Origin of the sequence: Rodentibacter mrazii, assembly GCF_001998825.1 — a bacterium.
GTDB lineage: Bacteria > Pseudomonadota > Gammaproteobacteria > Enterobacterales > Pasteurellaceae > Rodentibacter > Rodentibacter mrazii.
Genome location: NZ_MLHG01000026.1, coordinates 1 through 57,671 on the forward strand (window position 1 = coordinate 1; position 57,671 = coordinate 57,671).

Below are 57,671 nucleotides of genomic sequence, written 5' to 3' on the forward strand. Positions count from 1 at the left end.
TAATCAATGATAGGTTTATTTTACTGTATTTTTATTCATGAATGAAATTTGTTACACTAATATCTAATTTAAGTGGTGATATAGTGATAATGAATAAAGTTACAGAGTTTTTTGCTGAAGGTGGAGCATTAAGCCAACAAATTAAGGGGTTTCACCCACGTGCTGAACAGTTGGAAATGGCGCAAGCTATCGAAAAGGTTATTTCTGAGAAAAGTGTATTGGTAGTAGAAGCCGGTACAGGGACAGGAAAAACTTTTGCGTATTTAGCCCCGGCATTACTTTCCGGTAAGAAAACTATTATCTCTACAGGCTCTAAAAATCTCCAAGATCAATTATTTAATCGTGATTTACCTGCAATAAAAAAAGCGCTGAGTTATACGGGAAAAACAGCTTTACTCAAAGGTCGATCTAATTATTTATGCCTAGAGCGTTTAGAACGTTTAATTGCACAAGGGGTATTAGGGGACAAATCAGTATTAAAAGACTTAGTTAAAGTTCGACAGTGGAGCATTTCAAGTAAAACGGGAGATTTGACCGAGTGTACTGATCTTGCGGAAGATAGCCCTATTTTACCCCAATTAACCAGTACGGCAGAAAATTGTCTAGGATCGGATTGCCCGAATTATGCGGATTGTTATGTCGCATTGGCAAGAAAAAAAGCCCTCAATGCGGATATTGTGGTCGTCAATCATCACCTGTTTTTTGCGGATATGGCGGTGAAAGAAAGCGGTTTTGGTGAATTGATCCCTCAAGCAGAAAATATTATTTTTGATGAAGCTCATCAGTTACCTGATATTGCCAGTCAATATTTTGGGCAATCGGTGAGTTCTCGACAGTTTTTTGATCTTTGTAAAGATATTAATATTGTTTATCACACGGAATTAAAAGATCTGAAACAACTAAGCAGCGCAGCAGATACTCTACAAAAAACGGTACAGGATTTTCGTTTATTATTAGGGGAAGGAAATCTGCGTGGTAATTGGCGTGAAATTTTAAGACAAAGTGCGGTTGAAAAATCATTTAAAATTCTTATCGAAAAATTAGATTTTTTGTCTGAAGTCATTAAATTGGCTTTAGGACGTTCACAAACGCTGGATAATATTTTTGAACGGGTTGAAAATTTAAAAGGATATCTACAACGTTTACTTGAAACAGAGCGTGTAGGTTATTGCTATTGGTATGAAACCTTTGCACGTCAATTTGCTTTACATATTACACCTTTAACCGTTGCCGATAAATTTGGTGAACAGCTAAAAACAAAACAAGCGACATGGATTTTTACTTCCGCTACTTTAGAAGTCGATGGAAAATTTGATCATTTTTATCATCGCTTAGGCATTGAAAATGCACGCCAACTTATTTTACAAAGCCCGTTTAATTATACTGAGCAAGCATTATTGTGTGTGCCTCGCTATTTACCAAATACAAACCGAACCAATACACAAACAGAGCTGGGCAAAATGTTGTTACCTGTTATTGAAGCTAATCAAGGACGGTGTTTTGTGCTTTGTACTTCCTATGAAATGATGCGTAATTTAGCGGAATATTTTCGTTCAAATAGTCAATTATCAGTACTATTACAAGGTGAAATGCCAAAAACAACGTTATTGGCACAATTTACCGTAAGTAAAAATACAATATTAGTTGCAACATCAAGTTTTTGGGAAGGAATTGATGTGCGTGGTAATGCACTTTCTTTGGTTATTATTGATAAACTTCCTTTTATGTCACCTGACGAGCCTTTGCTTAAAGCACGTATTGAGGATTGCCGTTTGCAAGGAGGAAACCCATTCAATGATATTCAAATTCCTGAAGCCGTGATTACGCTAAAACAAGGTGTAGGGCGTTTAATCCGCGATGTTACGGATCGCGGTGTCGTAATAATTTGTGATAATCGCCTTGTGATGCGTAGTTATGCTGAAACATTTTTAAAAAGTTTGCCGAATTTAAGCCGTACCCGTGATCTCAACAAAGTGATACAATTCTTACAAAACAAATAATTGAGAAAAATAATGACAAATTTAACTTTATTAGCATTAGATACCTCTACTGAAGCTTGTTCTGTCGCACTGCTAAACAAGGGCGAAAAAACATATTTGAGTGAATTAGCTCAACGCAGTCACACAAAACGTATCTTGCCAATGATAGATGAAATTCTGGCAAATGCAGGAATTCGATTGACTCAAGTCGATGCTCTTGCCTTTGGTCGTGGACCCGGTAGTTTTACAGGGGTTAGAGTAGGTGTGGGAATTGCGCAAGGATTGGCTTTCGGTGTGGATCTGCCGGTTATTCCTATTTCGAATTTAACGGCAATGGCACAGGCCGTATTTGAATTACATCAAAGAGAAAATGTTGCTGCGGCCATTGATGCAAGAATGAATGAAGTTTATTTTTCTCAGCTGAAACGAGAAAAAGTGCGGTCAGATTTTGGTGAATTTTTTCAATGGCGTGAAGTGATTGCAGAGCAAGTTTGTTCTCCTGAGCGGGTTATTGCTCAATTTAACGATGAGACGGCTTTCCGAGTAGGAACCGGCTGGAATGCCTATTCGCAATTTTACGAAAAAAATTTCACCGGTACGGATATTGAATTGCCTAATGCCCTCTACATGTTGGAATTAGCTCTTACGGATTGGTTGCAGAAAAAAGCTATTTCAGCACTAGAGATTGAGCCTATTTATTTACGTAATGAGGTCACTTGGAAAAAATTGCCCGGACGTGAGTAATTTTCTTATAGATCAGTAGGAGAAGCTTATGAGAGTAAAAACAATACTATTTTTAACCGCACTTTCTTTTCTATTAACAGGCTGTATTACATCGCCACAAGGCTTAGAGAAAAATCAATTCTCAATTACCGACTATCGTGATATTTCACCGCGGGATCTGAATTGTCGTTGTAAAACCGTACGTTTAGGTGGAAAAATTATTCAATCGGAAATTTTGCCGAATAAAACGAAAATTGAGGTATTGAGTTTGCCAATTTCTAATTATTCGGGTAAGCCTATTGTGGAATCACAGTCCCAAGGGCGTTTTATTGCATATTTTAACGGTTTTGTTGATCCTGAAAATCTGAAAGATCGTTATATTACGTTAGGTGGAATTTTATCCGGAAAAGAAGAAGGAAAAATCGAACAAGCTAATTACTCTTATCCGTTGATTCAAATTGAAAATTATCGCCTTTGGACGTTGAGTAAGCACTACTATTACCCACCAAATGATTGGGAAGATTGGGAATTTTGGGGTTGGCACCATCGACCGTGGTATAACGAGCCGGAAATTCGCTATTATTTAAATTAAATGATAGAATCTGCCGTTGATTTTCCAACTATAAGGTTAATAATAAATGGAAAAAATTTGGTTTCAAAATTATCCGGAAGGTGCTGAAAAATATCTGGATACCTCAAAATATGAATCAATTTTAGATATATTTAATAAAGCCATTCGCGAACATCCTGATCGACCTGCATATATTAATATGGGACAGGTTCTTACTTTTCGTAAATTAGAAGAACGTAGTCGGGCTTTTGCAGCTTATTTACAAAATGAGTTTAAATTAAAACGAGGTGATCGTGTTGCTTTGATGATGCCGAATTTATTGCAATATCCTATCGCGCTTTTTGGTATTTTACGGGCAGGTTTGATTGTAGTGAATGTCAATCCGCTTTATACCCCGCGAGAACTTGAGCATCAATTGCAAGATAGTGGGGCGGTGGCAATAGTGGTTGTTTCAAATTTTGCCTCAACACTTGAGAAAGTTGTTTTTAATACGGATATAAAACACGTTATTTTAACCCGAATGGGTGATCAGCTTTCTTTTGGTAAGCGTACATTGGTTAATTTTGTGGTGAAATACGTCAAAAAATTAGTGCCAAAATATAAATTACCGGATGCTGTAACTTTTCGTGAAGTATTAAGTATTGGTAAATATCGTCAATATATTCAACCGGAAGTGTCACGCAATGATCTCGCTTTCCTGCAATATACGGGAGGCACAACAGGCGTGGCAAAAGGGGCAATGCTTTCCCATGGAAATATTATTACCAATATTTTCCAAGCGAAATGGATCGCAGAACCTTTTATCGGTGATTATGCCCGTGCCCGTTCAGCTATTCTTGCCCTACCGCTTTATCATGTTTTTGCTTTAACGGTGAACTGCTTGCTTTTCCTTGAACTCGGTGTTACCGCTATTTTAATTACAAACCCACGTGATATTGAGGGTTTTGTCAAAGAATTAAAAAAATACCGTTTTCAGGCAATTACAGGAGTCAATACGCTATTTAATGCATTGTTAAATAATGAAAATTTCAAAGAAGTTGATTTTTCGGCATTAAAACTCTCTGTTGGTGGCGGTATGGCTATTCAGCAATCTGTCGCAACACGTTGGCACGATTTAACCGGCTGTAACATTATTGAAGGTTATGGTATGACGGAATGTTCGCCGCTTATTGCCGCTTGTCCGGTAAATGTTGTGAAGCACAATGGAACGATTGGCGTGCCTGTACCAAATACGGATATTAAAATTATTAAAGATGATGGTTCAGAGGCGAAAATTGGCGAAGCTGGAGAATTGTGGGTAAAAGGCGAGCAAGTTATGCAAGGTTACTGGCAACGTCCTGAGGCAACGAATGAAGTATTGAAAGATGGTTGGATGGCAACCGGCGATATTGTGATTATGGATGAGAGTTATAGTTTGCGTATTGTAGATCGTAAAAAAGATATGATTTTGGTCTCAGGTTTTAATGTTTATCCGAATGAAATTGAAGACGTTGTAATGCTCAATTATAAGGTTGCGGAAGCCGTGGCAATTGGCGTACCGAACGAAGTTTCAGGAGAAACCATTAAAATTTTTGTTGTGAAAAAAGATGAAAGTCTTACCCGTGATGAACTTCGTCAGCACTGCCGTCAGCATTTGACCGGATATAAAGTACCGAAAGAAATTGAGTTTCGAGACGAATTACCTAAAACAAATGTTGGAAAAATATTACGCCGTATATTGCGGGATGAAGAAATTGCCAATCGACCAACACATTAAGTTTCATCATTTAATAATGGGATAGAAATATCCCATTTTTGTTTTTTTAATCTAAGAGATAATGTCATGATAAAAGAATGCCAAGAACCATTGCATTTTTCATTGATCACAACAAATCAAAGGCTGAGTGAAGTTTGCCAATTGGCACGTCAAAAAAGTGCGGTTGCTTTAGACACTGAATTTGTGCGTGTATCGACTTATTTCCCAAAACTAGGTCTCATTCAACTTTATGATGGAGAGAGGGTATCCCTGATTGATCCTTTAAGCATTAGCGATTTTTCGCCTTTTATTGAGTTATTGACTGATCCCAATGTGCTTAAAGTCCTTCATTCTTGCAGTGAAGATTTACTTGTTTTTTTGCAGGAATTTGATCAATTACCCCAACCTATGATTGATACACAAATAATGGCTCGTTTCCTTGGATTGGGAAATTCAGTAGGATTAGCGAAATTAGCATTAAATTATTTGAACACTAAGGTGGATAAAGGTGCGACGAGAACAAATTGGATTAAGCGCCCTTTATCGGAAACACAATTACATTATGCTGCAGGTGACGTGTGGTATTTATTACCGATTTACTATTGTTTACAGCAAGAATTAATGGCAACGCCTTGGAAAAATGCTGTAAAAGCTGATTGTGAACTTGCCTTATCAAAAACAAAGAAATTACAAGCGCGTGATGCGGAAACTGCCTATTTGGATATTCCAAATTCATGGAAACTTAACCCATTAGAGCTTGCCCGATTAAAAATTTTGGCGCAATGGCGACAAGAAGTGGCAATAGAGCGTGATCTGGCACTTTCTTATGTAGTTAAGTCAGAAAACTTATGGAAAGTGGCGAAATACAATCCGCGTAATACCTCGGAAATGCTTGAAATGGGGCTTTCCAATAATGAAGTCAGAGTACGTGGTAAGAAAATTTTGCAACTCTTAGCGAAAGCACGCCGAGTATCGCCCTATGATTATCCGAAACGTATCCTTCGCATCGTTGATGATCCCCGTTATAAAAAGGCAATTCGCCTCTTACAAGAAAAAGCTTATGAGCTGACACCACAAGGCCTAACACTAGAAATTTTAGCAAGTAAGCGAAGCTTAGAAGATTTAATCAAATGGGTTTGGCAATACAATGAATCACCGGAGAAATTACCGGATTTATTGGTTGGCTGGCGGAGAGAAATAGGGTTACAGCTTTTAGCCTTGTTGAAATCTATTGAGGCTTAAAAAATTATAAAAAATGGCCGCACTTGTGGAGGTGCGGTCATTTTTTTAAGCTATTTTATCAAGTTTTTACCCGAAACGTTGTTCTATCTCTGAAAGAATCTCCACTGGCTCAAGATCTAATCCTCGACAATATTCAATAAATTCAAATATATCCAAACGGCGATCGCCGGTTTCCACTTTGCCGATAAAAGAATACAAAACGCCCATTTTTTCGCCTAATGCTCGTTGCGAAAGTCCTAGATTCAATCGTTGTTTGAGTAATCTTTCTCGTAACCAAATATGTTCGGCGGAATGTATTGATAATCTTAAATTCTTCATAGCACCTATTTTAGGTGCAAATTTGTTTGAACCTATTTTAGGTTCATAATATAATTTATTTGAACCTGTTTTGGGTTCTTTTTGAATTTATTTCGCGAGGTGAAAAATGTATCAAATTAAAAAATGGGCTATTGCAATGGTATTTTGTGGTCTTTCGACAGCGGCGTTGGCAGATTGGGAGAGAGGAACAAGTGTTGATGAGCAAGAAACAGGGGATTGGCGCTATACGAAATGTATATATGAAACACTAGGAGGATTTAGATTTTCAATGATTAACAAAGGACTATGTCCTCTTTCCGTTGAAGTTAATCCAGAAACCGGGCAGGTTAGAAAGTGACAGGGAAATTGTATGAATATTTCAGAAATTGATTTTCCCAGTTCAGAAGTAAAAGAGATATTCGTTAAAAATGCCTCTTGTTGCCATTGCCAATCAAAGAATATTGGTTGGAAATCGGGAGAATATCCAAATATTTCTTTATATTGTTCTGGTTGTGAACAAGAAATGGATTTTTATGACGCAATTGCTTGTCTTTTACCGGACAAGGAGGATTTGTATTTCGAATGTCCAGAATGTGAAGGTGATAATGTAATTGAGGGCATTTGTTTTTCCTGTGGTTTTGAATTGGAAGAAGGACGAGATTATGATCGTGAAAAATATGTATGTTGGTTAATGGAAAAAAACGACTAGTATAAGATTTTAAGTCGTGTTTTTGAGGCTATTAAGGAAGGGATGCAGTTGCATCCCTTATTATTTTTTAACATTTATTGTGTCGCTTGAATTGCAGTTAATGCAATGGTGTAAACAATATCATCCACCAACGCACCACGCGATAAGTCATTCACTGGTTTACGCATACCTTGCAGCATTGGACCGATAGACACCAAATCAGCAGAACGTTGTACTGCTTTATAGGTGGTATTACCCGTATTCAAGTCTGGGAAGATGAACACGGTCGCTTTACCTGCAACAGGAGAGTTTGGTGCTTTAGAGCGTGCAACATCTTCCATCACTGCCGCATCATATTGTAACGGACCGTCAATGATTAAATCCGGGCGTTTCTCTTTTGCGATACGGGTGGCTTCTTTCACTTTTTCTACATCAGCACCACTGCCTGATGTACCGGTAGAATAAGAAATCATCGCCACTTTCGGATCGATACCAAAGGCTTTCGCAGAGTCAGCCGATTGAATTGCAATTTCCGCTAATTGTTCTGCATTTGGATCCGGATTTACGGCACAGTCACCATAGACTAATACTTGATCCGGTAATAGCATAAAGAAGATAGAAGAAACAATTGAACTACTCGGTGCGGTTTTAATGATTTGCATTGGTGGGCGAATGGTATTTGCAGTGGTGTGAACTGCACCGGAGACCAAACCATCCACTTCATTTGCTTCTAGCATCATTGTACCAAGTACCACGGTATCTTCTAATTGCTCACGTGCAGCAGCTTCGGTCATGCCTTTGGCTTTACGAAGTTCAACTAAGCGATCGACATAATTTTCACGGACATCAGCCGGATTAATAATAGTGATACCTTTCCCTAATTCAACGCCTTGTGCTTCAGCGACACGTTGAACGGATGCTGGATCTGCTAATAACACACATTCTGCAATCCCACGTTCTGCACAAAGGGCAGCTGCTTTAATGGTACGAGGTTCGTCACCTTCCGGGAGGACAATACGTTTTTTGGCTGCTCGCGCCAATTCGGTGAGTTGAAAACGGAATGCAGGTGGCGATAAACGACGTAAACGTGTTGAACCCGCTACTAGGTTATTGATGAAATCAGGAGAGAATTTCTCGCTAATGTAGCGTTTAATGTTTTCAATGCGTTCTTTATCATCAACTGGCACTTCAAGGTTAAAACTTTGTAGATTTAATGCCGTTTGCCATGTATTACCTTCAATGCGGAAGATTGGCAATTGAGTTGATTCAAACACATGTTGACAAAGTTTGTTAATTTGAGCATCAATTTTGTATCCACCGGTGAGTAGCATTCCACCAATCTCTATGCCATTTGAGGCAGCAAGTGCCGCGGCAACAATAACATCAGGACGATCTGCAGAGACCACCAGTAGGCTACCCGCACGGAAATGTTCAAGCATATTTGGTAGGCTTCGTGCACAGAATGTGATACTACGAATACGACGGTTAATATTGCCCTCATTAATAATTGTGGCACCTAAGTGTTTTACTAAATCAATTGCTCGGGTTGCAATTAAATCCGCAGACCATGGCATGCAAGCCAAAAGTTTAATTGCACTATTTGAGAATAATTTAGTTAATTCGGCTTCACTATTACGGCTATGTTGGAAAGAATCGAAAATTTCTGTTAAATCCGGACGGGTGCGACCGGATTCATCAATTGGCGCATTAAATTTATTAACGACAACGCCTAATAAATTAGGATTATTTTTTCCACCGAATAATGAGGCAGCTGCTTCCACACGTTCTTTTAATTCCGCAGGTGTTTCTGTTGCCGGAGCAGCAACTAAAATAATTTCTGCGTCTAATGTTTGCGCAATTTCGTAGTTAATACTATTTGCATAAGTGTGCTTGCGAGTTGGGATTAAACCTTCAACTACGATAATTTCATTATTTTTAGAAAGTTGTTGGTGGTTTTCAACGATTTTTTCTAGTAGCACATCGGACTGATTTTGACCAATTAATGATTCTGCTACGCTTAACATAAAAGGTTCAACGGTTTCTAAAGCCGTACTGGTACGAACGATAGAGGTTGTGCGATCTAATTGATCTTCACCGGAGTTTGGTTGAGAAATAGGTTTCATAAAACCTACTTTTGCACCTTTTTGTTCAAGAGATTGGATTAAACCAAGACTTACACTGGTTAGACCTACACCGGTGCTAATAGGAATAAGGATAATTGTACGGGACATAATACACCTTAACTAATTGAGTTATAAAGAAAAACTGCCGAATTCTCTCGGCAGTTTGTCGTTGAGTTAGAAACTAAGTTTTGCTGTGTCTTGCGCAATCACTAATTCTTCGTTAGTTGGAAGAACGATAGCTTTAAATTTAGAGTCATCAGCAGTGATCACCCCTTCGTTACCAAAACGGGCTGCGAGGTTGCGTTCCTCATCAATTTTGATACCGAATAATTTTAAGTGATTTAATGTTAATCTGCGTACTTGGGCAGAGTTTTCACCAATACCACCGGTAAACGCAATGGCATCTAAGTAATCATCACCTAGTGCAGCCATGTAAGCACCGATATATTTTGCTAAGCGATAGCTATAAACATCTAATGCCCGTTTGGCTTCAGGATGAGATGGATTTTCGTAGTTATCTTCTGAATAACGGCAGTCACTAGTTACCCCGGTTAAACCTAAAAGACCTGATTTCTTCACTAAAGTCTCTTCGATTTGATCCATAGACATACCTAAATTTTTATAAAGATAGAAAATAATTGCCGGATCAATATCACCACAACGGGTTCCCATTACTAAACCTTCTAACGGTGTCAAACCCATAGACGTATCAATACACTCTCCATGACGGACAACAGACACTGAACCACCGTTGCCTAAGTGGCAGATAATGGTATTAACCTGATCAACCGGTTTGCCAACACGTTTTGCCACTTCGCGAGAAATAAAGAAATGACTCGTACCGTGCGCACCATAGCGACGAATACCATTATCTTCATATAAAGAATACGGCAATGCGTATAAATATGCTTCTTCCGGCATTGTTTGATGGAAAGCCGTATCAAATACCGCAACGTTTTTATCTTTTAAGTGTGGGAATGCTTTAAATGCTTCACGAATACCGATTAAATGTGCCGGATTATGAAGTGGTGCAAATTGTGCTGCATCTTCAATGTTTTTAATGACATCATCGTTGATTAAAACAGATTTTGTATATTTTTCACCACCGTGTACGATACGATGACCAATCGCTGCGATAGAGTTTTTAAGCTCATCTGTCATAATGTTTGATGCGAGAAAATCAAGCGCCTCGATATGTGCTGCACCAGCACCTAAATCAGCGTTACCCTTTTCACCGTTAAGTTTCCATTTAATGCGGGATTCAGGAAGGAAAAAAGCTTCAGCTAAACCAGATAATTTTTCTTCTCCTGTAGCAGGATCAAGAATTGCAAATTTTAACGAAGAACTACCACAGTTAAGGATAAGAACAAGTTTTGACATAGGAACCCTATATTTGGTTAAAGTTAATAAAAATCCAATCGGAAAGATCGGACTGTAAAGTCGCGCATAGCATACACCTTTTACGCAATAAAATAAATTCATCAAGAAAGAAAAATCTGACTTCATTCACAGAAAAATGGAATTTACGTCAATTTGATAAGATAGAAATTCGGGACGAACTGGAGTATCATAAGTGCGGTTATTTTTAAGGGTGTTTTTATGTCGTTTTTTTCTATTTTTAAGCAAGGACAAATTTATCTTAATACTTGGCCACAAGAGGCTAAATTAGGGATAATTTTTTCTGAACAGCGAGTTATAAAAAGCACGCGTTTTGCACAAAATGCGATGCCGTTAATCGCAGTATTTGCTGTTGTGTGGCAACAGCTTTATGCCAAGCACGATATTATGGCATTTTCTGCAGCGGTTTTAACCGCACTTTTTGCCTTACTTATTCCGTTACAAGGGCTATACTGGCTGGGGAAACGTGCGGTGTCACCTTTGGAAGCGCAAAGCGCAACGTGGTTTTACGATATTTGTGAACGTTTGAGAAATATACAAGAACCCTTGCCACTTTTACAGGGTAAACCCACATATCAGCATTTAGCCGAAGTTTTAAGGAAAGCGGAGCAACGATTGGATCGTGCTTTTTGGAAAGAAATTTAGTGAAATTTATATGACGCAAACGTTTTCCTTTTTGCTTTATTTTTTGTAGAATACGCAGGCTGCTTTATGCAGCTCTTTTTATTGAGAGATTTTTTAATGATCGATTACATTATTATTGGCATTATCGCTTTTTCCATTCTTGTCAGTTTACTCCGTGGTTTTGTGCGCGAAGTATTATCACTTGCCAGCTGGGTTGTCGCGTTTATAGTGGCAAGTCAGTTTTATCCTTACCTCGTAACCTATTTGACGCAAATTGAGTCCATGTATGTGCGAAATGGCACGGCAATCGGTATTTTATTTGTACTGACATTAATTGTAGGCGGTATTGTGAATTTTGTAATTGCACAGTTAGTTGATAAAACCGGATTAAGCGGTACTGATCGTGTATTAGGAGCAGCATTTGGTTTATTACGTGGTGCATTAATTGTCGCGGCGATCTTATTTTTCTTGGGTACCTTCACGAATTTTGAACAAACCGATTGGTGGAAAGAATCAACATTGATTCCACACTTTGGGTTTATTATTGAATGGTTTTTCCAACAGCTTCAAGCAAGCTCCAGTTTCTTAAATTCAACATTTAATCAGTAAGGGTTATGAAATGTGTGGTATCGTCGGTATTGTGAGTCAAAGTCCGGTTAATGAATCTATTTATGCAGCATTAACGTTGTTGCAACATCGCGGACAAGATGCTGCCGGGATCGTCACAATAGACGATGAAAATCGATTCCGTTTGCGTAAAGCAAATGGGTTAGTCAGCGATATTTTTAGACATGAACATATGTTGCGGTTACAAGGCAATGCCGGTATGGGACACGTGCGTTATCCTACCGCCGGGAGTTCAAGTGTCTCGGAAGCACAACCTTTCTATGTGAATTCACCCTATGGGGTAACATTGGTTCATAATGGTAATTTAACCAATTCGGAAGAATTGAAAGAAAAAGTGTTTAAAACCGCTCGTCGCCATGTAAATACCAATTCTGATTCTGAATTACTTTTAAATATCTTTGCGAATCACCTTGATAATATTCCGCAAGATCATCTAGATCCACAGGATATTTTTTATGCGGTGAGCAAAACCCACAAAGATGTGCGTGGCGCTTATGCTTGTCTTGCAATGATTATCGGACATGGCATGGTGGCATTTCGTGATCCCTTTGGCATTCGCCCTCTTGTATTGGGGCAGCGTGAAGAAGATGGCAAAACAGAATATATGTTTGCTTCTGAAACCGTCGCTTTGGATGTAGCAGGTTATGATTTCGTTCGTGATGTCGCACCGGGTGAAGCAATTTATATTACTTTTGACGGTGAACTTTACGCTCAACAATGTGCTGAAAGTGCGGTCTTAAACCCGTGTGTTTTTGAATATGTCTATTTTGCACGTCCTGATTCCATTATGGATGGCGTTTCTGTCTATGCTGCACGCGTTCATATGGGGGAGCGTTTAGGACAAAAAATTGCGAAAGAATGGAAAGATGAATTAGATAATATTGATGTGGTCATTCCTGTGCCGGAAACTTCAACGGATATTGCTTTGCAAATTTCTAACGTGTTAAACAAGCCATATCGTCAAGGGTTTGTGAAAAACCGCTATGTGGGGCGCACCTTTATTATGCCAGGTCAAGCGCAACGTATTAACTCTGTTCGCCGTAAACTCAACACGATTAAAGCAGAATTTAAAGATAAAAATGTGCTGTTAGTAGATGATTCTATCGTCCGTGGTACGACATCTGAACAGATTGTCGAAATGGCACGAGCAGCCGGTGCGAAGAAAATTTATTTTGCTTCAGCCGCACCGGAAATTCGTTATCCGAACGTGTATGGTATTGATATGCCAACGAAAGATGAACTTATTGCGAATGGCCGTAGCGTAGATGAAATTGCGAAACTGATTGGCGTTGATAAGTTGATTTTCCAAGATCTTAATGCTTTAACTGAATCCGTTCAGCAAGAAAATCCTACGATTAAAGGATTTGATTGCTCTGTCTTCACCGGCGAATATATCACAGGGGATATTACACCTGAATATTTGGATAGCATCGCCTCACAACGTAATGATTCGGCAAAGAAAAAGCGTGAAAAAGATGCGACAAATTTAGAAATTCATAATGAGAGATAAAAAAGTGCGGTGAAAATTCACCGCATTTTTTATCATTCAACTTTTACAATCCAGCCTTCCGGTGCTTCAATATCACCGAATTGAATACCGGTGAGCTCATTGTAAAGTTTACGGGTAATAGACCCCACTTCTGTTTCGGAATAGAATACGTGGAATTTGTCTTTATGTTGAATACCGCCTACCGGTGAAATGACCGCTGCTGTACCACAAGCACCGGCTTCGGCAAATTGATCAAGTTGATCGATATATACATCCCCTTCAATTGCTTCCATACCCAAACGTTCTTTCGCAATATAGAGCAAAGAGTATTTTGTGATGCTCGGTAGGATGGATTCCGATATTGGGGTGATAAATTTATTGTCTTTAGTAATCCCGAAGAAATTTGCTGCCCCCACTTCTTCAATTTTAGTGTGGGTTTTCGGATCTAGGTAAATCGCATCGGCAAATTTGCGTTCCGCAGTTCCTTGTTCTGCCGCTAATTCATGGGGGAGCAAGCTGGCGGCATAGTTGCCACCGACTTTCACACCGCCGGTTCCCATTGGCGCTGCACGATCATATTCGGTTGTGATGAAATTAGATGGCGTTAATCCACCTTTAAAGTAAGCACCCACCGGGCAGCAGAATACAGAGAAAATAAATTCCGGTGCCGATTTTACACCAATATTTTCTCCTACACCAATGAGGAAAGGACGCAAATATAAGGTTGCACCGGAACCATAAGGACCAACCCATTCTTCATTCGCTTTGACGACTTCTTTACAGGCACGAACAAATAATTCCGTAGGAACTTGTGGCATTAAGAGGCGATCTGCGGTGTGTTGCATACGTTTTGCATTTTCGTCAGGGCGGAATAAGTTGATTGAGCCGTCTTTACAACGATAAGCTTTTAAGCCTTCAAAACATTGTTGACCATAGTGAAGTGCGGTTGAGCCTTCGTGAATATGTAAGGTATTGTCTGTGGTGAGCTTGCCTTCATCCCATTGACCATTTTTCCAATGGGCAATAAAACGATAGTCGGTTTTAATGTAATTAAAACCAAGATTATTCCAGTCTAAGTCTTTCATTTTGCTTCCCTTAATATGATGTTGTTAGTGAACTGCTATTTAATCTACATCATTATTTTGAGTATTTGAACCTTAAAACCTAAATTTTTTGTGATTTTTCAAAATTTAGTTAGTTATGTTAAACATAATCAAGTAAAACAAGAAAAGAAAATAGAGTTATGATAGAATTTCGGCATGAAAAAAACGCCACTCAAAAAGGGTGGCGTTTAACCAAAAAGGTTCAAATTATAGGAAGTAAACGAGTAACTTACTGTTACTCAAGTTCAGTTACCTGAACTATATGCAAACACAACATCATACTTAAGTCCGAAACTCATTAACTCGTAAAGAATTACCAGCCACTAAGTATGCGTACATTGTAAGAATTGACGATAAGAAGAACAAATGACGTTTTTTTATTTGAAAGATTAGAAAAATTAATCTGAATTGAAACTGTCTAAGTATAGACGAAAAAATTATATTTTGGAAGAACTATGTATAAACGTTTGCCTCCCTTGAATTCATTGAAGTCTTTTGAATCTGCAGCACGACATTTAAGTTTTACAAAAGCGGCTGATGAGCTTTTTGTTACGCAGGCTGCGGTCAGTCATCAAATAAAACTGTTAGAAGATTTTTTAGGCATTGAGTTATTTAAACGTAAAAATCGAGCCTTAGAGTTAACTGAATTTGGCAAGGCCTATTTTGTCGATATTAATAAAATTTTACGTAAACTTAATGAAGCGACAGAGCGGCTATTAGCGCTAAAAGATGATCTTCACTTAAGCATTAGTGTACCTCAAACCTTTGGTCTTCAATGGCTTGTACCGCATTTAAGTGAATTTAATCAGCTTCATCCTGAAATTGAAGTTCGTTTAAAAGGGGTAGATCAAGATGAGGGCTTATTAAATAAAGAAATTGATCTTGCAATTTATTATGGAAAGGGAGATTGGCAGAATTTACAAGTTGATTGTCTGGGCAAAGAAAATTTATTGATTTTAGCCTCACCAGAGTTGCTTGCCCAAAAACCGGTTCATGGTAAACAAGATTTAAAGCAACATACGCTACTCCATACGCATACGCGCGATAACTGGCGAATCATGTCAGATTATTTAAAACTTGAAGATTTGAATATCCAACAAGGACCTTTATTTAGCCATACATTTATGGCATTGCAGGCAGCAAGCCATGGTCAAGGCATTGCTTTGGCTAATCGTTTGATTGCATTGCAGGAAATTGAACAGGGAACACTTCAGGTAGTATTGCCAACAAATTTACCCGATCCTAAATCTTTTTATGTGGTGAATCATCTTGATCGCCTTGATGATGAGCAAATTCAAGCCTTTCGCCATTGGATTATTAATGCAATAAAGAAAGAAGAGTATGAATAAATTAGCATTATATTGCCGTCCGGGTTTTGAAAAAGAAGTAGCAGCAGAAATTATGGATCATGCTGCAAGCCTAGGCATATTTGGTTTTGCCCGTGTTCAAGAACATTCGGGCTATGTGATTTTTGAATGTTATCAACCCAATGAAGCGAATCGTTTAGCGCGTGAAGTACCCTTTAATCAGCTCATTTTTGCCCGACAGATGTTGGTGGTATCAAACTTATTGGAGAATCTTGATCCTACGGATGGCATTAGTCCAATTGTGACGATGTTTGAGGAAATATCGGCGCAAGTAAATATCCGACTGTCCGTAGAACTTTTTGTGGAAACTGCCGACACTAATGAGTCAAAGGAACTTTCCACATTCTGCCGTAAATTTACTGTACCGCTGCGTCAAGTATTAAAAAAACAGGGCTGGTTAGCGCATAAAGCAAACCGAAAGAGCGGTCTGTTTTTACATTGTTTTTTCGTGAAACCGAATTGTTGTTATGTGGGTTATTCCTATATCAATAATCATTCCGAACACTTTATGGGGATTCCTCGCTTGAAGTTTCCCTCTGAGGCGCCAAGTCGCTCTACCTTGAAATTAGAAGAAGCGATTTTAACATTTATTCCTAAAAAGGAAGAAGAAAAGCGGCTCAATGAAAGTATGACAGGTGTCGATCTTGGTGCTTGTCCGGGTGGTTGGACATATCAATTAGTCAAACGTGGCTTGTTTGTTTATGCCGTCGATCATGGAAAAATGGCTGACAGTCTGCATGAAACCGGTCGAATTGAGCACTGTGCTGAAGACGGTTTTAAGTTTCAGCCGCCAAAACGCAAAAAGGTTGATTGGCTGGTATGTGATATGGTGGAACAGCCGAGCCGTATTACCAATCTGATTGGCAAATGGCTGGTGAACGGTTGGTGTCGTGAAACAATTTTTAATTTAAAGTTACCAATGAAAAAACGTTATCAAGAGGTGAGGCAATGCTTAGAAAATCTCACAGATATGTTGAATAAACAAAATTTGACTTTTGAGATTCAGGCAAAACATCTTTACCACGATAGAGAAGAAATTACCGTCCATATTGTTATTAAATGAGAAAAAGCATTTTTCCTCAATGGGGAAAATGCTTTTTACTTTACCGATGATATACATGAAAAAAGCACCGACAAAATCGATGCTTTAAAATCTGGTTGCGGGGGCCGGATTTGAACCGACGGCCTTCGGGTTATGAGCCCGACGAGCTACCAAGCTGCTCCACCCCGCGTCTGATGGGTGCACTATACGCCATTCAAGAAATTTTGCAAGTATTAAACAAAAGTTTATGTCGCGTTTGTTAATAAAATAATCAAAATGAATATAAATTAAACGCTATTGAGGAAATAGTACTAGTGGTTTTAAGCAATTTTTGATAGCGTATGCAGCCTCATAAAAATTCATTTTTTGTTTAGGAATAAGGTATGAAATTTTGTAAAAATCTCGGCATAAAAGTTTTCTCTATTTTCGCAGTAATATCGATTTTGGTAGCCTGTGGTGGTTCGCCACATAAATCATCAAATAACGGTTCGCCTATTCTCACACCAACAGGTGATGATCCTCAAAAATTTGGTGCAAAATACAGTGGTCGCAGCTATCAACAAAGTATTTTATCGCCGGTTTCTCGTGTGGAAAATAAAAGTGCGGTCATTAATCAAGGTGATTTTTTAACTCAACTTTCTAATGTAAAAGCCTATTCCGGCAGATTATCCGATCGTTTTTATAATAACTATCAAAAAATTACCAACTGGGTGCTTGCCGGCGCAGATGTACGTGAATTGTCGCAATACGGTATTTCTTCACAGATCATGAAAGGCTTTGATGGTTATCAAAATGTCTTGATGACAGGTTATTACTCTCCGGTGATTCATGCCCGCCGAACACCACAAGGGAAATTTCAACATCCAATTTATGCCATGCCGACCTATAAACGTTTGTCTCGTGCACAAATCTATGCAGGGGCATTGGAAGGACAAGGTTTAGAATTGGCTTACAGTGATTCTATGATTGATAACTTCTTGTTAGGTGTACAGGGAAGTGGTTATGTGGATTTTGGCAATGGCAATTTGAATTATTTTGCCTATGCCGGACAAAATGGTTTTAAATATCAAGCAGTAGGGCGTTTGTTGGTGGAAGATGGTGAAATTCCAAAAGAGAAAATGTCAATTCAAGCCATTCGTGATTGGGGAAAAGCGAATCCATCACGTGTACAAGGCTTATTAGAGCGTAACCCATCCTACGTATTCTTCAAAAATGATCCAAGTGGGAAAGTGAAAGGTTCCGCAGGTGTACCTCTTGTACCAATGGCAGCGGTGGCTTCCGATCGTAATGTGATCCCATCGGGTTCCGTTTTATTGGTAGAAGTGCCGGATATTGATCATGACGGTAATTGGGAAGGCTCGCATAAATTACATTTAATGGTAGCATTAGACATAGGCGGTGCGGTGAACGGGCATCATTTTGATTTATATCGTGGCATTGGCGATCAAGCAGGCCATATTGCCGGACTTTCAAAACATTATGGTCGTGTTTGGATCTTACAATAATGGCGCGTGTAGATAATTACGAACAGCGATTTGGTGGCATCGGGCGACTTTATACGCCTGAAGGCTTAACCCGTCTTCGACAAGCGCATATTTGTGTTATTGGCATTGGTGGAGTCGGCTCATGGGTGGTGGAGGCGTTAGCCCGTTCCGGTATTGGACAGCTCACCCTGATTGATATGGACGATATTTGTGTGACCAATATCAACCGCCAGCTTCCTGCATTGAGCGGCAATATTGGCAAACTCAAAACAGATGTGATGGCGGAACGGGTAAAATTGATTAACCCCGACTGTATCGTCAATATTATTGATGATTTTATTTCACCGGATAATGAGGCGGACTATCTCAATCGTGGTTATGATTATGTGATTGATGCCATTGATAGTGTTAAAACCAAAGCGGCGATGATTGCCTATTGTAAACGTAATAAAATAAAAATTATCACTGTGGGGGGAGCAGGGGGGCAAACGGATCCTACACAAATCAAAATTACCGATTTAAGCAAAACCATTCAGGATCCCTTGTTAGCAAAAGTGCGGTCGGTTTTACGCAAGGATTTTAATTTTACTCAAAATCCACAACGCAAGTTTGGCATAGAGGCAGTATTTTCTACTCAGCCGCTGATTTTTCCTAAAATGGGCGAAGGGTGCACTGTCTCCGCTACAATGAACTGCGCTAACGGGTTTGGGGCAGCCACAATGATTACCGCAACCTTTGGTTTTTTTGCTGTTTCACGGGTGATTGATAAGATTTTGAATAAGATGTAAAAATGGGCAGATTGCCCATTTTATATTTTTATCAATTAGAATCGGTAAGATAGATTTAGACCGAATCGCTTACCTTTAAATTTAACAGAATCATCCCCACCAGCTAAATTGTGGCGGGTAAAATCGACGCCGAGAGCTAAATTTTTATCAATCTCATATTTAACACCAAAACCGTAATCAATGCCTCGAACACCGACACCTTCATATTTGTCGCTAGAGTAATCAATTTGAGAGACTGAGCCGCCAACTTTAATATAAGGCATAATATTTTCAGTAATAAGATATCCTTGTAAATAAGCAATTGAAGCCTGATATTTTTCTTTAAATATTTCATTATCTTCATCAGTAATTTTGGCATTGCTTATTTTAAATTTACCTTCAATAATACCGACAAAATTCTGACCAAAATCAAATCCATAGCCACCTATGATTGCCAATCCTGCACCCTGAGAACCTGACCCCTTTACTTCACCGACCATACTGTATTTGGTAGTGCTTAACTCACCTCCAATATGCCAGCCGGTGAAATTATCTACAGCTGAAGCTGCGACAGGCAGTACAAATAGTGTTGTGATGATAAGTTTTTTCATTAGATTTTCCTCCTATTTTTTGTTGTTTTTCAATAAATCACTTTTCCAAATTTCATTTGCTACATCCGCTGCAGCGTTTTCAATAATTTGCTCAGCATTTCCACCAAAAAATCCAATTTTTAAATCAGCATTTGTTTTAATGTTGCCAATATTTTTTCCCGACTTATTTTTTATTGTTGTCAGAATAGTAGTCTCTGCTTTGCCGGCTCCAAAGCCGACAAAATAACGTAATGCACGGTTACCTTGATTATAAACTTGGATGTTGTAGTCAATGCGTAGTGCATTACCTTGTTGATAACCTAGGTCAGTCAGACGCTTTTTTAATGTGTCCATGAATATTTGTCTGATTCTTTTATCTACATTTTGATTGGATACATCATTAATTTTGTATGTTTGATATAACTGAGGTGATTTAGGGAGATTTGAGATACTTGTGGTGGTTGAACAAGCTGCGAGTAAGAAACTCGCGAAATAGTAAGAAGTAGTTTTTTCATGAGTAATTCCTTAAGTTTGAACAGTAATACAAAACAAAGTATTGCATAACAATACTTTTTATTCAATAAGATTGTAAAAAAATATTTATTAGTGCTTTATTTTTTTACTATGTGGTTATGAAAATACATCACGCAATTCGTTTTTTACGTAAGAAGAAAGGTTGGACCCAGCAACAGTTAGCTGATTTTTCCAATACCTCAAAAGGTAATATTTCTAATTTGGAAAATGGAAATCAAGGGTATAGTCCTGCAATACTTGACTATTTAGCTAAGGCATTTGATTGCCGGGTATCGGATATTTTTTTATTAGCAGAAAATCTCGATGATGACGGTACTTTGCGCAAAGACGATGTCATATCAATAGAAGTGTTATTCTCCCAACTCCCCCGAGATATGCAGCAACATTTTAAACAATTGATGCTGCAGATCGTGAACATGAAAAATTATTAGATTTATTGTTTTTCTCTATGTAAGGAATTCATATTCTTGACGAAGGTATAATTAAGCCTACTCCTATTTTTTATGAAAAATTTCATTAAGCTTTCTTATAAAACCATTGCAATTTATTTTAAAAAGTGTAGGCTTTTGTCCCTTCTTTGAGAATCATTATTAACAATAGAGGAGACAAAATGAAAACTATATTAAAAATGAGTGCAATTTCAACCGCACTTTTCAGCCTTCCAATGATGGCGAATGCGGATGTATTGGCATCGGTAAAACCCCTTGGTTTTATTGCTTCAGCCGTTGCGAATGGCGTAGCAGATACCCAGATACTTGTACCGACAGGTGCTTCTCCCCATGATTACAGCTTAAAGTTATCTGATATTCAAAAAGTGAAATCGGCGGATTTGGTATTGTGGGTGGGCGAAGACGTTGATTCATTTCTAGAAAAACCGATAAGTCAAATTGATCGCCAAAAAGTGATTACCATTGCTGACCTCACTGAGGTTAAACCCCTATTAACCCAAGCCCATCACGAACATTTCCATGAAGAGGGTGAGCATGATCACAAACATGACCATAAACACGAACACAAAAGTGGGCATGAACACGATCATGAACATCACGAAGGATTAAGCACCAACTGGCACATTTGGTATTCGCCGGCAATTAGCCAAATTGTGGCACAAAAAGTGGCGGATAAACTAACCTTGCAATTTCCCGATAAGAAAGCGCTGATTGCAAAAAATCTTGCCGATTTTAACCGCACTTTGGCGGAACAAAGCGATAAAATCAAGGCTCAGCTTGCCCCTTTTAAAGAAAAAGGTTTCTTTGTTTTCCATGATGCTTACGGTTATTTCAATGATGCTTATGGCTTAAAACAAAGCGGGTATTTCACTATTAACCCATTGGTTGCACCCGGAGCGAAAACCCTTGCGCATATTAAACAGGAGATCGCAGAACATCGTGTTAATTGTTTGTTTGCCGAACCTCAATTTACCCCGAAAGTGATTGAATCTTTAGCAAAAGGTACGGCGGTGAAGGTAGGTCGTTTAGATCCGATTGGTGATGGCGTACAGTTAGGGGGGAATTCCTATGCCAATTTCCTGCAAGCCACGGCGGATAGTTATACACAATGTTTGAGTAAATAAATGGCATTAATTGAAAGAAAATGGTGGGAAATCCCACCATTTTTTATGAAAGGAAAGCGGTGATTTGAATTCAATACTTCAACTTATGCTATAATCCGCTACAATTTTTTCTATTGAGAATTCCGAATGAAACACCTATTCGCCACCACATCCCGTGGCTTTGAAGAACTGCTAAAAGTTGAATTAACCGAGCTTGGCGCGCTTGATACAAAAGTCGTACAAGGCGGCGTGCATTTCTATGCCGATGATGAAACGCTTTATCGAACGCTGCTTTGGTCGCGTTTGGCATCACGCATTTTATTGCCCTTGATCGAAAGCAAAATTTATAGCGATTTAGATTTATATGCGGCGATTTCCAGCTTTAATTGGTTGGATTATTTTGATGAACGCATCACTTTTTTTGTGGATTTCAACGGAACCAATCAAGAAATTCGCCATACTCAGTTTGGTGCAATGCGGGTGAAAGATGGTATTGTGGATCACTTTGAACGTAAGGGTAAAATGCGCCCGAGCGTGGATAAAAGCCAACCAGATGTGCGTATTCATGCCTATTTAAATCGAGAAGAATTAGTCATTTCTTTGGATTTGAGCGGAGAAGCCCTGCATTTGCGCGGTTACCGTGAAGATACGGGACAAGCCCCCTTACGTGAAACTTTGGCGGCAGCCATTGTACTGCGTTCCGGTTGGAAACAAGGCTCACCGCTGGTGGATCCTATGTGTGGTTCCGGCACACTTTTGATTGAAGCAGCACAAATGGAAGCCCATATTGCCCCTCAATTATATCGCTTACATTGGGGCTTTGACTTTTGGAAAGGGCATAATCAAATGGTGTGGGAGAAAGTAAAAGGCGAAGCCATCGCTTCAGCAGAGGAAAAACAAGGTAAAATTCAACCGCACTTTTATGGTTTTGATCTTGATCACCGAGTGTTAAAAAAAGCCCAACGCAATGCGCAAAATGCCGGTGTCGCTCACTTGATAACATGGCAGCAAGGTGATGTGGCGGCGCTCACTAACCCAAGCCCAAATGAAGTGGGCATGGTGATTTGTAATCCGCCTTATGGCGAACGTTTAGGTACGACACCGGCGTTGATTGCCCTTTATTCCGTATTTGGACAACGTTTGAAAAAAGAATTCGGTGGTTGGAATGCCTCAATTTTTAGTAGCGAATCCACCTTGTTGGATTGCTTGAGAATGCGGGCAAACCGTCAATTCAAGGCGAAAAATGGACCGCTTGATTGTGTTCAAAAAAATTATCAGATTTCCGCTCGAATTAGCGAAGAAAGTGCGGTGGAAAATCCCCTTGAATTTGACTGCACTTCAGAGGTGGCAGTAGATTTTGCCAATCGTTTACAAAAGAATATCAAGAAAATTGAAAAATGGGCGAAACAGCAGGGCTTGGATGCGTACCGCCTCTATGATGCGGATCTGCCGGAATATAATTTAGCGGTGGATCGTTATGGCGATCATATTGTGGTGCAAGAATATGCCGCACCGAAGAATATTGATGAAAATAAAGCACGCCAACGTTTATTGGATGCGGTGACAGCAACCTTAAAGGTGACCGGCGTAGAAACCAACAAGCTGATTTTAAAAGTCCGCCAAAAGCAAAAAGGCACAAATCAATATGAAAAATTAGCCAATAAAGGCGAGTATTTTTATGTGAACGAATACGGCGCACAACTTTGGGTAAATTTAACGGATTATTTGGATACCGGTTTATTTTTAGATCATCGCCTCACCCGAAAAATGGTGGGGGAGTTGGCGAAAGGTAAAGATTTCTTGAATTTGTTTGCCTATACGGGGTCTGCCACTGTCCATGCAGCATTAGGCGGGGCAAAATCCACTACTACGGTGGATATGTCGAATACCTACCTCAACTGGGCGGAGCAAAATCTGATTCTCAACGATCTTGATGGTAAGCCACATCAACTCATTCAAGCGGATTGTTTACAATGGCTGGAAAAATGTGATCGCCAATTTGATTTAATTTTTGTGGATCCGCCCACTTTTTCCAATTCAAAACGAATGGAAGCAAGCTGGGATGTTCAGCGTGATCACATCAAATTAATGGGAAATTTAAAACGTATTTTACGCCAAAGTGGCTCCATCGTTTTTTCCAACAATAAACGGGGATTCAAAATGGATTTTGCAGGATTGGAAATATTGGGGCTAAGTGCAGTGGAAATTTCTCACAAAACCTTACCATTGGATTTTGAACGTAATAAACAAATTCATAATTGTTGGTTGGTGACGGAAAAATAGCCGAACGTAACAACGTAAATTTTAGAAAAATGTAGGGGCACACTGCGTGTGTCCCTACAACCAAGCCCCCAAGATCACAACCCATTCATCGCATTAATCAACCGAATTTCATCAAATTTTTCAATGTCTTTTGCATAAATTGTGGCTTCTTTAATTTTGCCTTCCTGCAATAATTTTTCCCGTTGTGTGCCGGCTAATAATGGGGTATCAGGTGTGAGCCATTGGTTACCTTGGCGAAAAATTAAATTTCCAATAGAACAATCTGTCACTTTCCCGTTTTTAATAATCATAATCTCATCGCAATTTCCCCGTTGAGCGAAAAGGGAATTGAGTAAATCCCGATTGGCATATTTCAAGCTGTAATCCATTTCATCACAAACAATTGGCTGAAAAGTGCGGTAGATTTTTCGTGTGTATTCAAAATATTGAACTTGTGTGGTTTCGGCATTGTAATCAATACGGCAACGCACCAGTTGATTTTGCAAGTGAGACGGCACTTGGATTAGCTCAAAAAGATTGAAAATTTTGACCGCACTTTTGCCGTAAAATTGTCGTAAGCTCTGTTCATAACGGGCTTGATGATATTCAATATTTTGAATTTTACCCTGTTCAATGGCAAGGGTTTCAAATAAGGGAAACATCATTTTGTTTCCTCAATTGGAAAATAGACTTTTTCGAGTAATTCTTGATATTCATCTTCCAAACGGCTTTGAATGGTAATACCGCCACCGCTGTGAAAATAATATTTCTCACCCGTTTGAGAAATAAACCGAATAGCTACCGCACTTTGTAGGTTTTCGCTATCAAAAAGACCAAAAATACCCGTGTAATAACCTCGGGGTTGGCGTTCCGCTTGTTGAATAATTTGCACGGTTTTTTCTTTGGGGGCACCACTAATCGAGCCTGCGGGCAATAACGTGGCAAGTATATTGCCAATATTTTGTTGCCAATGTTCATCTAGTTCGCCGCAAATCTCCGAACTTGTCTGCAAAATTTCGCCTTTTTGTGTGGCAATACGATCCACATAGCGAAATTTTGTGACCTGAATATTGCTCGCCACCATGGCTAAATCGTTTCGCATTAAATCCACAATGGTGTAATGCTCACGCAGTTCTTTTTCATCATTTAGCAGTTGCTGTTCTGCATTGGGGAGGGCGGCATTAATTGTTCCTTTCATCGGATAAGTGAAAATTTTGTTATCTTGAATATTGATAAAACATTCCGGTGAGAAGCAAACAAATTGATTTTTTAACCATAATTTATAAGGTGCAGAGGATTGATAAAAAATCTGTTCAAGGGAAAAATTACCCGAAATTTCAGTGGGCGAAGTGAGATTTAACAAATAAGAATTGCCCTTTTGAATCTCTTTTTGTACCACTTCAAAACCTTGTTGATAATCGGAAAGGGGAATTGGGTATTTTTCAAAATGAATGTCTGTGGAGAAGTCTTTTTGCTCGGTAATATTGGTTTTCCCCAAGATATTAAAAAGAATACCTTGTTGAATCGCCTCTTCTAAAGGAGAAATTAATGGTTTTTGTTGTTCAAAATCAATCAAAAAAAAGAAAGGTTGGGATTGTTTGCCATAATGATTGGCTTGGTGGATAAAATGTTGCATTGTGCTATTTCTAATTTAGCGTAAAATTGCCCGATTATAACGAAAGCCGAGCAGTTATGAAATTACTCATCATTAATAATCACGATTCTTTTACTTTCAATTTAGTGGAACTGATTCGTCGCCTTGGTGTGTCTTTTGACGTGCTAAATGTGGAAAATTTACAAAAAAATACACCTGAATCCTATAGCCATATCTTAATTTCTCCAGGCCCTGATGTGCCAAGGGCTTATCCGCAACTTTTTGCGATGTTGGAGCGGTATCATCGGCAAAAATCAATTCTTGGGGTCTGTTTGGGGCATCAAACATTATGTGAGTTTTTTGGTGGAACACTTTATAACCTAAAACAAGTTCGCCACGGGCAAAAAAGGCGGTTAAAAGTGCGGTCAAATTCTCCGTTGTTTTTCGGGTTGCCGATGGAATTTGATATTGGCTTATATCATTCTTGGGCGGTGAAAGTTGAAAATTTTCCTCACGAATTAGAAATTACGGCCATATGTGATGAAAATGTGGTGATGGCGATGGCTCATCAATCTTTACCCATTTATGGCGTGCAGTTCCATCCGGAATCTTATATGTCCGAATACGGTGAGCAAATTTTACGGAATTGGTTAAATATTACCCCATAATAGTGCTTGATTCTTTATCTAAAATTCGTATTATAGCCGTCTATACGTCAATACATCCAAATTAAAAAGAGAGAAACTATGTCTAGTTATTTATTTACCTCGGAATCCGTGTCTGAAGGACATCCGGATAAAATCGCCGATCAGATCTCTGATGCGGTACTTGATGAAATTCTAAAACAAGATCCCAAAGCCCGTGTTGCCTGCGAAACTTATGTGAAAACTGGTATGGCGTTAGTGGGGGGAGAAATCACGACGTCAGCCTGGGTGGATATTGAAAATCTCACTCGAAAAGTGATTTGTGATATTGGTTATGAACATTCCGATATGGGATTTGACGGTCATTCTTGTGCCGTATTAAATGCTATTGGTAAACAGTCTGCGGATATTAATCAGGGTGTGGATCGTGAAAATCCCTTGGAGCAAGGAGCAGGCGACCAAGGCATTATGTTTGGTTATGCCACGAATGAAACCGATGTATTAATGCCTGCTGCGATTACCTATGCACATCGTTTAATGCAAAAACAGGCGGAAGTACGTAAAAGCGGTAAATTAGCCTGGTTACGCCCTGATGCCAAAAGCCAAGTCACCTTAAAATATGAAGATAACAAAATTGTTGGCGTGGACGCCGTTGTGCTTTCAACGCAACATGCAGAAGATATTGAGCAAAAAGATCTTCATGAAGCGGTCATGGAAGAGATCATCAAACCAATATTACCAAGCGAGTGGCTTTCAAAAGAGACCAAATTTTTCATTAACCCGACAGGTCGTTTTGTTATCGGCGGCCCGATGGGGGATTGCGGTTTAACCGGTCGTAAAATTATTGTGGACACTTACGGCGGGGCAGCTCGTCATGGTGGTGGTGCATTCTCTGGCAAAGATCCGTCCAAAGTGGATCGCTCAGCGGCTTATGCGGCACGTTATGTGGCGAAAAATATTGTGGCTGCCGGTTTGGCGGATCGTTGTGAAATCCAACTTTCTTACGCTATCGGTGTGGCAGAACCGACCTCAATTATGGTGGAAACCTTCGGCACAGGCAAAGTAGCAAATGAATTATTGGTGGCGTTAGTACGTGAATTCTTTGATTTGCGCCCTTACGGACTAATCAAAATGCTTGATTTAATTCAACCGATTTATCGTGAAACCGCTGCTTATGGTCACTTTGGTCGTGAGCAATTTCCATGGGAAAAAGTGGATCGTGCGGAAGAATTACGTGCGGCGGCAGGTTTAAAATAACGCCGTCATAAATGATTAAAACCGCTATTTTGGCGGTTTTTATTTTTCTCAGTTCTATGCTTTCATCACAAACACAATTTCGTCATTTAAAAATGCAGGTTCAGCGTAAACTTGTCGAATCTTTGGGTCTTGCAGAAGATTATTTTAAACGTGCATTTCCAATGCCAACGGTACATTATGATTTGCGAGGGGTGAAAGCCGGGGTGGCGTATTTACAAAAAAACGAAATCCAATTTAACCGCACTTTATTGCTTGAAAATACACAGGAATTTATTCACCAAGTTGTGCCTCATGAATTGGCGCATTTAATTGTGTATCAGGTATTTGGACAGGTTAAGCCCCATGGCAAAGAATGGCAGGGAGTGATGAATGAGATTTTTCATTTACCTGCGGATACTTGCCATCAATTTGATGTGCAAAATGTTCAAGGGAAAACCTTTGAATATTGTTGTACTTGCCAAACACATTCATTGAGTGTTCGCCGCCATAATCGAATTTTAAAAGAAAGAGTTGAATATTTATGCCGAAAATGTAAGGGGAAATTACTTTTTGTCGGTGAAAATGAAATGTAGCTGTGTTATATTTTGGGCGTTAACTTTCAAAATAAAGGAGCTTTTTCATGAAAAAATCATTATTAGCGGTTGTTTTAGGTGCTTTTGCCATTGCTTCGACTGCAAATGCCGGAGTATATGCAGAGGGAGATATCGGCTTATCAAAAACAAAGGCAAATGGTAGCAGTAAAACAAAAGTAGAGCCTCGAGTAGCGGTCGGCTATAAATTGGGTAACGTTCGTGTTGCAGGCGATTATACCCATCATGGAAAAATTGAGGGGGCTAAAATTCAAGGCATTGGTGCTTCCGTACTGTATGATTTTGACGTTAATTCTAATATACAGCCTTATGTGGGTGCACGTGTCGCAGCGAATAAATTTAAATATGATAACCGTGTAGATCAATCTTATAAAAGTTCTTCCGATACTAAGGTCGGTTATGGGGTTGTTGCCGGTGCCAAATATAAATTAGATGAAAAGTGGTATGCAAATGGCGGTGTTGAATATAACCGTTTGGGTAGCTTTGATGATACTAACGTAAATAATTATGGCGCCAAAGTAGGCTTAGGTTACGAATTCTAATTTCTTTTCCTTAAAAGAGCGGTAAAATCAACCGCTCTTTTTCTTTTCTCCCCTTGAAAATTCTGTTTTCATTCTTATATCTGTGGCGTTCAATTTTACTTATTTCATTTTATAAGGAAAAACTATGTCTCAAAATCAAGAAACCCGTGGTTTCCAATCGGAAGTCAAACAACTATTACAATTAATGATTCATTCTTTATATTCCAATAAAGAAATTTTCCTGCGAGAACTCATTTCCAATGCCTCTGATGCGGCGGATAAACTTCGCTTTAAAGCCCTCTCCAATCCGGCACTTTATGAAAATGACGGCGAATTACGTGTGCGTATTAGCTTTGATAGTGAAAAAGGCACATTAACTATCAGCGATAACGGTATTGGGATGACCCGTGAGCAGATCATCGATCATTTGGGCACAATTGCCAAATCCGGCACTAAAGAGTTTTTGAATGCCCTTGGTAGCGATCAAGCCAAAGATAGCCAACTTATCGGTCAATTTGGTGTGGGCTTCTATTCTGCTTTTATTGTGGCAGATAAAGTGACGGTGAAAACCCGAGCGGCAGGCGAGGATGCCGATAAAGGTGTGATTTGGGAATCTGCCGGAGAAGGGGAATACTCGGTTGCCGACATTGAGAAAAAATCCCGTGGTACAGATGTGATTTTGCATTTGCGTGAGGATGAAAAAGAATTCTTAAATGAATGGCGTTTGCGTGAAGTGATTGGTAAATATTCCGATCATATCGGTCTTCCGGTGGAAATGTTGGCCAAAGAATATGATGACGAAGGAAAAGAAACCGGTGAAAAATGGGAAAAAATCAATAAATCCGATGCCCTTTGGACACGCAGTAAAAATGACATTTCCGATGAAGAATACAAAGAATTTTACAAACACTTAAGCCACGATTTTGCCGATCCACTTTTGTGGGCTCACAACAAAGTAGAAGGTAATCAGGAATACACCAGCCTACTTTATGTACCGTCCAAAGCCCCTTGGGATTTATTTAATCGTGAGCATAAACATGGCTTGAAACTCTATGTTCAACGCGTATTCATTATGGATGATGCGGAACAATTTATGCCGAATTATCTCCGTTTTATGCGTGGTTTAATTGATAGTAACGATTTACCGTTAAACGTTTCCCGTGAAATTTTACAAGACAATAAAGTCACGGCAGCATTACGAAAAGCCTTAACCAAACGTTCCCTACAAATGTTGGAAAAATTGGCGAAAGACGATGCGGAAAAATATCAACAATTCTGGAAAGAATTTGGCCTAGTATTGAAAGAAGGCCCTGCGGAAGATTTCGGCAATAAAGAAACCATTGCGAAGTTATTACGTTTTGCTTCTACCCATAATGACAGCAGTGAGCAAACCGTTTCTTTGGAAGACTATGTTTCCCGAATGAAAGAAGGGCAAAAAGCTATTTACTACATCACGGCAGATAGCTATGTGGTAGCGAAAAACAGCCCGCATTTAGAATTATTTAATAAAAAAGGCATTGAAGTCTTATTGTTATCCGATCGCATTGATGAATGGATGTTGAGCTACTTAACAGAGTTTGATGGAAAACCGTTACAAACCATCACCAAAGCAGATTTGGATTTAGGCGATTTAGCAGATAAAGACGAAGCGGAACAAAAAGAGCAGGATAAAGCCTTTGAAAGTTTTGTTGAACGTGTGAAAACATTATTAGGAGATCGTGTCAAAGCGGTTCGTTTAACCCATCGATTAACGGATACCCCGGCTGTGGTTTCTACCGATAACGATCAAATGACCACCCAAATGGCGAAACTCTTTGCCGCAGCAGGTCAGCCTGTACCGGAAGTGAAATATACTTTTGAGATTAATCCAGAACACCATTTAGTAAAAAAAGTGGCGGATATTGCAGACGAAGCCCAATTCGCCGACTGGATTGAATTATTGCTTGAACAGGCAATGCTTGCCGAACGTGGCTCGTTAGAAAATCCGGTGGCGTTTATTAAACGGGTGAATAAGTTATTAGGTTAATTGGTTTCATTTAGGTTAAAATCCTCAATCTAGCTAGGTTGAGGATTTTTTATTTAAGGAGAAATTATGATTACCGTTTACGGCATTAAAAACTGCGATACTGTGAAGAAAGCCTTGAAATGGCTTGTTGATAACAATATTGAGCATAAATTGCATGATTATCGTGTGGATGGTTTGGATAACGATTTTTTACAACAGGCGGAAGCCCAATTTGGTTGGGAAAATTTGGTGAATAAACGGAGTACGACGTGGCGAAACCTCGATGAGGAAATTAAAAAAAATTTGTCAAAAACGACCGCACTTTCCGTGCTTACGGAGAACCCAACTTTAATTAAACGCCCGATTATTATGCAGGATAATAAGGCATTAATTGGGTTTGATGTGAAAGAATACGAAAAAGCGTTTGCCTAAAGTGCGGTTAACTTTTGAGGTGTTTTTATGCAAGAAAAGATCGTGCAATTAGCGCAAGAATTAATCCGCCGTCCCTCCATCAGTCCGAATGATGAAGGTTGCCAGACATTAATTGCGGAACGTTTGGAAAAACTCGGATTTGAAATTGAATGGCTTCCTTTTAATGAGACCTTAAATCTTTGGGCAAAACACGGTGCGGGCGAGCCGGTGGTTGCCTTTGCCGGTCATACGGATGTGGTGCCGGTTGGTGACGAACATCAATGGAATTATCCGCCTTTTTCGGCGGAAATTGTCGGTGATATGCTTTATGGGCGCGGCGCGGCGGATATGAAAGGCTCGTTGGCTGCAATGATTGTGGCAGCGGAAGAATATGTGAAAGCCAATCCCCATCACGCGGGCACGATTGCTTTATTAATCACTTCCGATGAAGAAGCCGTCTCCAAAGACGGCACGGTTCGTGTGGTAGAAACCTTGATGGAACGTCGTGAAAAAATTACTTATTGTATGGTCGGCGAGCCGTCCAGTTCGCAAATTTTAGGTGATGTGGTAAAAAACGGTCGTCGTGGTTCTATCACCGCTAATCTGTATATTCAGGGGATTCAGGGACATGTGGCTTACCCTCATTTTGCGGATAATCCCATTCATAAAGCGTTGCCATTCTTACAAGAACTCTCCTCCTACCAGTGGGATAACGGTAGTGCGTTTTTTCCGCCTACCAGCCTACAAATCGCCAATATTCACGCCGGCACGGGCAGTAATAACGTGATCCCGGGGGAACTTTATGTGCAGTTTAATTTACGTTACTGTACAGAAGTGACGGATGAGGTGATCAAACAAAAGGTCGTAGAAATGTTGGAAAAGCACGGTTTAAAACATCGCATTGAATGGAATCTTTCAGGTAAACCGTTTTTAACCAAACTGGGGAAATTAGTGAATGCCGTGGTGGACAGCATTAAAGAAATAACCGGTATTACACCGAAACTTGAAACCGGTGGCGGTACATCTGACGGGCGTTTTATTGCTTTAATGGGAGCGGAAGTAGTGGAATTTGGCCCGCTTAATGCCACTATTCATAAAGTAAATGAATGTGTGAGCGTAGAAGAGCTCGGCAAGTGCGGTCAAATTTATCATCAAATGTTAGTGAATTTATTGGATAAGTAAACATGAAATTAACTTCGGCAATGCTTACGGGAAAATCGCGCGAACATTTAGTGAATTTACCCACTCCGCATTCAACAAACCATTTTTTACAGGTGCAAGCCGTAAAAGCCTTTCAAAGTTTGCAGCAAAGTGCGGTCAAAAATGGCTTTAATTTACAACCGGCAAGTAGTTTTCGAGATTTTCAACGTCAGCAGTTGATTTGGAACAGCAAATTTAGCGGTGAACGTAAAGTACATGATGATTCGGGCATCGCTTTGGATTTAACGAAATTGGACGATTGGCAAAAATGCCAAGCCATTTTACGTTGGTCGGCGTTGCCGGGGGCGAGCCGTCATCATTGGGGAACGGAAATTGATATTTTCGATCCGGATCTGTTACCACAAGGGCAATCCTTACAGCTTGAACCTTGGGAATATGAAAAAGGGGGCTATTTTTGTGAGTTAAGTGAATTTCTTGTTGAAAATTTACCGCACTTCGATTTTGCGCTTCCATTTATGCAGCAACCCATAGGTAAAAAAATAGGGCGTGAACCTTGGCATATTAGCTATTTACCCTTAGCGGAGCAGGCGAGGGCACAATTTTCATCTGAGGTTTTATTACAGTCTTGGCAAAATGAAGAAATTGGTGGAAAGGATATTTTGTGCAAGTATATGGATCAAATTTTTGAACAATTTATGGTATAGCAAAAGTGCGGTGGAATTTGACCGCACTTTTTGTCTATTTATTTTTATTCTTTTCTAAGGATTTATGCTGAATTTTTACGTTTTTCCCTTTAGCTTGGAAATATTCACCAAGTTGCTGCGCAATATAAACCGAGCGATGTTTTCCTCCGGTACAACCGATCGCAATAGTTAAGTAGCTGCGGTTGTTTTGTTCTAACATTGGTAACCATGTTTCAATGTAATTACGGGTGAGGTAGATGAAATTATTGACATCATCATGGCTGTTTAAAAAACGGGCAACAGGTTCGTCTAATCCCGTCATTGGGCGAAGTTCGGGATCCCAGTGCGGATTCGGCAAAAAACGCACGTCAAATACATAGTCCGCATCAAGAGGAATACCATATTTAAAACCGAAGGACTCTACAATAATTTTTAGCTCTTTTTCCGTATCCCCCCGTAAAAATTCACGCAATTTTTCTGCCAAAGTATGCGTAGAAATATGTGTTGTATCAATAACGAAATTTGCGTGCTGCAGCAATGGTTCTAATTGTTGGTGTTCGGCATCAATAGCAGCCTCAAGGGAGAGATCGTTAGCAGAAAGAGGATGAAGCCGGCGAGAGTCGCTGTATCGGCGAATCAGTGTGCTACGATCAGAATCTAAAAAAATAATTTGGGTTGCATAATGACGTTGAATGTCCGTTAGAATTTGCTCAAGGGATTGTGCTGATTCGGGTAAATTACGAATATCAAGACTGATTGCGACAGCGGTTTGAGTTTTGGCTAAAATCTCCGTGAGCTGGGGTAATAAATCCAGTGGAAGGTTATCAACACAATAGTAGCCCATATCTTCCAGCGAACGTAATGCCACTGATTTTCCCGCTCCGGAGCGACCGCTGATAATGATAATTTCCATACAGTTCCCCTTGTAATATTATGTTTCACTCTCAGTCAAAGAATGCGTTTCTTCTGTTGTTTGATCCGCCATCTCAAAAACTTGCCAGATTTCATCCGCACTTTTTGCAGAACGTAATTGTTTAAGAAAATTTTTGTCTGTGATTTTTTCCGTTAAATGAGAAAGTACAGGAATATAGGTTTGGCACTGATTTTCCGGTACAAGCACGGCGAAAACGAGATCTATTGGTTTACCATCCTGCGCACCGTAATCAATAGGCGTTTCTAATTGAAGAAATACAGCAAGGGCTTTATCGGTTGCTTTCGGCGGTAATTTTGCTTTTGGCATTGCCACACCGTTACCTAATCCCGAGTTCCCTAATTTTTCACGTTCAAATAAGCATTCAAAGCAAGCTTGCTCGCCTTTTTCACAGTGTAATTGTTCTACGACAAAATGAGCAATAGATTCAAATAATCGCTTTTTACTTGAAAAGCAAACACCCTGACGAATATTTTCAGGGTGAAAGAGTTCTGTTAATTTCATCTTTATAACTTAAATTCTTCGCCAAGATACACGCGTTTAACATGTTCATCATTCATCACTTCTTCCGGTGTACCGGTGGCGATAATTTGACCTTTCCCTACAATATAAGCTCGTTCACAGACATCTAGAGTTTCGCGCACGTTATGATCGGTGATTAACACACCTAAACCGCGGTTACGCAAATCGGTAATAATCTTTTTAATATCCGTAACGGAAATAGGATCAACCCCTGCAAAAGGTTCATCTAATAAAATAAATTTGGGATTGGCGGCAAGTGCCCGTGCAATTTCTACACGACGACGTTCACCACCGGAAAGGGATTGACCAAGGCTATTGCGAATATGTCCGATATTAAATTCTTCAATTAATTCATCCGCTCTTTCCCTGCGTTGTTCCGGAGTGAGATCTTTGCGAATTTCTAACACCGCCATTAAGTTATCGTAAACGCTTAAACGGCGAAAAATTGACGCTTCCTGAGGAAGATAGCCTATACCGCGTTGTGCACGGTTATGCATTGGTAATAGACTAATATCTTCACCATCAATAGTAATTTTACCCTGATCTTGGCGCACAAGCCCTACAACCATATAGAATGTGGTGGTTTTGCCGGCACCATTCGGACCTAATAGCCCGACGATTTCATTAGAATTAACCGTAAGGCTGACATCAGAAACAACTTTACGATTTTTATAACTTTTAGCCAAAAATTCAGCATGTAATACGGACATCAGTTATTTTTTACCTTTTTGTTGTAATTGGGTCGGAATTAATACGGTTTTAACACGCGATTTACCGCCATTTGCTTTTAGCTGCTGTTTTTTCACATCATAAGTAATGCGTTCGCCATTTATTTTACTATCAAGTTGTCTTAGCTCCGCATTGCCTGTCAGCGTTAAAAATTCCGCACCGAGATCATAATGTACTTGGTTTGCTTTGCCGTCCACCGGTTTGCCATCATCTAATAATTGGTGGAAAGTCACGGGTGAGCCGAAAGCTTCAACAGTTTCTTTTTTACCGGAATTTTCAGGCGGGCGGGTGATGACCACTTTATTCGCTTTAATCAGAATGGAACCTTGTGTAATTACCACATTATCAGTGAAAGTAACCACACTGTTTTCCATATCCAAAGATTGGTTATCGGAAACAATATTAATCGGTTGATTAGTGTCATCTTTTAAGGCAAAAGCTGAAAAAGAGACCATCGCCAATGTCGTGGTGAGAAGAATCTTACGGGTTACTAATTTCATAATATGTTTTTACCTGTTCCTTTAAAGTTGCCACTTGTTGGCGTAAATTACCCACCATTTTTAAGCCGGTGGAGTTAAAATTTTGTCCGTTAATTTTTACCATTGTGTCGGATGTAATATCTTGTGTTTTTAAATTAACGACAGCCGATTGAGTTTCTACACGCTGAAGTCTAGAGGTCGGTTCTAGGCTTTCCGCTACGACATTTCCTTCTAAATATAGAATTTCATCTTTTGTTAAAACAGCCTTTTGCGCACTTAATTTCCAGCTTTGTGATTCAAGTAATTTTGCCGTTTCGTTTTTCTGTTTTTGATTATCGCCTACTGTATCAAAAAGATAAACGAGCGGTGCAGTAAAATTTGTTTTGCCGTCTTGATTAAAATGTTCAACTTTGTCTGAAACCGCTAAATATTGTTTTTTACCATCCGGTGAAAATACGGTGGTTTCCATTTTTTGTCCGATATAATCAGGGCTATCCGGTGCTTTTACCAGACTTTGTAAATCATTGTTATCCTGGTTCAGTGAATAATACCAACCAAGCAGGCAGAGTGCCGCAACACCGAGAATAATATTCCAACGAATATTCATAAAAATGTTTTATCCTGTTAAAAGTAGGGGCGAATCATACCACAAATTTAAAAGGGCACTAAAGTCAAGTGCGGTCAAAAAATAAGTTGTTTTAATCAGATAAAATAAGATCTTTCAACACTTGGTAAATTTCACGATAAGCTTTTAAGGGCTTATCTTGTGCTTTTTCTTTCTGCGCCACTCGAATTAAATTGCGTAATTGCTGACGATCAGCTGTTGGATATTCATTTAATAAATCGGTGAGCGCTGTATCTCCCTGTTCAACCAACTTGTCACGTAACATTTCTAATTTATGCAGTATCGCTTGTTGTTGATTATGCTTATTTTCAATTTTATCTAAAGCATCGCGAATCGGTTCGACATCAATTCCACGTAATAATTTGCCGATATATTGTAACTGGCGACGACGTGCTTCTTTTTGCAAACGTTGTGCTAGCTCAACGGCTTCTAATAATGAATCGTCAAGTGGCACTTTAGTCAGATTGGTTTTGGTTAAGTTCACCAACTTTTCACCGAGTTGTTTTAATTCCTCAGCATCACGCTTGATTTCACTTTTACTTACCCAAATAATTTCTTCCTGTTCTTCATCTTCCCAATCAAAGACTTCTTTTTTCTTACGTTTTGCCATGTTATTCCTTCTTAGAAATTTAGGGCGCATTTTAGCATAAACTTTGAAAATAAGATAAAATGCGAAAAATTTTTAACGGAAAAACAGAATGAAAACAGCAGAAAATCAGACCGCACTTTTAAAAGCACAAGAACAAGAATTACGTCAAGCAGTAAGCCTCGCCCTTGATATTGCCCAAAAAGTAGGAGCAACAGCAGAGGTTGGCGTAACAAAAGTGATCGGTTTATCCGTTTCCACCCGTTTACAGGAAATTGAAAACGTGGAATTTACCAATGATGGGGCTCTTGGGATTTCGGTTTACTTAGGACAACAAAAAGGGAATGCCTCGACTTCAGATTTAAGCGAGCAGGCGATTAAAAATACTGTTGAAGCGGCGTTGGCAATTGCCAAATATACCTCACCGGATGATTGTACCGGTTTGGCAGAAAAAGAATTAATGGCATTTGATACGATAGATTTAGCACTTTATCATGCTGCTGATATTGATGTGGAAAAAGCAAGAGGACTTGCATTGCGGGCAGAAAAAGCCGCATTGGAAGCGGATAATCGAATTATTAATAGTAATGGGGCGAGTTTTAATTCCCATACGGGTGTACGTGTGTATGGGAATACGCATGGTATGTTGCAAAGTTATTTATCAAGTCGTTATTCTTTGTCTTGCTCGGTCATTGGTGGCGTAGAAGATGCGCTGGAAAATGATTATGAATATACGATTTCACGTGATTTTAATAAATTGGAATCGGCTGAATGGGTAGGGGAAAATTGTGCCAAAAAAGTGGTTGCCCGTTTGAATCCGCAAAAACTCACTACCCGTGAAGTACCGGTGATTTTCTTGAATGATGTGGCGACAGGCATTATTTCACATTTTACCGCAGCTATTAGTGGTGGGAGTTTGTATCGTCAATCAAGTTTCTTGTTAGATCATTTAGGCAAACAAGTGTTGCCTGAGTGGTTTAATATCAGTGAACGCCCGCATTTGTTGGGGCGGTTAGCATCAACACCTTTCGATAGTGAAGGTGTACGTACGAAAAATTTAGAAATTGTACAAAATGGTATTTTACAGACTTATTTATTGACTCATTACAGTGGTAAGAAAATGGGTATGCAAACTACCGGTCATGCCGGAGGTATTCATAATTGGCTGGTTCAACCCAATTTAACCGGTGGATTAACCGCACTTTTACGTGAAATGGGAACGGGATTACTGGTCACGGATGTAATGGGACAAGGTGTGAATATTGTCACCGGTGGTTATTCTCGTGGAGCGTCTGGTTTCTGGGTTGAAAACGGCGAAATTCAAGATCCTGTATCAGAAATCACGATTGCAGGACAATTGCCGGATATGCTGAAAAATATAGTAGCAGTGAGTGACGATGTAGAACATCGTTCTAATATTCAAACCGGCTCAATTTTGTTAGATAAAATGAAAATCTCAGGTAACTGATTATTTGAGAATAATTCTTATTGACAAGATTATTGATTCTGTTACTATGCGCCTATCTGTTCAGATGCGATTGCAGATTGCTCCAACAGGTAGAGTAGAAAGTAAATTCGTTAGAATTAAAAAAAGCTGAAGGTTTAAACTTCAGCTTTTTTTTGTATAATGAGCCGAATTAATTGATCTCATTACTTAATTTAAGGAAAAAAAATGAAAAAACATCATGTTGATGTGTTAATTTCTGAAGCTGATGTGAAAGCACGTATTGCATCACTGGGAGAAGAAATTACGGCTTTTTATCAGCAAAAACAGGTCAATAAACTTATTGTTGTCGGGTTATTACGCGGTTCATTTATGTTTATGGCTGACTTAGTACGTGAATTAAGATTGCCGATAGAAATCGAATTTATGACAACGTCAAGTTACGGCAGTGGAATGACAACCAATCATGATGTGAAAATCAGCAAAGATTTAGAAGGGGATATTCGGGGCGAGCATGTACTTATCGTCGAAGATATTATTGATACCGGTTATACGCTTGAGAAAGTGCGTGAAATTTTGAATTTACGTAACCCGGCAAGTTTGGCAATTTGTACCTTGTTAGACAAACCTTCGCGAAGAGAAGTCAGTGTTCCTGTTGAATGGATCGGTTTTGAAATTCCGGATGAGTTTGTCGTTGGTTTCGGTATTGATTATGCCCAACAGTATCGCAACTTGGGTTACATTGGTAAAGTTGTGGTGGAAGAATAAATTTTTAATATAAAAAGTGCGGTCAATTTTAATAAAGTTACGATACTTTGTTTTGACCGCACATTGTTTTTAACGGCTGAGTGAATTTTCAGCATTTTTATCCCAATTAATCCACATCCGCTGGATTCTATGTTCCCCATCTTGCATTTTGGTACGAAAGTACATTTTTATTTTCATTGCCTCAATCTTTTCACCCAAAAAAGACGCTTTTAAATCATAGGTGGCGGTTAATCGGTTTTTACCAATGGGTAACACTTTAATTGCTTTTAGCATATCGTAATACAGTGTGCCGTCTTTTAAATTATTGAGCCAGTCAGTTTTAGTAAAACGTTTCCGTTTTGAATCACGAATAACAGTTAATACAAAATCATCAGAGAGTAATTTATCCAGTTCAATGTAATTTGCGTTTTCAAGAGCAGTAACAAGCTGTGAATATAAATCAGCCAATTCAGCCTGTTCAACTTCTCTATCTTGCAGATCATAAAGGGCGGGGGCAATTGCTATTACACTGACAGTCAGTGAGAGCAATAGCGAAAAGAAAATATGACGTAACTTCATTTTGCCTACCAAATTAAAAAAACGACAGGAATAATATTCATCACAAGGGCTGTTGTGCCAGCCAAAAGGAGTTTTGATGTGCCAAACATCAATCCTTGATTCATCCCTTTATCCAATTTCACTAACATATTTGCCATAGCGGTATTGGCGAATAGCCCTACAAAAGCGAAGATAATCAAATAGATATATGCTGTCATAAATGAAAGAAAATCAATGACATAGAACCATGGCACAATGACTGTTATTACTAAGAGCGGTGCAATATAAGTCAGTTTTACAACGCCAAAATTTAATTTTCGAGAAAAATGAGCTTGAAATAGCACGGCAATCAGATTATTGATAAAAAAGGCAATAGGGATCGATTCAGGACTATCTAATAAGTTACTGAAAATATAGGGGAAGATAATATAAAAAGATGTCCCCATTGCCAATGGAATAAACAATAATAAATGAGCAAAAACAAAGCGTTTGCTTAATACTTGTCGGATATGACTCAGCTGAAATCGGGTTGCCTGTACAGTGCATGGTGTTTCTTTTACCGTTATCAACATAAAAATCAGCATTGTTACTTCAATACCGCAACTGACCCAAATTAGCATTTCAGGCAGTTGAAACTGTAAAAAAGGCAAAGCAAGTAACGGTGCAAACATTGAGGCTAGGCTTTGGATACGTAAAAATTTACCCTGAGCTTTCGCTTTATCATGGTAATTATTTGCTGCGGTAGAAAGTAATAGGGCACGAGCGTTTGTACCAAACAGCGTACTACCAAAACCAAAAAAGAAGGTGGTTAAGAGCAAAAGCGGATAGTAATCCGTTGTGATCAGTAAAATATAGGCAATCGCATCCATTAAACAGCCGAGTAACATCATTTTTGAGCGACCGAAACGATCACCCCAATATCCGGCGAATAAAGAGAAGGCTTGACTGGCAAATACCAATAAGGAAAATGCACTGGCAATTTGAACGGTATCAAAGCCTTTGTTGCCTTGCAAGTAGATGAAAAAAACACTTTGCATGGCGGTGTAAGCGACACCGGAGAAAAAACGCCGCCATAAAATTATATTTTGTATATTCATTTTGAGATACTTTCCGAAATTAACTGAAGAATCATATCAAATTATGTCGAATTTTCACTTAAAAGTTCAATTATTCTAGGTAGGATAGTTTGACGATGGGGCAGTATATAAATGCCCCATTGTTTATTTGATATGATAAAGATTAACCATGTAACCTGTGATTTTGAGTGTTTTCGTTGAAATAAAAATATTTACGTTTTTAGCGGTAGTTTGATTTCCCTGATTTTCATTGTCATGCCATCGATCATTAGTAAACGACCGGATAAATTCTCGCCAATATTTAGCCGAACTTTAATCGCCTCTAACGCTTGAATTGAACCCACAATTCCAACAATCGGGGCGATCACTCCGGCTTCTACACAGCTCAGTACATTTTGTCCAAAAAGTTGGCTGAGATCTTGGTAAGTAGGAGTATTGGGTTCATAAGTGAAGACTGATATTTGCCCTTCCATTCGAATTGCCGCTCCGGAAATCAGCGGGATTTGACTTTTCTTACATTGACGATCGAGTTGGTTACGGATTTCGACATTATCGGTACAGTCAAGAATGACTTGAAAGTGCGGTATAATTTTGCCGAGTTTTTCTTCATCCAATTTATCGTTGATTGTCTCAATTTCAATATGCGGATTGATTTGCTGCAATGCAATTTTTGCAGAATCTACTTTTGGCATATTCAGTCTTGCATCACAATGTAATATTTGACGCTGCAGGTTAGAAAGCGAAACTTGATCAAAATCCAAAAGTGTTAAATGTCCCACACCGGCAGCCGCAAGATATTGTGCGGCCGCACAGCCCAAACCGCCTAAGCCTACAATCAACATTTTGCTGTCTTTTAGCTTTTCTTGACCATCAAAATCGACAGATTTCATAATAATTTGGCGGTTGTAACGCAACTCTTCTTCATAGCTTAGTGCAGACATTATTGCCCCAATAGATGATTAAAAGGCTCAATAGTCACGGTTTCTCCGGCTGCAACATTACTGCGATCTTTTTCTAATACGATAAAGCAATTACTTTCCACAAAAGAGCTGAACAAATTAGAACCTTGGAATCCTACCGGTTGTACTTCAATTTGCCCCTTCTCATTCATTTGATAGTAACCCCGTTGGAAATCTAAACGACCCGGTGTTTTTTTCAAATTGGTTGTGGCAATGGCAGTAAAGTGCGGTTGTTTTTTGAGATGTTTTTGCCCGCTTAATTGTAAAATTGCTGGTTGTACGAGCTGATAAAATGTGACTAAAGCGGAGACAGGATTACCCGGTAATCCGCAGAACCAAGCATTTTCTAATTTCCCGAAAGCAAAAGGTTTACCCGGCTTTATGGCAATTTTCCAAAAATTAATTGTGCCGACTTTTTCTAACACGGTTTTGGTAAAATCTGCTTCACCTACGGAAACGCCGCCACTAGTAATAAGTAGATCCGCTTGATGTTGGGCTTCAACAAAAGTTTTTTCAAATTCTGCTTCGTTATCGGGTAATAAACCAAAATCCAACACTTCACAATTTAATTGTTGCAGCATAAGTTTGATAGTGAAACGGTTTGTATCGTAAATTTGCCCCTCTTTTAACGGTTGTCCAACTTGTACCAATTCATCGCCGGTAGAAAGTATTGCGACTTTTAAACGAGGGTAAACTTTTACTTCGGCAATGCCGAGTGATGCAAGTAATGGTAAGGATACCGCATTCAATACTTCGCCTTGTTGTAAGACAATATCACCTTTTTTTACATCCTCACCAATACGGCGAATATTTTGGTTGGGTTTAGGGAATTCGCTTAATGTGATCGTACCATCTTCATTGACGATAACTTGTTCTTGCATGACTACTGCATCCGCACCTTGAGGGAGCATTGCACCGGTCATAATACGCACTGCACTTTGCGGAATCCATTCGCCTTTGAACGGATTTCCGGCAAAAGATTTCCCCGCAACGGAGAGCGTTAAGGATCGTGCTAAATCAGCTAAACGCACGGCATAACCGTCCATTGCTGAATTATCAAAGGAAGGAATATTGATTGGTGACACCACATCCTCAGCGCATACACGGTTTGCCGCATCGGTTAAAGAAAGGGTTTCACTTTGTGTTGGAAAAGGGAGCCGGCTAAGCATTTGGTGCAAAGCTTGATCTAATGGAAGCATAAAAATCCTGTGAAAACGGTTGAGAAAATTTGCAGGGCATTTTATCGCGAAATGATCTCTAATTTAAGGGTTAAGTTCTGAAATGATGAATAATATCAATCAATATCGGTGATTTTTCTCATTTTACGATGTACTTATATTTTGCTAGAATGCCGCATCATTTTTTAGGAACGGAAAGTAAATGAGCGATATTTCTCAAGATGCACTAAATGTGCGTAATGCCCTGATTGCTAAGGGTATTGAAACCCCAATGATTAGCCCCAACCAAAATAAAGACGAACGCCGTTCCGGTATTTCCAAGCATATGCGGGAGGTAATGAAACTGATCGGGCTGGATTTAAGGGACGACAGTTTAGAAGAAACGCCGAATCGTTTGGCAAAAATGTTCATTGACGAAATTTTTAGTGGAATGGATTATGCCAATTTCCCTAAAATGACAAAAATTAAAAATCAAATGAAAGTCAGTGAAATGGTGCAAGTCAATGATATTACGCTTACCAGCACATGCGAACATCATTTTGTGACCATTGATGGTAACGTTGCTGTTGCTTACTATCCAAAAGATTGGGTGATCGGGCTTTCTAAAATTAATCGGATCGTTGCTTTTTTTGCGCAACGCCCGCAAGTACAAGAACGTTTAACAGAACAACTTTTAACGGCTTTTCAAACTATTTTGGAAACTGACGATGTTGCCGTTTATGTGAAGGCGACCCATTTTTGTGTTAAAGCCCGTGGAGTGAAAGATACCAACAGTTATACTGTGACTTCCGCTTATGGGGGCGTATTTTTGGAAGATCGCGAAACCCGCAAAGAGTTTTTAGCATCAATCCAAAAATAAAAATGTTAAAAGAAATGACCGCACTTTGAGTTATTAAAGTGCGGTCATTTTTTTGTGATTTTATCTTTAGATCCACATAAAGTAGGCTGATCCGCCGATCACAGCGATACAGAATAAATTCAGGATAAAGCCGACTTTTGCCATATCAACTTGTTTAACATGTCCTGTTGAGAACACAATGGCATTAGGCGGTGTGGCGATAGGAAGCATAAAAGCACAGCTGGCGCCACAAGCAATAATTGCTGCAAGTGCAATCGGTGGTAATCCCATAGATTGTGCGACAGAAATAATAATCGGTGTAATTAACGCAGCACTTGCCGTATTAGAGGTAAATTCCGTTAAGAAGATAATAAAGCTTGCGATCGCAAAGCAGAGTACCCAAAGTGGTTTTTCTTGTACAAATTGTACGATGGTATCTGCCATAATTTTACTTGCACCCGAATCTTTCATAACAATGCTGAGCGTTAAGCCGCCGCCAAATAGTAAAAGCACACCCCATTCCACCCGTTCTTGAATTTCTTTCCAGCTGGCAACCCCTGAAACACAAATTAAAATAACAACGAGAAGTGCAATAACCGTATCGAAATTTTCAATGTTTTTCGGTAGTGCTAAAAATTGACTGATCCATGGGTTAATAATAGAGCCAAACAATAATAAAAGGGTCATAAAAATAAAAATACCAAGGGTAAGTATGTTTTTTTGATTGAGTTCTACTTTTTCGATTGACGGTGAGAACTCGACAGAAAAGTCAGGACGTAAAATCACCCATAATGCGAAAATCATAGATGGGATTAAGAGCAACATTACAGGAAATCCATAAGCTAACCATTCTGTAAAAGTTACCTGAATTTGAGAAGCTAAAATGGCGTTAGGAGCACTACCGACAAGTGTTCCGATTCCGCCAATATTTGCACTAAATGCCATTCCAAGTAATACAAAACAATAGAGGCGATAATTTTTTTGGGCATTAATGCCCTTTAGCATGCCCACAGTAAGAGGTAACATCATGGCTGCGACGGCGGTATTATTTATCCACATAGAAAGAAAAATTGTCACGCCAAACAGATAAGCGACAGATAATTTTAAATTGCCTTTCGCTAGGCGGATAATATAGTTAGCGATAATTTTGTCGAGATTCTGAATTTGTAGAACTGCGGCGACAACAAATCCACCAAAAAACATATAAATAATAGGGGTTGAAAAAGGTGCTAGTGCTTTTTGTGTATTAATCAATCCCAAACCAATAGCAACTATCGGCACCATAAGTGATGTTACGGTAATATTAAATGCTTCGGTCAGCCATAAAATCCCGACAAAGATAAGTAAAGCAAGACCACGATTTTCTTGTGGGGAGAAAGGGAGATGCTTAATTAAAACAAGCATTAGAATAAAATCTAAGGCAAGGATAATTAAACTTTTATATTTGGAAAAATATGTTGTGTTTTTTTGCATTGTCAAACCTCCATAATGAAGCCTTTTGTTATAAGATTGTATATTTTTCAGCTAAGCTTTTAACAGAATTTATAATTTAGATCAAATGGTTTTAACAAATTATGGATGGTTAAAAAGAGCGGTCAAATTTTCATATGAATTCGGCATTTTGTAGCAGTTGCACAAATCTGTTTTTTGGTTAGCTTGTAGGGACACACTGCGTGTGTCCGAATTTTAACCTATTGAAATGATTTGATTTTATAACGGACGCACGCAGTGTGTCCCTACACGTCGTTGAAATTTCTATTTTTGTGCATTTGCTACATAATACCGCATGAATTTGTGAAATTGCCCTGCATTTTATAGCAAACACATAAAATAAAAAATTTATACAAAATGTAGACGTTGAGTGCGTATTCTAAGCACAGTGCTTGATAACCGACAGTCTTGTCATTAAATGTAACGGTACGGTTTACAAAGCAAAACTTTATTTTACGCCAACCTCCGGATAAATTAGCTCATATCAAAGCGTATTTAGGTGACTCATTTTTATCAAGTAAAAAAGGCTTGGGAAATCCCGAGCCTTTTTGTTTTTGATGTTAAGCCTTGATTTAGTGATGAACGCCAATATTAACCAAAGACGCGATTTAAATGTGCTTTGTAATCAGCGATGTATTTTGGTACATCAGGTGATTTAATCACATCATTACATATAAATGTCGGTAAGCGCTCGGTAATGCCAATAAACTCATTGGCTTTATGGAAATGTAAATAAACACCATCTACACCTTGTGCTTCAAAGAAATCCCCTTCACGGGTAAAAGCTTCTATCGGTGCATTCCAAGTAAGCGAAAGCATATGTTTTTTACCTCCCAATAAACCGCCTGTGCCGTATCCCTCTGTTGGATTAACACGGTGACGACCATCGCTTTGATATAATTTGCCGTGTCCTGCGGTAAATACCTCGTCAATGTATTTTTTTACCGTCCAAGGTTCGCCCATCCACCAGCCGGGCATTTGCCAAATTACCGCATCCATCCATAAAAATTTTTCGATTTCAGCCGTAATATCATAGCCCTGCTCAATGACAGTTTCTTGTACTTGATGTCCCAAGTTTGCCAACACTTCACGTGCTGTGGCGTGCAGGGTATGGTTTAATTGCCCGTTAGAATGTTTCCACCGTCTAATAATAAAATGTTCATTATGCTCTCCTGATAGATTTAATAATAGATTAAGCGGTTAGATTTTTTGATTATTTGGTGTTAGCACAATACCCTAGATATCCAATTTTGTATATCTCCGATATTGTGCCAAAACTTCTTCAAAATTAACCGCTCTTTTAGTCATTAGAATGCATATTTTACATTCATTCCAATGTTAAAGTTGCGTTTTAGTGCCGGTTCGTAGTAGCGACTGCTGATATCGTTGATGACCACATTGGCATAATCTTTATCGAATAGATTATTGACACGCAAGTGGTGATCAATCTGCCAGTTACCTTTTTCCCACAAGTAGCCCGCATAAGCTCCCACTACGGTGTAGCTTGGGGCGTATTCGCTGTTCGCATTATTGACCGCTACTTTGCCGTGATAACGGGCATCTGCACCTATACGCCAGCCTTTTTGGTCGTGCCAACCAAGGCTTGCGTAGGCACTATGTTTCGCTACGCCGGCAATACGATTGCCTTGGGTAATATTCGTTCTGACAGTTTGGCGGAAGCGAGCATCCACAAAGGTATAGCTTAATTGCATTTTTAAATCTTGCCAAAGCGTACCGTTCCAAGCTAATTCCGCACCTTGTCGGCGGGTTTTACCGGCATTGTGGAAGGTTGCCCGACCGCCCATTGTGCCTGCTGAAAAAATATCATCTTTGCTGTCGGTACGATAAAGTGCCATAGTTAGCATACCGTCACCTAAGCCTCGCTTCAGACCGATTTCATAATTATCCGTGGTAAGCGGTTTGAGGTCGAAATTCAAGCCGGATTGCCCGTCCGGTCGATAACTTAACTCTAAAAATGTGCCTGTTTCAAAGCCACGGCTGTAAGAGGCGTAGAGATTGGTATCTGCCAGCCCTTGCCAACTTAGCCCAATATTTGGAAGCCATTTTTCATCTTTTTTGTGTCCGCTGTCATCACCGTTGCGAAGATAGTGATCCTTTGATTTAAACGTGGTTGTGCTGTATCGCAAACCACTGTGAAACAACCAATTCGGCAAGAATGTCCATTGTGCTTGCACATACGGATCGAGGTTGTAAATTTTATTGGTTTCATCACGGCGTAAAGTGCCTTTTATCCCATTGATCCTGCCGTTAAAATTTTCATAGCCTTTACGTTTGTCTTGCATATAGTCGAATGCCACACCTGTGATCACATTAAAGTTGTTGGCAAAATCGTGTTGTAAATGCACATCTGTACCTGCATAATAGCGAGTGAAGTCAATCACACCGCCAGCGTGCCCAGCGTTACGGATTTGGGTAACGCGAGGAATGGGCAAATACTGCTCAAGACGGCGTTCACCAAGGTAGGCGGTCAAATTCAAGCGGTTTTTTTCATCTAATTTTTGGTGATAACTCAAGCCAAGTTGAGTTTGACGTACATTTTTGCGTGCATTAAACATTTCAAGATTCGTCGCAACCTGATTACGGTTTTCTTTCCATTGTTCATAGCTTAATGCGCCCGGATCTTGCGCTTTAATATCACTATGGTTGAAAGTAATGCTTACTTCCGCTTGATTTTCTGTTGTCCAATCCACTTTAAAATTGACTTGATTTTTACGTGCGGCGCTGTGATCACGTTCGCCTTTGGTAGTGAACCGATTAACGCTCAATACATACGCAGGCATATATTTATTGTCGCCTCCGCCTTGCGCTTTTAAGGCGTAATGCCATGTACCATTGCTACCACCGTCCACGCTGGTTTCAATACTCGGTGGGTTTTGTCCTTTTTGGCTATGCACTAAAATCGTGCCGGCGGATGAATTACCATAAAGGGAGGAAAACGGTCCTTTGAGCATTTCAATACGTCCTAGGGAATTAAGATCAATGTGGGACGTTACCCCTTGACCGTCCGGCATTGTGGCGGGAATGCCATCCACATATAACCGTACGCCGCGCACACCCATACGAGAACCGCGCGTAGAAAGATTAATATCTTGTGCATAATTATGCCGATCCACGGCTACCAAACCGGCAATCCCTTGCAAGGCTTCGCTTAAGCTGATATTCATTCCGCTTTTTTGGCGCACACCCTCTCCTTCAATCACATCAATGGAAGCAGGAGTACTAAAAGGGTTCATTTCTGTGCGAATAGCGGTTACGGTAATTTCATCTAATGCTGTTTCATCGTTGGCAAAACTATTGACTGCACTAAAGGCAATCAACGTTGCGATAACCGTTTTCTTCATTTGCTTATCCTTTAAAAGAAAGGCATCTTTGAAGATGCCTTGAAATATTTACAAATTTTGGTCAATATCCGACCGTTTGTGAGAGTTAGGATTATTTATCGGTGTATTCAAACACGATAATTGCACCTTTATTTTGCATTTCAGTGTTCGGCTTGCTGTTTTTACCTAAACCGTAACCGACCGCATCGGTCGCCACATAGATTTTGCGTGTGTCCGGACTGATTACTGCATTACGGTAACGGTTATCGGTTTTGAAGTGTTTACTGAAATCGCCTTGTACTTGTTCTGATTTGCCATCCAATTTCACACGATAAATCGCACCGCTTTTTAAGGTTGTGATTAACAAGGAATTTTGCCATTCCTTGATCGCACCGTCTTTCGGATAGTAAATTATGCTTGACGGAGCAATCGTCGGCCAGCATAAAAATGCCAACTTACCGCAGTTTTCATCGGAGTAGTTATAATCTGTCGGCACAGTAAAGAAGGTTTTTTGCGGTGCTTTAAAGTTTGGGGCATTAAATTCACTTTCTTGGTGAACCGGTACGCCTTCCGGAATGACATTAGAATCAAATTTCGCTTGTAATTCTTTCGGTGCTTTAAACCATTCGGCGTAAACATAAGCTTCGTTATCTTTATAACCTGCAACATTCGGCCAGCCATAGTTACCGCCTTTTTCAATACGGTTTAATTCATCATCGCTGGACGGGCCGTGCTCCACTGCAAATAATTTATCACCAACAAAGGCTAAACCTTGTGTGTTACGGAAACCGTAAGCGTAAACGTGACTTTTTACGCCGTTTAATTCCGGGTTATCCGCAGGAATTGAGCCATCTACATTTAAGCGTAGAATTTTACCCGGATAAAGTGAATAATCTTTGTTTGCAACCTGCTCAGCTGTTGGTAAGTGCTGTGATTGAATTTCTTTATCAACATGTTTACCTTGCCCGAAACCCTGATCGCCAATGGTGTAGAATAATGTACCGTCCGGCGCAAAACGTAAACGTCCTGAATTGTGGTCGCCACTTGCCGGCAATTTATCAATAACAATGGTTTCATTTGCCAATTTATTGGCTTTTTCATCGTAAGTTAAACGAACAATGCGCGCGAATTTTTTGTCGCCTTCATTATACGTGTAGGCGGTATAAAGATAGTTTTCACCTTTACCGGATAAAAATTCCGGTGCAAGGGCTAACCCTAACACGCCTTGATGTGGAGGAGCGGAGAAGGCGTTTTCAAAATGATATAAAACAGTACGTTTTCCGCTTTTTGGATCGATTTTAACAATATTCTTGCCTTGACGCTCGGTAATCCAAAGTTGGGTATCCTTACCCCAAAGCATTTCCCAAGGGCTTTCCAAGCCATCGACTAATACGGTTGCGTTAAATTGTTCGGCAATATCCACTTTATCGCCGGCTTTCGCATAAAGATTGTTGCTTGTTAAAGTTAATGCGCCCAATGCAAGCGCAAGTGCTGTTTTTTTCATTTAATCTCCTAAATAAGATTATGGTTGATAAAATTACCGAGTAAAAGTGCGGTCGGAAAATACAATGGATTTTAGACATTGAATTTACCAACCGACCAAAATCAAGGCGCACATTCTAATGATTTATAAAATACTGGAAAAGAGGTTTTGCAAATGAGCGGTCATCACCGCTCACTATTTACTATCTTATTACGCTATGGCGACTTCCATTGGGATTTCCATCAACAAAATTTCGGCATCATCTGTTGCTTCTACATTGAAGTTTTCTATATCCCAAACCCCTAAACCATCACGTTCGGTAAGATCGAAACCAGCTATTTTTGCTGAGCCTTTGATCACAAACGCATAGACACCGTTTTTTGTATCATTTAGGCGATATTCTTTCACTGTGCCTTTGTCAAATTTTGCCAAGTTAAACCACGCATTTTGGTGAATCCACACACCTTCATCGTTTGCATTTGGCGAAAGAATTTGTTGGAAATCATTTGGTTTTGCGTCTTCCGCAAGGCTAATTTGTTGATAACGAGGCTCAACATTGCGTTTGTTTGGGAAGACCCAAATTTGTAAAAATTTCACCGGCGTATCCGCGTTCGGATTCATTTCACTATGGGTAATTCCTGTACCTGCTGACATCACCTGAATATCGCCATGGCGAATCACACTGCCGTTTCCCATACTGTCACGATGTGCTAAATCACCACTTAACGGAATGGAAATGATCTCCATATTATCGTGTGGATGTGTAACAAAGCCACGACCACCTTCAACGAAGTCATCGTTAATCACCCGTAATGCCCCAAAATGAATGCGGTCAGGATCATAGTAGTTTGCAAAACTAAAAGTATGACGACTTTTTAACCAACCGTGATCCGCATTGCCACGAGAATTTGCAGAATGAAATACAGTTTTCATAAATATTCCTTAACTTTTTAAAAATGAGTTGCACACGCTGTGCGTTGATGTGGCATATATTACACTTTCCTGAAAAAAGAAAAATATGGTTTTTATTAAAAGATTATTTATTAATAGTAAATAATTGAAGAGGGATTATTTGAGTATTTTTGGATTCTTATCAGGTAGAACATAAGATTAATTGGGAATATAAAAAAGAGCCGGCAAAGCCAGCTCTTTTATCGACTAAATAAACCTAAAATTGTGTTCAGTGCAATTAAAGATCAAAATCGCCGAAATCGTTGGTATCGACTTTTGAGTCAATTTGTCCCACAAGATAAGAACTCACTTCCACTTCTTGTGGTGCCACTTGCACGTTATCGGAAACCAACCAAGCGTTAATCCAAGGGATAGGGTTAGAACGCGCTTGGAACGGCAACGGTAAACCAACGGCTTGCATACGAATGTTGGTGATATATTCCACATATTGCACCAAAATATCTTTGTTTAAACCAATCATTGAACCGTCTTTAAACAAATAATCCGCCCATTCTTTTTCCTGTTCTGCCGCAGCGAGGAATAAATCATAGGCTTCTTGTTTACATTCTTCGGCAATTTCTGCCATTTCAGGGTCGTCCTGACCCGCTGCCATAATGTTTAAAATATGCTGTGTACCAGTTAAATGTAAGGCTTCATCACGGGCGATAAATTTAATGATTTTTGCGTTACCTTCCATTAATTGGCGCTCCGCAAAAGCGAAAGAGCAAGCAAAAGACACATAGAAACGAATCGCCTCAAGGGCGTTCACACTCATTAGGCAAAGATAAAGTTGTCTTTTGAGGTTGCGCAAGGTGACGACACATTCTTTGCCGTCCACTGTGTAACTGCCTTCGCCGTACAAGCCATAAAGTTGGCTATCACGGATTAAATCATCGTAGTAAGAAGAAATATCGCGCGCACGTTTGATAATTTCTTCGTTGGTAACGATGTCATCAAAAACGATAGACGGATCGTTCACAATATTACGAATAATATGGGTGTAGGAACGGCTGTGAATGGTTTCAGAGAACGTCCAAGTTTCAATCCAAGTTTCCAATTCAGGAATGGATACCAACGGTAACAGTGCCACGTTCGGGCTGCGACCTTGAATAGAATCCAATAAGGTCTGATATTTTAAGTTACTGATGAAAATATGTTTTTCATGTTCCGGTAAAGCCGCATAATCAATACGATCCTGTGACACATCCACTTCTTCCGGACGCCAGAAGAAAGAAAGTTGTTTTTCAATGAGCTTTTCAAAAGTCTCATATTTTTGTTGATCGTAACGAGCAACGTTGACATTCTGACCAAAGAACATCGGCTCTTTTAATTGGTCGTTTTTAGTTTGTGAGAAAGTGGTGTATGCCATTTGGGTTTCCTCTGTTTTTTAAAAAAGTGCGGTCGATTTTAACCGCACTTTTAAAGGTTTGATTAATTAGATTTTACAAGCCCCACCAGCGCAGCCGTCATCAAGATCTTCTTGGGCATCTTCGGCGCCGTCGCGGGTGTTTTGGTAGTAAAGGGTTTTTAAGCCATATTTGTAAGCGGTTAATAAGTCTTTTAATAGCACTTTCATTGGGACTTTACCGTCTTCAAAACGTTTTGGATCGTAGTTAGTGTTAGCGGAAATCGCTTGATCCACGAATTTTTGCATAATGCCGACTAAGTGGAGATAGCCGTCATTGTTTGGGATATCCCACAGCAATTCGTAATTGTCGCTTAAGTTTTCGTAATCCGGCACCACTTGTTTTAAGATACCGTCTTTTGAGGCTTTCACACTGATATGGCCGCGTGGCGGTTCAATACCATTGGTTGCGTTAGAAATCTGTGATGACGTTTCTGACGGCATTAGTGCGGTGAGGGTCGAGTTACGTAAACCGAATTCTTGAATATCTTTGCGCAAACTTTCCCAATCGTAGTGCAATGGTTCTTGTGTGAGCGAATCCAAATCTTTTTTATAGGTATCAATCGGTAAAATACCTTGTGAATAGGTGGTTTGATTGAAATATTCGCAGGCACCTTGTTCTTTGGCTAAATTCATTGAGGCTTTCAATAAATAATATTGAATCGCTTCAAAAGTGCGGTGAGTTAAATCATTCGCACTGCCATCAGAATAACGTACCCCGTTTTTCGCCAAGTAATAAGCATAGTTAATCACGCCAATCCCTAAAGAACGGCGGGCAAGAGAACTGCGTTTTGCCGCGGCAACAGGGTAGTCCTGATAACCCAATAGGGCATCTAATGCACGAACGGCAAGATTCGCTAATTCTTCCAATTCATCAAGATTTTCAATTTTGCCTAAGTTAAATGCGGAAAGGGTACAAAGCGCAATTTCCCCATTTTCATCATGAATATGATTTAACGGTTTGGTTGGCAACGCAATTTCTAAGCATAAGTTAGATTGGCGTACCGGAGCCAGTTGCGGATCAAACGGCGAGTGGGTATTACAGTGATCCACATTTTGAATATAGATACGACCGGTTGATGCGCGTTCTTGCATTAATAGAGAGAAAATTTCTACTGCTTTGACTGTGCGTTTACGGATATTCGGAGCTTGCTCATATTTGACATAAAGCTCTTCAAATCTATCTTGATCGGCAAAAAAAGCTTCGTAAAGTCCCGGTACATCGGAAGGACTGAACAAGGTAATATCACCGCCTTTAATTAAGCGTTGATACATTAATTTATTTAATTGCACGCCGTAGTCCATGTGACGAACACGGTTGTCTTCCACACCACGGTTATTTTTTAACACTAGCAGGCTTTCGGCTTCTAAATGCCATAACGGATAGTAAACCGTTGCCGCCCCGCCACGCACGCCACCTTGTGAACAGGATTTCACCGCTGTTTGGAAGTATTTATAGAACGGAATACAACCTGTATGGAAAGCTTCACCGCCACGAATTTCACTGCCTAAGGCACGAATTGCACCGGCGTTTACGCCAATTCCCGCACGTTGGGAAACATATTTCACAATGGCGGAAGCCGTGGCATTGATCGAATCCAAACTGTCGCCACATTCAATTAAAACACAAGAACTGAATTGACGGGTTGGGGTGCGCACACCAGCCATAATAGGTGTTGGCAAGGAAATTTTGAAGGTGGAGGTAGCATCGTAAAAACGCTTGATATAATCCAAGCGGGTTTCCTGCGGATATTTTGAAAATAAACTCGCTGCAACCAACAAATAAAGAAACTGTGCAGATTCGTAAATCTCACCGGTTACACGGTTTTGCACTAAATATTTGCCTTCCAGTTGTTTGACGGCAGCATAAGAAAAGGTCATATCACGCCAGTGGTCGATAAAACCGTCCATTTCATCCCATTCTTCACGGGTGTAATCGTCTAAAAGGGCATGATCATATTTACCCATACGTACGAGTTTTTTGACGTGATCATATAAACGAGGTGGGTCGAAATGACCATAAGCCTTTTTACGCAAATGGAAAATCGCTAAACGAGCAGCAAGATATTGATAATCAGGAGTATCTTTACTGATTAAATCTGCTGCGGCTTTGATAATGGTTTCGTGAATATCGGAAGTACGAATCCCTTCGTAAAATTGGATATGCGAACGCAATTCTACTTGAGAAACGGAAACATTTTCTAATCCTTCTGCCGCCCAAGTAATGACACGGTGGATTTTATCGAGATTGATTTGTTCCTGCGAACCATCACGCTTAGTGACCTTTAAACTTTTGTTCATAAGTACGAGCCCTGTTATTGTTATGATATTTTTGTAACACAATATATAGTGTTTATAAAATAATGTTGCACAAGATAATGTGTTTTTTTGGTCAGATCAAGTGATAAATTTTTTATCAAAATGATTGACAAAAAATTTGTTATTAAAAAACAAATACTTTTCCGAGAATTGTAAATATGAGAATTTTTGCTTGAAAAAAACAAAAAAGTGCGGTCGAAAATCGCATTGTTTTCGACCGCACTTTTATAGAAAAAATAAGTTTTAGGGGGAAAATTAATTCAAGTATTTAAATACTTTAACCACTTTTTGTACCCCACTAATTTTGCTGGCAATCTCAGCGGCGGCATCTGCTTGGGCTTGTGTTACATTACCTAGTAAGAACACTTCGCCATTTTCAGTGATGACTTTCACATCCGTTGATTTCACTCTATCATCCACTAACATCTTGGATTTCACTTGTGTGGTGATCCAACTATCTTTGCTGATTTGTCCGATAGTAATTTTAGGGTTCACGCGTAATTCATTATAGACATCGGCTACACCATCCACGCCTTTTGCCAGACTAGTTGCGGTTTCCTTAGTATTTTCACTTGGTACTTGACCGATTAGTAATACACGAGCACTGTAAGACACGGCATTCACACGCGCTTCGGATTTAATTTGTTCATCTTTATCTAAGGCATTTTCTACCTTAAATTCAAGAGTCTCATCATCGACTTGTGTACCCATTGTGCGTGGGTCCGTTGCAACTTTTGTTCCTGCTGCGGCTCCGCCAAGTACTGCGGCGACACAGCCTTGGAGCAGAATGGAAGTACTTAGAATAAATGCCAATTTTTTAACTGGGGTTAGTTTCATTTCTCTCTCCTTTATTTAAATGAATCAATTAGTTAGTCAAATAAATAGTGAAATAGTTTAGGATCTCAGATCCTAGAATAATGAACATTCTATCAAACTCTTGGAAATAATGTGTGATCAATCAGCTCACAAACAGCATTGATCACAAATAAATGATTTTCCAAAATACGGCTTTCTTTGTTGGTAGGAATGGAAATTTCCAAATCTTGTTCTGCTAATAAGCCTTGAATGGCATCATTATTTGAACCGGTTAAAGCAATCACACTAATTTCTTTGCTTACCGCATTGGCAATGGTATTGAGTACGGCTTTTTCCACACCAAGCGGAGCAAACGCAATAAGTAAATCTCCGGGTTTTGCTATTGCATTAAATTGATGTTGATAGAGATTTTCCGCTGAATGATCAAAAACTAAGGAAGAACCGACCGCACTTTCTAGACTGAGTAGTGCCGAAGGAAAGCTTGGGCGCTCAATATCATAGCGATTAAGCAAATTGGAAACCAAAAATTGTGCATTGGCATAAGAGCGTGAGATGCCACAAGCAATGACTTTGTTGCCGCCAAGTAAGCATTGAATCACCTTTTGGGTTGCATTGGCAATATTTTCCGTGAGTAAACTGGAGGCGGAAATTTGAATTTGGATGCTTTCGCTATAAATGTCTTTAACTTTTTGTAACATAATTGAAAATAAAATTAGTCGAGAAAATTAGGAATCCATTGAATATCTTGCACATTCTTACCGAAAGCGATGAGATCAAAACGACAGTCGGCATCTTCTAAACTGAGATTCTGTTTTGCAAGCCAGAGATTTGCCGCATCAAGCCATTTCTGTTGCTTATACCAATCTACGCTATCAATAGCAGAACCAAAACGTGCATTTGAACGTTGGCGAACTTCCACAAATACGATAGTTTTCCCATCTTGCATAATGAGATCTAATTCGCCGCATTTGAAATATTGATTTGCCGCAATAAAATGCAATCCTTTTGATTCCAAAAAAAGGCGGGCTTGATGCTCAAAGCCCGCTCCTTGTTGGCGTTTTAGCGAAAACATAGTTAGTTGGCTACCGGTATTACATTACCGTCTTGGTATTGGAACCAAGTCATATCACGCTCGACATTACAATTCGGTCCGGAACTTAACACGCCGGTTAAGCCGCTTAACTGATAGCCCGGTACTTGGCGTAATTCATTAAAATGATTAATTAATAACCAAGCATCCGCACCCATTGCATATAAACGCATTAGCTGATATTCACCGCCGGTTGAGCCCGCCACTTTTTGATATTGTGCGGATGTAGTTTCTTTGAAGAACGGAATATCGCTAAATTGTACACCGTTCATTTGTGTTACATATTCAGTAGAATTGCTTGCTGAGTTAGAGCGTGAACTTGCGTAGATTTTTAAATTTGGCGCACTATTGGCAAGATAACCTTTAATTTCTGCCAATTCATCAGGTGATGCAACGGCATAAAGTGCGGTTGAATTTGACGCATTTTCTTGCAAGAAATAAGGCACATCGGCCGGTAAATTATAGTAGCGAATATTGGCATCCGTTGAAGCCAATTGCTGCCAACGAACATTAAAGGCATTGCCCACGCGCTGACCTAATTCATTTTGTGGCATGGCAACAACAGGGTTACGTACACCATCATTCCACATTTTTGTTGCAGCTGATTCTGCTTCATCTTCCGGCGATAAACCGTAGTAACACATTTGATTAATTGCACGGGCATTTGGCGTTGCGTTTAATGCCAATACATCCATACCTTGTACTGATGCAGGGTTGTTAATGATTGATTCGACATTTTGTTTTAAAAGCGGACCAACTAAGGCTTTAACACCGGCTTCTTTTGCCTGTGCAGTGATTTCGTCGATTGAATAGATTGCAGAATCAAAAATTTGCACCGGAATAGTGGAATTTCCTTTCGCATCGTTAAAACCGGATAGAATAGTATTGCCTAATATTTGACCATCACCGCTGATCGGTAAAACTAAACCGATTTGTGCAAGATTGGTTTGTTGGAAATTTAACAAACTTTGCAATTCTTTTGGAAAAAGGGTGGCTGCCGCGTGATTTGGATAAGCATTTTTCCAGTTTTGTAAGGCTTG

The 57,671-nt window shown here is 39.5% G+C and carries 56 protein-coding genes, 1 tRNA gene and 1 pseudogene (1 of these 58 running past the window's edge); 28 read left to right on the forward strand and 30 right to left on the reverse strand.

Annotated features, from left to right (window positions below; all coding sequences use genetic code 11):
• Positions 1 to 89: 89 nt before the first annotated feature.
• The 5 genes from yoaA (at position 90) to rnd (ending at position 6,250) form a co-directional block, all read left to right on the forward strand.
• Complete coding sequence (gene yoaA, locus BKK47_RS04735; RefSeq protein WP_077493754.1) at positions 90 to 2,000, forward strand: DNA repair helicase YoaA; 1,911 nt, start codon at positions 90 to 92, stop codon at positions 1,998 to 2,000.
• Between the two features lie 12 nt (positions 2,001 to 2,012).
• Positions 2,013 to 2,723, forward strand: coding sequence for a tRNA (adenosine(37)-N6)-threonylcarbamoyltransferase complex dimerization subunit type 1 TsaB (gene tsaB, locus BKK47_RS04740; protein WP_077493755.1), 711 nt, complete (start codon positions 2,013 to 2,015; stop codon positions 2,721 to 2,723).
• Positions 2,724 to 2,751: 28 nt separating this feature from the next.
• Positions 2,752 to 3,294, forward strand: a complete 543-nt coding sequence (locus BKK47_RS04745; RefSeq protein ID WP_077493756.1) for a Slp family lipoprotein — start codon at positions 2,752 to 2,754, stop codon at positions 3,292 to 3,294.
• Positions 3,295 to 3,340: 46 nt separating this feature from the next.
• Positions 3,341 to 5,029: a long-chain-fatty-acid--CoA ligase FadD gene (gene fadD / locus BKK47_RS04750; protein ID WP_077493757.1), complete on the forward strand. Its 1,689-nt coding sequence runs from the start codon at positions 3,341 to 3,343 to the stop codon at positions 5,027 to 5,029.
• Positions 5,030 to 5,095: 66 nt separating this feature from the next.
• The gene (gene rnd / locus BKK47_RS04755) at positions 5,096 to 6,250 is read left to right on the forward strand and encodes a ribonuclease D (RefSeq protein ID WP_077493758.1); all 1,155 of its coding nucleotides are present in this window, start codon (positions 5,096 to 5,098) and stop codon (positions 6,248 to 6,250) included.
• Between the two features lie 66 nt (positions 6,251 to 6,316).
• On the opposite strand, the gene BKK47_RS04760 is transcribed toward rnd, so the two are convergent.
• A complete protein-coding gene (locus BKK47_RS04760) occupies positions 6,317 to 6,568 on the reverse strand; it encodes a helix-turn-helix domain-containing protein (RefSeq protein ID WP_077493759.1) in 252 nt (83 codons plus the stop codon).
• 106 nt (positions 6,569 to 6,674) lie between these two features.
• Between BKK47_RS04760 and BKK47_RS04765 the strand changes: the two genes are divergently transcribed.
• Both BKK47_RS04765 and BKK47_RS04770 read left to right on the forward strand, forming a co-directional pair.
• On the forward strand, positions 6,675 to 6,905 hold the full coding sequence (locus tag BKK47_RS04765) for a hypothetical protein (RefSeq protein ID WP_077493760.1): 231 nt from the start codon (positions 6,675 to 6,677) through the stop codon (positions 6,903 to 6,905).
• Positions 6,906 to 6,917: 12 nt separating this feature from the next.
• Positions 6,918 to 7,256, forward strand: coding sequence for a hypothetical protein (locus tag BKK47_RS04770; protein ID WP_077493761.1), 339 nt, complete (start codon positions 6,918 to 6,920; stop codon positions 7,254 to 7,256).
• A gap of 74 nt (positions 7,257 to 7,330) precedes the next feature.
• Here the strand turns inward: BKK47_RS04770 and pta are convergent, their stop codons facing one another.
• Both pta and BKK47_RS04780 read right to left on the reverse strand, forming a co-directional pair.
• A complete protein-coding gene (gene pta, locus BKK47_RS04775; RefSeq protein WP_077493762.1) occupies positions 7,331 to 9,466 on the reverse strand; it encodes a phosphate acetyltransferase in 2,136 nt (711 codons plus the stop codon).
• Positions 9,467 to 9,532: 66 nt separating this feature from the next.
• A complete protein-coding gene (locus BKK47_RS04780; RefSeq protein ID WP_077493763.1) occupies positions 9,533 to 10,738 on the reverse strand; it encodes an acetate kinase in 1,206 nt (401 codons plus the stop codon).
• Positions 10,739 to 10,957: 219 nt separating this feature from the next.
• On the opposite strand from BKK47_RS04780, the gene yfbV reads away from it, so the two are divergent.
• The 3 genes from yfbV to purF all read left to right on the forward strand — a co-directional run bounded on the left by yfbV (position 10,958) and on the right by purF (position 13,517).
• On the forward strand, positions 10,958 to 11,401 hold the full coding sequence (gene yfbV, locus BKK47_RS04785) for a terminus macrodomain insulation protein YfbV (RefSeq protein WP_077493764.1): 444 nt from the start codon (positions 10,958 to 10,960) through the stop codon (positions 11,399 to 11,401).
• A gap of 96 nt (positions 11,402 to 11,497) precedes the next feature.
• Complete coding sequence (locus BKK47_RS04790; protein WP_077493843.1) at positions 11,498 to 11,989, forward strand: CvpA family protein; 492 nt, start codon at positions 11,498 to 11,500, stop codon at positions 11,987 to 11,989.
• 10 nt (positions 11,990 to 11,999) lie between these two features.
• Positions 12,000 to 13,517 carry an amidophosphoribosyltransferase gene (gene purF / locus BKK47_RS04795; RefSeq protein WP_077493765.1) on the forward strand — a complete coding sequence of 506 codons (1,518 nt, stop codon included), beginning with the start codon at positions 12,000 to 12,002 and terminating at the stop codon, positions 13,515 to 13,517.
• A gap of 32 nt (positions 13,518 to 13,549) precedes the next feature.
• On the opposite strand, the gene BKK47_RS04800 is transcribed toward purF, so the two are convergent.
• On the reverse strand, positions 13,550 to 14,581 hold the full coding sequence (locus BKK47_RS04800) for a branched-chain amino acid aminotransferase (RefSeq protein ID WP_077493766.1): 1,032 nt from the start codon (positions 14,579 to 14,581) through the stop codon (positions 13,550 to 13,552).
• 473 nt (positions 14,582 to 15,054) lie between these two features.
• On the opposite strand from BKK47_RS04800, the gene BKK47_RS04805 reads away from it, so the two are divergent.
• Together BKK47_RS04805 and rlmM are read left to right on the forward strand one after the other, a co-directional pair.
• Entirely contained in the window at positions 15,055 to 15,948 is an 894-nt protein-coding gene (locus BKK47_RS04805) for a transcriptional regulator GcvA (RefSeq protein ID WP_077493767.1), read from the forward strand.
• The gene (gene rlmM / locus BKK47_RS04810) at positions 15,941 to 17,029 is read left to right on the forward strand and encodes a 23S rRNA (cytidine(2498)-2'-O)-methyltransferase RlmM (protein ID WP_077493768.1); all 1,089 of its coding nucleotides are present in this window, start codon (positions 15,941 to 15,943) and stop codon (positions 17,027 to 17,029) included. The genes BKK47_RS04805 and rlmM overlap by 8 nt, the downstream gene beginning before the upstream one ends.
• Before the next feature lie 92 nt (positions 17,030 to 17,121).
• Here the strand turns inward: rlmM and BKK47_RS04815 are convergent.
• A tRNA-Met gene (locus tag BKK47_RS04815) sits at positions 17,122 to 17,198 on the reverse strand.
• A 193-nt stretch (positions 17,199 to 17,391) separates the two neighbouring features.
• On the opposite strand from BKK47_RS04815, the gene mltA reads away from it, so the two are divergent.
• Together mltA and tcdA are read left to right on the forward strand one after the other, a co-directional pair.
• Positions 17,392 to 18,513 (forward strand): murein transglycosylase A, encoded by a 1,122-nt coding sequence (gene mltA / locus BKK47_RS04820; RefSeq protein ID WP_077493769.1) that lies wholly within the window; start codon positions 17,392 to 17,394, stop codon positions 18,511 to 18,513.
• Entirely contained in the window at positions 18,513 to 19,280 is a 768-nt protein-coding gene (tcdA, locus tag BKK47_RS04825; RefSeq protein ID WP_077493770.1) for a tRNA cyclic N6-threonylcarbamoyladenosine(37) synthase TcdA, read from the forward strand. The genes mltA and tcdA overlap by 1 nt, the downstream gene beginning before the upstream one ends.
• A gap of 35 nt (positions 19,281 to 19,315) precedes the next feature.
• Here tcdA and BKK47_RS04830 read toward each other — a convergent pair whose 3' ends face one another.
• Positions 19,316 to 19,870: a porin family protein gene (locus tag BKK47_RS04830; protein ID WP_077493771.1), complete on the reverse strand. Its 555-nt coding sequence runs from the start codon at positions 19,868 to 19,870 to the stop codon at positions 19,316 to 19,318.
• A gap of 12 nt (positions 19,871 to 19,882) precedes the next feature.
• A complete protein-coding gene (locus BKK47_RS04835) occupies positions 19,883 to 20,203 on the reverse strand; it encodes a DUF4410 domain-containing protein (protein ID WP_077493772.1) in 321 nt (106 codons plus the stop codon).
• Positions 20,204 to 20,481: 278 nt separating this feature from the next.
• On the opposite strand from BKK47_RS04835, the gene BKK47_RS04840 reads away from it, so the two are divergent.
• The 3 genes from BKK47_RS04840 to rlmKL all read left to right on the forward strand — a co-directional run bounded on the left by BKK47_RS04840 (position 20,482) and on the right by rlmKL (position 24,218).
• Positions 20,482 to 20,814: a helix-turn-helix domain-containing protein gene (locus BKK47_RS04840; protein ID WP_077493773.1), complete on the forward strand. Its 333-nt coding sequence runs from the start codon at positions 20,482 to 20,484 to the stop codon at positions 20,812 to 20,814.
• Positions 20,815 to 20,993: 179 nt separating this feature from the next.
• Positions 20,994 to 21,956, forward strand: a complete 963-nt coding sequence (gene znuA / locus BKK47_RS04845; protein ID WP_077493774.1) for a zinc ABC transporter substrate-binding protein ZnuA — start codon at positions 20,994 to 20,996, stop codon at positions 21,954 to 21,956.
• A 126-nt stretch (positions 21,957 to 22,082) separates the two neighbouring features.
• Positions 22,083 to 24,218 (forward strand): bifunctional 23S rRNA (guanine(2069)-N(7))-methyltransferase RlmK/23S rRNA (guanine(2445)-N(2))-methyltransferase RlmL, encoded by a 2,136-nt coding sequence (gene rlmKL / locus BKK47_RS04850; protein WP_077493775.1) that lies wholly within the window; start codon positions 22,083 to 22,085, stop codon positions 24,216 to 24,218.
• A 74-nt stretch (positions 24,219 to 24,292) separates the two neighbouring features.
• Here the strand turns inward: rlmKL and BKK47_RS04855 are convergent, their stop codons facing one another.
• Positions 24,293 to 24,859: an aminotransferase class IV family protein gene (locus BKK47_RS04855; protein WP_077493844.1), complete on the reverse strand. Its 567-nt coding sequence runs from the start codon at positions 24,857 to 24,859 to the stop codon at positions 24,293 to 24,295.
• Positions 24,859 to 25,833: an aminodeoxychorismate synthase component I gene (locus BKK47_RS04860; protein WP_077493776.1), complete on the reverse strand. Its 975-nt coding sequence runs from the start codon at positions 25,831 to 25,833 to the stop codon at positions 24,859 to 24,861. Before BKK47_RS04860 ends, BKK47_RS04855 begins: the two co-directional genes overlap by 1 nt.
• Positions 25,834 to 25,889: 56 nt before the next feature.
• Between BKK47_RS04860 and BKK47_RS04865 the strand changes: the two genes are divergently transcribed.
• The 8 genes from BKK47_RS04865 to BKK47_RS04900 all read left to right on the forward strand — a co-directional run bounded on the left by BKK47_RS04865 (position 25,890) and on the right by BKK47_RS04900 (position 33,084).
• The gene (locus BKK47_RS04865; RefSeq protein WP_077493777.1) at positions 25,890 to 26,459 is read left to right on the forward strand and encodes an anthranilate synthase component II; all 570 of its coding nucleotides are present in this window, start codon (positions 25,890 to 25,892) and stop codon (positions 26,457 to 26,459) included.
• A 78-nt stretch (positions 26,460 to 26,537) separates the two neighbouring features.
• Positions 26,538 to 27,692, forward strand: a complete 1,155-nt coding sequence (gene metK / locus BKK47_RS04870; protein WP_077493778.1) for a methionine adenosyltransferase — start codon at positions 26,538 to 26,540, stop codon at positions 27,690 to 27,692.
• 56 nt (positions 27,693 to 27,748) lie between these two features.
• Positions 27,749 to 28,264, forward strand: coding sequence for a SprT family zinc-dependent metalloprotease (locus tag BKK47_RS04875; RefSeq protein ID WP_077493845.1), 516 nt, complete (start codon positions 27,749 to 27,751; stop codon positions 28,262 to 28,264).
• A gap of 47 nt (positions 28,265 to 28,311) precedes the next feature.
• Complete coding sequence (locus BKK47_RS04880; RefSeq protein ID WP_077493779.1) at positions 28,312 to 28,824, forward strand: opacity family porin; 513 nt, start codon at positions 28,312 to 28,314, stop codon at positions 28,822 to 28,824.
• Between the two features lie 124 nt (positions 28,825 to 28,948).
• The gene (gene htpG, locus BKK47_RS04885) at positions 28,949 to 30,829 is read left to right on the forward strand and encodes a molecular chaperone HtpG (protein WP_077493780.1); all 1,881 of its coding nucleotides are present in this window, start codon (positions 28,949 to 28,951) and stop codon (positions 30,827 to 30,829) included.
• A gap of 66 nt (positions 30,830 to 30,895) precedes the next feature.
• A complete protein-coding gene (locus tag BKK47_RS04890; protein WP_077493781.1) occupies positions 30,896 to 31,240 on the forward strand; it encodes an ArsC family reductase in 345 nt (114 codons plus the stop codon).
• 27 nt (positions 31,241 to 31,267) lie between these two features.
• On the forward strand, positions 31,268 to 32,401 hold the full coding sequence (gene dapE, locus BKK47_RS04895; protein ID WP_077493782.1) for a succinyl-diaminopimelate desuccinylase: 1,134 nt from the start codon (positions 31,268 to 31,270) through the stop codon (positions 32,399 to 32,401).
• Between the two features lie 2 nt (positions 32,402 to 32,403).
• Positions 32,404 to 33,084: a M15 family metallopeptidase gene (locus BKK47_RS04900; RefSeq protein ID WP_077493783.1), complete on the forward strand. Its 681-nt coding sequence runs from the start codon at positions 32,404 to 32,406 to the stop codon at positions 33,082 to 33,084.
• A gap of 34 nt (positions 33,085 to 33,118) precedes the next feature.
• On the opposite strand, the gene rapZ is transcribed toward BKK47_RS04900, so the two are convergent.
• The 6 genes from rapZ to yjgA all read right to left on the reverse strand — a co-directional run bounded on the left by rapZ (position 33,119) and on the right by yjgA (position 36,959).
• A complete protein-coding gene (gene rapZ, locus BKK47_RS04905) occupies positions 33,119 to 33,976 on the reverse strand; it encodes an RNase adapter RapZ (protein WP_077493784.1) in 858 nt (285 codons plus the stop codon).
• Positions 33,977 to 33,994: 18 nt separating this feature from the next.
• Positions 33,995 to 34,498: a PTS IIA-like nitrogen regulatory protein PtsN gene (gene ptsN, locus BKK47_RS04910; RefSeq protein WP_077493785.1), complete on the reverse strand. Its 504-nt coding sequence runs from the start codon at positions 34,496 to 34,498 to the stop codon at positions 33,995 to 33,997.
• Between the two features lie 2 nt (positions 34,499 to 34,500).
• On the reverse strand, positions 34,501 to 35,226 hold the full coding sequence (gene lptB / locus BKK47_RS04915) for an LPS export ABC transporter ATP-binding protein (protein ID WP_059366665.1): 726 nt from the start codon (positions 35,224 to 35,226) through the stop codon (positions 34,501 to 34,503).
• Between the two features lie 3 nt (positions 35,227 to 35,229).
• Positions 35,230 to 35,745 (reverse strand): lipopolysaccharide transport periplasmic protein LptA, encoded by a 516-nt coding sequence (lptA, locus tag BKK47_RS04920; protein WP_077493786.1) that lies wholly within the window; start codon positions 35,743 to 35,745, stop codon positions 35,230 to 35,232.
• On the reverse strand, positions 35,726 to 36,331 hold the full coding sequence (lptC, locus tag BKK47_RS04925) for an LPS export ABC transporter periplasmic protein LptC (protein ID WP_077493787.1): 606 nt from the start codon (positions 36,329 to 36,331) through the stop codon (positions 35,726 to 35,728). The genes lptA and lptC overlap by 20 nt, the downstream gene beginning before the upstream one ends.
• Before the next feature lie 91 nt (positions 36,332 to 36,422).
• Positions 36,423 to 36,959 (reverse strand): ribosome biogenesis factor YjgA, encoded by a 537-nt coding sequence (gene yjgA / locus BKK47_RS04930; protein WP_077493788.1) that lies wholly within the window; start codon positions 36,957 to 36,959, stop codon positions 36,423 to 36,425.
• A gap of 88 nt (positions 36,960 to 37,047) precedes the next feature.
• On the opposite strand from yjgA, the gene pmbA reads away from it, so the two are divergent.
• Both pmbA and hpt read left to right on the forward strand, forming a co-directional pair.
• On the forward strand, positions 37,048 to 38,403 hold the full coding sequence (pmbA, locus tag BKK47_RS04935) for a metalloprotease PmbA (RefSeq protein WP_077493789.1): 1,356 nt from the start codon (positions 37,048 to 37,050) through the stop codon (positions 38,401 to 38,403).
• A 204-nt stretch (positions 38,404 to 38,607) separates the two neighbouring features.
• Positions 38,608 to 39,147 (forward strand): hypoxanthine phosphoribosyltransferase, encoded by a 540-nt coding sequence (gene hpt, locus BKK47_RS04940; RefSeq protein WP_077493790.1) that lies wholly within the window; start codon positions 38,608 to 38,610, stop codon positions 39,145 to 39,147.
• A 69-nt stretch (positions 39,148 to 39,216) separates the two neighbouring features.
• On the opposite strand, the gene BKK47_RS04945 is transcribed toward hpt, so the two are convergent.
• The 4 genes from BKK47_RS04945 to moeA all read right to left on the reverse strand — a co-directional run bounded on the left by BKK47_RS04945 (position 39,217) and on the right by moeA (position 42,918).
• Entirely contained in the window at positions 39,217 to 39,705 is a 489-nt protein-coding gene (locus BKK47_RS04945; protein ID WP_077493791.1) for a nuclear transport factor 2 family protein, read from the reverse strand.
• A 5-nt stretch (positions 39,706 to 39,710) separates the two neighbouring features.
• A complete protein-coding gene (locus tag BKK47_RS04950; RefSeq protein WP_077493792.1) occupies positions 39,711 to 40,781 on the reverse strand; it encodes an MFS transporter in 1,071 nt (356 codons plus the stop codon).
• A 191-nt stretch (positions 40,782 to 40,972) separates the two neighbouring features.
• Complete coding sequence (gene moeB / locus BKK47_RS04955; RefSeq protein ID WP_077493793.1) at positions 40,973 to 41,701, reverse strand: molybdopterin-synthase adenylyltransferase MoeB; 729 nt, start codon at positions 41,699 to 41,701, stop codon at positions 40,973 to 40,975.
• The gene (gene moeA, locus BKK47_RS04960) at positions 41,701 to 42,918 is read right to left on the reverse strand and encodes a molybdopterin molybdotransferase MoeA (protein WP_077493794.1); all 1,218 of its coding nucleotides are present in this window, start codon (positions 42,916 to 42,918) and stop codon (positions 41,701 to 41,703) included. Before moeA ends, moeB begins: the two co-directional genes overlap by 1 nt.
• 181 nt (positions 42,919 to 43,099) lie before the next feature.
• Here moeA and folE point away from each other — a divergent pair, with 181 nt between their 5' ends.
• Positions 43,100 to 43,756, forward strand: a complete 657-nt coding sequence (gene folE, locus BKK47_RS04965; RefSeq protein WP_077493795.1) for a GTP cyclohydrolase I FolE — start codon at positions 43,100 to 43,102, stop codon at positions 43,754 to 43,756.
• 66 nt (positions 43,757 to 43,822) lie between these two features.
• Here the strand turns inward: folE and BKK47_RS04970 are convergent, their stop codons facing one another.
• The 11 genes and pseudogenes from BKK47_RS04970 to BKK47_RS05020 all read right to left on the reverse strand — a co-directional run.
• Entirely contained in the window at positions 43,823 to 45,208 is a 1,386-nt protein-coding gene (locus BKK47_RS04970) for an SLC13 family permease (protein WP_077493796.1), read from the reverse strand.
• Between the two features lie 609 nt (positions 45,209 to 45,817).
• A pseudogene (locus BKK47_RS04975) lies at positions 45,818 to 46,389 on the reverse strand (NAD(P)H-dependent oxidoreductase).
• Positions 46,390 to 46,533: 144 nt separating this feature from the next.
• Entirely contained in the window at positions 46,534 to 48,588 is a 2,055-nt protein-coding gene (locus tag BKK47_RS04980) for a TonB-dependent receptor (protein WP_077493797.1), read from the reverse strand.
• A gap of 91 nt (positions 48,589 to 48,679) precedes the next feature.
• Entirely contained in the window at positions 48,680 to 50,071 is a 1,392-nt protein-coding gene (locus BKK47_RS04985) for a glucose/sorbosone family PQQ-dependent dehydrogenase (protein WP_077493798.1), read from the reverse strand.
• Positions 50,072 to 50,260: 189 nt separating this feature from the next.
• The gene (locus BKK47_RS04990) at positions 50,261 to 50,983 is read right to left on the reverse strand and encodes a pirin family protein (RefSeq protein ID WP_077493799.1); all 723 of its coding nucleotides are present in this window, start codon (positions 50,981 to 50,983) and stop codon (positions 50,261 to 50,263) included.
• 256 nt (positions 50,984 to 51,239) lie between these two features.
• On the reverse strand, positions 51,240 to 52,370 hold the full coding sequence (gene nrdB, locus BKK47_RS04995) for a class Ia ribonucleoside-diphosphate reductase subunit beta (RefSeq protein ID WP_077493800.1): 1,131 nt from the start codon (positions 52,368 to 52,370) through the stop codon (positions 51,240 to 51,242).
• Between the two features lie 66 nt (positions 52,371 to 52,436).
• On the reverse strand, positions 52,437 to 54,707 hold the full coding sequence (gene nrdA, locus BKK47_RS05000) for a class 1a ribonucleoside-diphosphate reductase subunit alpha (RefSeq protein ID WP_077493801.1): 2,271 nt from the start codon (positions 54,705 to 54,707) through the stop codon (positions 52,437 to 52,439).
• A gap of 273 nt (positions 54,708 to 54,980) precedes the next feature.
• Positions 54,981 to 55,562: a division/outer membrane stress-associated lipid-binding lipoprotein gene (gene dolP / locus BKK47_RS05005; protein ID WP_077493802.1), complete on the reverse strand. Its 582-nt coding sequence runs from the start codon at positions 55,560 to 55,562 to the stop codon at positions 54,981 to 54,983.
• A 92-nt stretch (positions 55,563 to 55,654) separates the two neighbouring features.
• Entirely contained in the window at positions 55,655 to 56,239 is a 585-nt protein-coding gene (locus tag BKK47_RS05010; protein WP_077493803.1) for a D-sedoheptulose-7-phosphate isomerase, read from the reverse strand.
• Positions 56,240 to 56,253: 14 nt separating this feature from the next.
• A complete protein-coding gene (locus BKK47_RS05015) occupies positions 56,254 to 56,613 on the reverse strand; it encodes a YraN family protein (RefSeq protein WP_077493804.1) in 360 nt (119 codons plus the stop codon).
• 2 nt (positions 56,614 to 56,615) lie between these two features.
• Positions 56,616 to 57,671: the 3' portion of a penicillin-binding protein activator gene (locus BKK47_RS05020; RefSeq protein ID WP_077493805.1), read on the reverse strand. It continues 666 nt past the right edge of the window; 1,056 of the gene's 1,722 nt are visible here — the last part of the coding sequence; the start codon falls outside the window, past its right edge — the gene reads right to left on this strand; it ends in the stop codon at positions 56,616 to 56,618.

Coding starts and splice junctions, on each gene's coding strand:
- yoaA (WP_077493754.1), top strand. CDS start 90: ATGAATAAAGTTACAGAGTTTTTTGCTGAAGGTGGAGCATTAAGCCAA.
- tsaB (WP_077493755.1), top strand. CDS start 2,013: ATGACAAATTTAACTTTATTAGCATTAGATACCTCTACTGAAGCTTGT.
- BKK47_RS04745 (WP_077493756.1), top strand. CDS start 2,752: ATGAGAGTAAAAACAATACTATTTTTAACCGCACTTTCTTTTCTATTA.
- fadD (WP_077493757.1), top strand. CDS start 3,341: ATGGAAAAAATTTGGTTTCAAAATTATCCGGAAGGTGCTGAAAAATAT.
- rnd (WP_077493758.1), top strand. CDS start 5,096: ATGATAAAAGAATGCCAAGAACCATTGCATTTTTCATTGATCACAACA.
- BKK47_RS04760 (WP_077493759.1), bottom strand. CDS start 6,568: ATGAAGAATTTAAGATTATCAATACATTCCGCCGAACATATTTGGTTA.
- BKK47_RS04765 (WP_077493760.1), top strand. CDS start 6,675: ATGTATCAAATTAAAAAATGGGCTATTGCAATGGTATTTTGTGGTCTT.
- BKK47_RS04770 (WP_077493761.1), top strand. CDS start 6,918: ATGAATATTTCAGAAATTGATTTTCCCAGTTCAGAAGTAAAAGAGATA.
- pta (WP_077493762.1), bottom strand. CDS start 9,466: ATGTCCCGTACAATTATCCTTATTCCTATTAGCACCGGTGTAGGTCTA.
- BKK47_RS04780 (WP_077493763.1), bottom strand. CDS start 10,738: ATGTCAAAACTTGTTCTTATCCTTAACTGTGGTAGTTCTTCGTTAAAA.
- yfbV (WP_077493764.1), top strand. CDS start 10,958: ATGTCGTTTTTTTCTATTTTTAAGCAAGGACAAATTTATCTTAATACT.
- BKK47_RS04790 (WP_077493843.1), top strand. CDS start 11,498: ATGATCGATTACATTATTATTGGCATTATCGCTTTTTCCATTCTTGTC.
- purF (WP_077493765.1), top strand. CDS start 12,000: ATGTGTGGTATCGTCGGTATTGTGAGTCAAAGTCCGGTTAATGAATCT.
- BKK47_RS04800 (WP_077493766.1), bottom strand. CDS start 14,581: ATGAAAGACTTAGACTGGAATAATCTTGGTTTTAATTACATTAAAACC.
- BKK47_RS04805 (WP_077493767.1), top strand. CDS start 15,055: ATGTATAAACGTTTGCCTCCCTTGAATTCATTGAAGTCTTTTGAATCT.
- rlmM (WP_077493768.1), top strand. CDS start 15,941: ATGAATAAATTAGCATTATATTGCCGTCCGGGTTTTGAAAAAGAAGTA.
- mltA (WP_077493769.1), top strand. CDS start 17,392: ATGAAATTTTGTAAAAATCTCGGCATAAAAGTTTTCTCTATTTTCGCA.
- tcdA (WP_077493770.1), top strand. CDS start 18,513: ATGGCGCGTGTAGATAATTACGAACAGCGATTTGGTGGCATCGGGCGA.
- BKK47_RS04830 (WP_077493771.1), bottom strand. CDS start 19,870: ATGAAAAAACTTATCATCACAACACTATTTGTACTGCCTGTCGCAGCT.
- BKK47_RS04835 (WP_077493772.1), bottom strand. CDS start 20,203: ATGGACACATTAAAAAAGCGTCTGACTGACCTAGGTTATCAACAAGGT.
- BKK47_RS04840 (WP_077493773.1), top strand. CDS start 20,482: ATGAAAATACATCACGCAATTCGTTTTTTACGTAAGAAGAAAGGTTGG.
- znuA (WP_077493774.1), top strand. CDS start 20,994: ATGAAAACTATATTAAAAATGAGTGCAATTTCAACCGCACTTTTCAGC.
- rlmKL (WP_077493775.1), top strand. CDS start 22,083: ATGAAACACCTATTCGCCACCACATCCCGTGGCTTTGAAGAACTGCTA.
- BKK47_RS04855 (WP_077493844.1), bottom strand. CDS start 24,859: ATGTTTCCCTTATTTGAAACCCTTGCCATTGAACAGGGTAAAATTCAA.
- BKK47_RS04860 (WP_077493776.1), bottom strand. CDS start 25,833: ATGCAACATTTTATCCACCAAGCCAATCATTATGGCAAACAATCCCAA.
- BKK47_RS04865 (WP_077493777.1), top strand. CDS start 25,890: ATGAAATTACTCATCATTAATAATCACGATTCTTTTACTTTCAATTTA.
- metK (WP_077493778.1), top strand. CDS start 26,538: ATGTCTAGTTATTTATTTACCTCGGAATCCGTGTCTGAAGGACATCCG.
- BKK47_RS04875 (WP_077493845.1), top strand. CDS start 27,749: ATGCTTTCATCACAAACACAATTTCGTCATTTAAAAATGCAGGTTCAG.
- BKK47_RS04880 (WP_077493779.1), top strand. CDS start 28,312: ATGAAAAAATCATTATTAGCGGTTGTTTTAGGTGCTTTTGCCATTGCT.
- htpG (WP_077493780.1), top strand. CDS start 28,949: ATGTCTCAAAATCAAGAAACCCGTGGTTTCCAATCGGAAGTCAAACAA.
- BKK47_RS04890 (WP_077493781.1), top strand. CDS start 30,896: ATGATTACCGTTTACGGCATTAAAAACTGCGATACTGTGAAGAAAGCC.
- dapE (WP_077493782.1), top strand. CDS start 31,268: ATGCAAGAAAAGATCGTGCAATTAGCGCAAGAATTAATCCGCCGTCCC.
- BKK47_RS04900 (WP_077493783.1), top strand. CDS start 32,404: ATGAAATTAACTTCGGCAATGCTTACGGGAAAATCGCGCGAACATTTA.
- rapZ (WP_077493784.1), bottom strand. CDS start 33,976: ATGGAAATTATCATTATCAGCGGTCGCTCCGGAGCGGGAAAATCAGTG.
- ptsN (WP_077493785.1), bottom strand. CDS start 34,498: ATGAAATTAACAGAACTCTTTCACCCTGAAAATATTCGTCAGGGTGTT.
- lptB (WP_059366665.1), bottom strand. CDS start 35,226: ATGTCCGTATTACATGCTGAATTTTTGGCTAAAAGTTATAAAAATCGT.
- lptA (WP_077493786.1), bottom strand. CDS start 35,745: ATGAAATTAGTAACCCGTAAGATTCTTCTCACCACGACATTGGCGATG.
- lptC (WP_077493787.1), bottom strand. CDS start 36,331: ATGAATATTCGTTGGAATATTATTCTCGGTGTTGCGGCACTCTGCCTG.
- yjgA (WP_077493788.1), bottom strand. CDS start 36,959: ATGGCAAAACGTAAGAAAAAAGAAGTCTTTGATTGGGAAGATGAAGAA.
- pmbA (WP_077493789.1), top strand. CDS start 37,048: ATGAAAACAGCAGAAAATCAGACCGCACTTTTAAAAGCACAAGAACAA.
- hpt (WP_077493790.1), top strand. CDS start 38,608: ATGAAAAAACATCATGTTGATGTGTTAATTTCTGAAGCTGATGTGAAA.
- BKK47_RS04945 (WP_077493791.1), bottom strand. CDS start 39,705: ATGAAGTTACGTCATATTTTCTTTTCGCTATTGCTCTCACTGACTGTC.
- BKK47_RS04950 (WP_077493792.1), bottom strand. CDS start 40,781: ATGAATATACAAAATATAATTTTATGGCGGCGTTTTTTCTCCGGTGTC.
- moeB (WP_077493793.1), bottom strand. CDS start 41,701: ATGTCTGCACTAAGCTATGAAGAAGAGTTGCGTTACAACCGCCAAATT.
- moeA (WP_077493794.1), bottom strand. CDS start 42,918: ATGCTTCCATTAGATCAAGCTTTGCACCAAATGCTTAGCCGGCTCCCT.
- folE (WP_077493795.1), top strand. CDS start 43,100: ATGAGCGATATTTCTCAAGATGCACTAAATGTGCGTAATGCCCTGATT.
- BKK47_RS04970 (WP_077493796.1), bottom strand. CDS start 45,208: ATGCAAAAAAACACAACATATTTTTCCAAATATAAAAGTTTAATTATC.
- BKK47_RS04980 (WP_077493797.1), bottom strand. CDS start 48,588: ATGAAGAAAACGGTTATCGCAACGTTGATTGCCTTTAGTGCAGTCAAT.
- BKK47_RS04985 (WP_077493798.1), bottom strand. CDS start 50,071: ATGAAAAAAACAGCACTTGCGCTTGCATTGGGCGCATTAACTTTAACA.
- BKK47_RS04990 (WP_077493799.1), bottom strand. CDS start 50,983: ATGAAAACTGTATTTCATTCTGCAAATTCTCGTGGCAATGCGGATCAC.
- nrdB (WP_077493800.1), bottom strand. CDS start 52,370: ATGGCATACACCACTTTCTCACAAACTAAAAACGACCAATTAAAAGAG.
- nrdA (WP_077493801.1), bottom strand. CDS start 54,707: ATGAACAAAAGTTTAAAGGTCACTAAGCGTGATGGTTCGCAGGAACAA.
- dolP (WP_077493802.1), bottom strand. CDS start 55,562: ATGAAACTAACCCCAGTTAAAAAATTGGCATTTATTCTAAGTACTTCC.
- BKK47_RS05010 (WP_077493803.1), bottom strand. CDS start 56,239: ATGTTACAAAAAGTTAAAGACATTTATAGCGAAAGCATCCAAATTCAA.
- BKK47_RS05015 (WP_077493804.1), bottom strand. CDS start 56,613: ATGTTTTCGCTAAAACGCCAACAAGGAGCGGGCTTTGAGCATCAAGCC.